The organism is Streptomyces sp. NPDC048331, assembly GCF_043201215.1.
GTDB lineage: Bacteria > Actinomycetota > Actinomycetes > Streptomycetales > Streptomycetaceae > Streptomyces.
On record NZ_JBICYT010000004.1, the window covers coordinates 166860 to 221056 of the forward strand.

Sequence of the window (54197 nt, forward strand, 5' to 3'; positions counted from 1 at the left end):
TAGAAGGTCAGGGTCACCTTGACGTCGATGACGCCGGTGTAGGTGTCGTCGACGACGTTGCCGATGAGCATCTCGACGGGCTGCGGGTGGGCGAGGGTGTCGCGGTAGCGGGTGACGTCCTTCTCGACGGACCAGCTGATGCCGTCGGGCGAGGGCTGCGGGGTGGAGGTGCGCAGGATCTCGACCCCGCCGAGGGAGAGGTGGCCGAGGCGGTCGTACTGGCGGCCCTTGACCTTGCCGTCGAGGCGCAGCACGACTGTGGCCCAGCCCGCGGTGCCGCAGGCCGTGGGCGGGGTGTAGTCGCCCCGGTAGGGCGTGAAGTCGCGGAACCGCGCCTCCGCGAGGGTCACCCGGCACGAGCGGGTGTCGGGCCGGGCGACGGGTGGGGCCGCGGTGAGCGGGTCGTGCCAGTCGGTGCCGAACTCGGCGGGCGGCGGATCCGCGACCGGGGTCCCGGCGGCGTACGCGGGTCCCGCGGCGGCCAGGGTGGCGGCGGTCAGCGCGATCGCGCCGAGCAGGCCGGTGATCCTGCGTCGTCGTCTCATGGACCCGCAGTGAAACCCGGCCCGCCGGGCCGGGGCCAGGGCCGGTGCTCCGGCCCTGGCCGGTTCTGCCCGTCCGGTCCCGCTCGTACGTCAGCGGGGCAGGACGACCACGCCGTCGTCGTCCGCGTGGACGGTGTCCCCGGCGCGGAAGGTGACGTCGCCGATGGTGACGGGCTCGTCTACGGCGCCGTCACCGGTCTTGCCGCTCTTGCGGGGAACCGTGCCGAGCGCCTTGATGCCGAGGTCGAGCCCGCCGAGGGCGACGCTGTCGCGGACCGAACCGTTGATGATCAGGCCGGCCCAGCCGTTGGCCTCGGCGGCGCCCGCGATGAGGTCGCCGACGAGGGCGGTACGCGGCGAGCCGCCGCCGTCCACGACGAGGACCGCGCCCTCGCCCGGCGTGTGGAGGAGGGTGCGCAGCAGTGCGTTGTCCTCGTGGCAGCGCACGGTCCGTACGGGGCCCGCGAAGAGCCGGCGACCGCCGAACTGGCGGAATCCGGTGGCGCAGATGGCCAGGGACTCGCCGTACTCGTCGTACAGGTCGGCTGTGGGGACGGGGGTGACACTCATCTGGCTACCGGTTCCTCGCTGCTCGTGCTCGTACGTGACGTCGGTGCGGCCGGCGTAGGCCGCCGGTCGTGCGGGGCGGCGAGGCGGTCGGCGGCCCGGGTCGGACATCGGCCGGAATCCGACGGGCGTCCGGGGTCGGGGCGTGGGCCGGGGTGTTCGCCGGGGTGTTCGCCGGGCCGGATCGCGTGCGGCCGGGTCAGTCCCGGGAGTTGCCGAAGAGGATGCGGTAGCCGATCAGCAGGACCAGCGAGCCCGCGATGGCGGAGCCCCAGGTGGCGAGGTCGAAGAACTCGGTCTGGATGGGCTTGTCCAGGAACTTCGCCGACAGCCAGCCGCCGATGAAGGCTCCGGCGACGCCGATGAGCGTGGTCCCGATCAGGCCTCCGGGGTCCCGGCCGGGCAGCAGGACCTTGGCGATGCCTCCGGCCAGCAGTCCCAGGATGATCCAGCTGACGATCCCCATGTCCAGTCACTCCGCTTCGGTCGTCCGGTTGTCCGGTCGTTCAGGTGTTCCGCTCTTCTCCCGGGAGGACGCGCCCGGGCGGGGTTCGGTTCTCCGACGCTCAGACCGCCACGCGCCCGACCTGCACGGGGAGCTCCGGACCCGGGACGGGGCCGGCGCCCGGGCCGGTCCCGGCGGAGGGCGTCGTCCGGGTCAGCAGGAGCACTCCGCGCGCCGCCAGGAAGGCCCCGGCCCCGGCCAACAGCAGCCCGGGCACTCCGCCCTGCAGCCGTTCGCCGAGCAGGACCATGCCGATGACGGCCGCGGCCAGCGGATTGGCCAGGTTCACCACGGCCAGCGGGGCGCCGAGTCCACCGCGGTAGGCCCGCTGCGACAGCAGCATCCCGCCGACCGCGAACACCACGACGAGCAGGGCCACCGCGACGACCCGGACGCTGAGCAGGGCTCCACCGCGACCGGCCGCCACGGCCACCGTCTGGGTGAGGGCCGAGGCCGCCGCGGAGGCCAGCCCGGAGGCGGTCGCGTGGCGCAGGCCCGAGCGCGGGTCCTTGTCGGCGGTCAGCATCAGGATCACGGCGATGGTCGCGCCGGAGACGGCCAGCGCCTCGATCAGCGTGAGGGTGTCGTCGGGGGCCGGCCCGGAGGCCGGGAGCAGCAGCAGGCCGAGCCCGGCGACGGTGGCCAGGGTGCCCCGCCATTCGGTGGCCGCCACCCGGCGGCCGGACCTGCGCGCCCCCAGCGGGACGGCGGCCACCAGGGTGAGCGCGCCGAGCGGCTGCACGAGGGTGAGGGGGCCGTAGCGCAGGGCCGCCGCGTGCAGCAGCGCGGCGGCGGCGTTCAGCCCGGCCGACCACCACCAGGCACCGGAGCCCAGCAGGGCCTTGGCGGTGCGTGCGACGGCGGCCCGGGCGAGCCGTTCCTGGGCGACGGCGGCGGCCGCGTAGGCCACGGCCGAGGCCAGGCAGAGCCCTACGGCCAGGGTGGTGTCGTTCATCTTCCGGCTCCTACGGCCGTGTCCGTGCTCCGCGGGCGCGGCAGGTCTCGTACGGGGATGTCCTGGACCGGCTCCGAGGCCGATCCGGGGTCCGGGCCCGCGCCCGGGTCGGGATCCGGGTCGCTCGGGCGCGGCTTCGGGATGAGCAGCAGGGCCGCCCGGAGAAGGACCGCGGCCACGACGGCGTCGAGCCAGTAGTGATTGGCGGTGCCGACGATCACCAACAGGGTCAGCAGCGGGTGCAGCAGCCACAGGAAGCGCCACCGTGAGGAGGTGGCGGCGATCATGCCGAGCGCGAGCATCAGCGCCCAGCCGAAGTGCAGGGAGGGCATGGCGGCGAACTGGTTCGCCAGGGTGTCCTCGGCCGGTGCGGCCTTGTAGACGGTGGGCCCGTAGACCTGGGCGGTGTCGATGAGCTGCGCGGCGTCGAGCAGGCGCGGGGGCGCGAGCGGGAAGGCCAGATGCAGGGCGAGGGCGGCTCCGGTGAGTCCGGCGAGTACGCGGCGCGTCCACAGGTAGTGGGCGGGTCGGCGGATGTAGAGCCAGATCAGGAAGAGCGCGGTGGCGGGGAAGTGGACGCCCGCGTAGTAGGTGTTCGCGGTGGTGACGAGGGCGTCCCCGTGCAGCAGCAGCCGCTGCACGAAGCCTTCGCCGGGCAGGTGCAGGAAGCGCTCCGCGTCCCATATTCGCGCCGCGTTGCGGAAGGCCTCTTCGGTGCGGTCGGTCGAGAGCAGCCGGCCCGCCTTGTAGACGGTGAAGAATCCCGCGACGAGCAGCAGCTCGCGTATGAGGCGGCGGCGCGCGGCTCTCGGTCCGGCTGCCGGCTCGGCAGGTGTGGTGTGGGAGCTCATCCCCCGGTCTCTCTTCCTGTTTACGCGCACAGCGACACGCCAGTGTATCGATACATTGGCGTATCGATACGCTGGTGTACCGATACGGTCGCGTTCCCGTACACTTCCGTAGTGGAACCTGCCGCCGAGGCGCCCCAGAGGAGAGCCGCATCCATGACGACGACGCCGTCCCCCGCGCGCCGCTCCAAGATCACCCCGGAGCGGGAGCAGGAGTTCTACGACGCCGTCCTGGAGCAGCTGCGCGAGCACGGCTACGAGGCCCTGACCATGGAGGGCGTCGCCGCCCGGGCCAGCTGCGGCAAATCGACGCTCTACCGGCAGTGGAAGACCAAGCCCCAGCTCGTCGCCGCCGCCCTGCGTGCGGGCCGCCACGGCACCCTCGTCACCGTGGACACCGGTTCACTGGCGGGCGATCTACGGGAAGCCGCCCGGATCGCGGCCGGCACCTCCGGCCGGGACACCCGGCTGACGCAGGCCCTCGGCCACGCCGTGCTCAGTGACGAGGAACTCCAGGCCGCCCTGCGCGAGGCGCTGGTCGAGCCGGAGCTGGCCGCGTTCGACGAGATGGTCGGACGGGCCGTGGCGCGCGGCGAGATCGAGGCGAACCATCCGGCCGTGGAGTTCCTGCCCGCCCAGTTGATGGGCGTACTCCGCATCCGGCCGGTCCTGGAGGGGCGGTACGCGGACTCCGACTACCTGGTCCGGTTCGTCGACGCCGTGCTGCTCCCGTCCCTGGGCCTCACGCCTCCCCGCCCCACCGGCCCCCCGGCCGACCAGGCCCCCTGAACCGGCGGGCCGCCGTCCTGATGACCTGACGGCGACCTGCCCGCGCTGCCTCGTGGGGACGGCGGCAGCGCGCCACCCGGATCGGGCGGCGACCACTCACCCCAGGAGTGGTCGCCGCCCGATCCGTGCGGCTCCGCACCGGCCCGGACGGCCGGCCTCAGCGGAGCGCGCCCATGGTCCGGGCGAAGGCCTCCGGGTCACCCTCGAAGCCGTGCAGCCGCAGGTCGAAGGACCAGGCGCCCGAGGCGTCGCGGGTGAACTCGGCGACGGTGGCCGCGGTGGCGGAGGACACGGTCGCGAAGTCACCCTGGGCCAGGTCGGTGTGGCCCTCGCGGATCCGGAATCCGGTGCCGCCGATGTCGGCGAAGGTCTTCGTACGGCCCGCGGCGCCCCCTTCGGCGTTCTGGATGACGACGCCGACCACCACCCGCGCCGACTCCGACGCCATCCGGTCCAGCTCGACGGTCATCACCTCGTCGAAGCCGAAGCCCTGGCCGGTATGGCTGTCCCGGTTCAAGGTGATGGTTCCGTCCGGCGAACGACTGCCGAAGTGCACCAGCTGGACCGGAGTCCCCTGGAGGTCCGCGGCGCCGAAGACGGCGGCGACGATGTCGAGGTCGTTCGCCGGCGCGCCGGTCGGGCTGGGGTCCCACCGCAGGGCGAACTCCACCTTGGCCAGTCCTTTGCGTACACCGCTCACCGAACTCCCCCTTCGTTCACAGGCATTGCCCGCCCATGATCCCACGAGCCCCCCGGCCCGGCCCGAACGATCGTACGTTTCCGGCCATTTCGGCCGGTTCGGTCACCTCGACCCCGTCGTCGTGGTCGACCGTGCCGCGCACCGGAATTCCCCGACCCGGAGCAGGTGCGCGCATCGGGTCGAGCAACGCCCACATCCGGATAAGACCGATGGGCGGCCTTTCACCCCATAGCGGCGCATTCCCGACCCGTCGCACCACGGACGTTCCCGGCCCGCCCTTTTCCCCGTTCCGACCCCGGGCAACCGCATGATCTGCGGCTGAACCGGATCGTTATCCTCAAGTTTTCCTCAAATCTAGTGACGGTGAGGCCGTCCGCTTCCTAGCTTCCTCGTACACGCGTCCCCACGTCCCCACATTCGCGCGGTTCCACACGCCCCCGGCGATCCCGGTGACGCGTCCCGCGTACCCCAGGAAAGAGTGCAGCATGAAGGTTCCCCAGGCCGGTGCGGTCGCCGCAGTGATCGCGATCGCCCTGACCGCCTCCGGGTGCGGCGTCTTCGACGATGGGGACCAGGGGGACGGGACCCTCGCCATCGGCATCAAGTTCGACCAGCCCGGCATAGGCATGCGGGAGACCGACGGTACTTTCTCCGGATTCGACGTCGATGTGGCCACCTACGTGGCCAAGGAGCTCGGCTACAAGCCGGACAAGATCGAATTCAAGCAGGTCTACAGCAACGACCGCGAACTGCTGATCCAGTACAACGAGGTCAAGTTCGTCGTCGCGAGCTATTCGATCAACGAGAAGCGCAAGGAGAAGGTCGACTTCGCCGGCCCGTACTTCGTCGCGCACCAGGACCTGATGACCCGCGCCAACGACGCCTCGATCACCAAGGCCGAGGATCTGAATTCGAAGAGCCTGTGCTCGGTCAGCGGCTCCACCTCGGCCGAGAACCTCCGCAAGAACCTCGCCCCCAAGGCGGGCCTGCTGGAGATGAGCGGCTACGCGGACTGTGTCGTCGCGCTCCAGGAGAGCCGGGTCGACGCCATGACCACGGACAACTCCATCCTGGCCGGGTACGCCGCCCGGAAGGGCAACGAGGGCAAGTTCAAGCTGCTCGGCCAGACGCTGAGCAACGAGAACTACGGCATCGGCGTCAAGAAGGGCAACAAGGACCTCCAGCGCAAGATCAACGACGCGCTGAAGAAGATGGTCGCGGACGGCGCCTGGGAGGCGGCCGTGAAGAAGAACTTCGGCGCGAACTACAAGTACGAGCCGGCGCCGGCGATCACCCCCGTGAGCTGACGCCCGTCGGGGCGGTGACCGCACCGGACCCCGGGGCGCGGCGCGCCCCCGTCCGGCCTGACATCGGCCCCGCCGTCACGACCCGCCGGCCGTGAACCCCTGGAGACGGCCCGGGTCGGGGGTCACGGCCGGCGGTGTGTCGCGCGCTCCCGCTCAGCCCACCGGAGCCTTGCCGCGCAGCACGGTCAGGAACTCGCGCATCCAGCGCGAGTGGTCCGGCCAGGCCCGGGCCGAGACCAGGGTGCCGTCGACCACGGTCTCGGAGTCCTCGAACTCGGCCCCGGCCGCCTTCATGTCCAGCTCCAGCGCCGGGTACGCGGTCACCCGCCGGCCGCTCAGCCCACCGGCCGCGGCGGTGATCAACGGGCCGTGGCAGATCTGTGCGATCGGCTTGTCGGCTTCCGCGAAGGCGGCCAGGATCCGGCGCACCTCGGGGTCGTTGCGCAGGTATTCGGGCGCCCGGCCGCCCGGGACGACGAGGGCCGCGTAGTCCTCGGTGACCACGTCCGCGAAGGCCAGGTCGGCGGGCCAGGTGTAGCCGGGCTTCTCGGTGTAGGTGTCGAAGCCCTCCTCGAAGTCGTGGACCACGAACCGCAGTTTCTTCACCTGCGGAGCCGCGATGTGGACCTCGTACCCCTCCTCACGCAGGCGCTGGTACGGATACAGGACCTCCAGCGACTCGGCCGCGTCACCGGTCACGATGAGGATCTTCACTGCCATGGGCTGCTCCTGAGAGGGCTGGTCACGGTCGCTCCGGCCCCACCGGGGCCACGGCTACCCTGCCCGCGCCGCACGACCGGCACACACCAAGATCCCTCACTACCGACACGTGGTTTTCACCTGTTGGGCACATGACAATGTGACTCTCGCACTGCCACTGACACTCCGCCAATTCCCCGGGCGGGGACGGTGCGTATGGAGAGGTACCCCCCACCTGATGAAGATCTCGCGCCTGACCCCCTGGGCGGCCGCCCTCGCCGCCGCCGCCCTGATCGGCATACCGGCCGCGGCTTCCGCCGGCCAGCAGGGCACGACCACCACCGAGAACCCGACGGCCGCCGCGGCGGACCCGTACGCGGACTACTACGCGAACGCCCAGGGCAAGACCGGGGCCGCGCTGAAGACGGCTCTGCACGACATCATCAAGACCCAGTCGAAGGTGTCCTACGACGGCGTGTGGAACGCCTTGAAGGTGACCGACCAGGACCCGGCCAACGCGAACAACGTCATCCTGCTGTACTCCGGCCGCTCCCAGTCCAAGGCGACGAACGGTGGTGGGGTCAACGACTGGAACCGCGAGCACGTCTGGGCCAAGAGCCACGGCGACTTCGGCACCGCCACCGGCCCGGGCACCGACCTGCACCACCTGCGCCCCGAGGACGTCACCGTCAACAGCACCCGGGGCAACAAGGACTTCGACAAGGGCGGCAGCCCCGTCAGCGAGGCACCGGGCAGCCTGACCGACGCCGATTCCTTCGAGCCGCGCGACGCGGTCAAGGGTGACGTGGCGCGGATGCTGCTGTACATGGCCGTCCGCTACGAGGGCGAGGACGGCTTCGCGAACCTGGAGCTGAACGACCAGGTCAACAACGGCTCGGCGCCCGCGATGGGCCGGATCAGCCTGCTGAAGCAGTGGAGCCAGATGGACCCGCCGGACGCCTTCGAGCAGCGCCGGAACCAGGTCATATTCGACCGGTACCAGCACAACCGCAACCCGTTCATCGACCACCCGGAGTGGGTCGCCTCCATCTGGTGACCCGGGACCGCAGTCACGGCGTCCTCCGGGGTTGGGCCGCGTCAGGCAGGGTATTCCCAGGCCAGAGGCTGCGACCCGCGCCCGACGGCAGCAGCCGGCGGAGGTACGTCGTGATGGACGGAGCCGGACTCTCCGATCGCGAGCAGCGCGCCCTCTCCGCGATCGAGGCCGAACTCAAGGGTGATCGTTCCCTCGACCGGATCCTGCGGTCCACGTCGCACCGGCGTCGGCGCACCGTGGCAGCCTGGCTGCTCGGTGCGGTGGCGGCGGTGCTGTTCGTGGCGGCCGCGGTCACCGTCTCCCGGCTCCTGATCTGGGTCTTCGCCGCCGTCTGGACGTCGGCGGTGATCCTGGCGCTGCCGCTGGTCGGCGAGTGGCTCCGGCGCCGCCGGCAGCGCGTCGACCGTTCGGAGGGGATCTAGGGCCGGTCCTCCGGATCAGGCCGGGTCAGAGCCGGTCGGCGAGGGCCTTGAAGTCGACCCAGGGCAGCTGGGGCGTACGCGCGTCCCACACCTTCTGGGAGAGCGCGGCCAGCGGGGCCTGGATGCCCGCGGCCACCTGGGCCTGGGTCTGGGCGCCGGCCAGGTCGCTCCAGACGGCGAGGCGCCCGCCCAGGATCTGCGGCCCGTAGGAGGCCGGGACGGGGGTCGTGCCGCGCAGGACGAGCGGGGTCCACTGTTCGTAGATCCGCTGCCCGGTGGGGTACGTGAACTGGTTGGGCTGCCCCAGCACGTAGTAGAGGTATTCGTCGTTGAGATTGACGAGCTTGCGTCCCTCGCGCAGGTACTCCAGCGGCTGCCGGGCGCCGTTCTCCTTGCCCGTCCAGTACTCGACCTGGATGTCCTTCGCGGCGCTCGTCACCCCGCCCGCGAAGAACCCGTCGTTCCACGCCTTGAGGGCCTTCCCCGAGGGCCGGACCACGGCGGCCCGGTCGTTCAGCCAGCCCGTCGCCAGGTCCTGGACCCGTGCCGAAGGCCCGTACCGCTGCTGGGCCGCGCGCGCGAGCTGCGGGAAGGAGGCCTGCGGGTCCCGGTAGACCAGCGCCTGGTACTCGTCGGCGCCCAGGTGCCAGGCTCCGCCGGGGAAGAGCGGTATGTACTCGCGCAGCAGCTCGTCCACGAGCTTGGCGGACGCCGGCTTCGATATGTCCACGGCGCCCTTGACCGCACGCCCCTGGGTGTCGCGCAGCTGCAGGTCGGGGTGGGCCTTGAGGACCGCGCCGAGGTGGCCGGGCGAGTCGATCTCGGGGACCACGGTGATGTGCAGCCGGGCGGCGAGCGCGTTGATCTCGCGGACCTGGTCCTTGGTGAGGTGCGGGGTGGAGACGATCTCGGGGTGCGTGTCGGACTGGATCCGGAAGGCCTGGTCGTCGGAGAAGTGCAGGCCGAGCTGGTTGAGCTTGAGGTCGGCCATCTCGCGCAGCCGGTCCTCGATCCAGTCCGGGGTGTAGAACTTGCGGGCGATGTCCAGGTTGAGGCCGCGCTGCGGTTTGGCGGGGGCGTCGCGCACGGTGCCCTCGGGGGCCGAACCGGCGCTCTTGACCGCCTGCTTGAGGGTGCGGGTGCCGTAGAAGACCCCGGCCTGGTCGGGTCCGTTGATGCGGACGCGGCCGTCCTTCACGTCGAGGGTGTACGACTCGGGCCCTCCCGCGGCCCCCGCGTCGAGGGAGAGCTCCACGTCCCCGGCGCGCGGCGCGGCCGACTTGCCGTATCCGATGTTCAGTTCACCGGCCAGCAGTTGGGCTTCGTCGGACAGGGCGGCGGTGTCGTCCGGGGCGACGACCACGCGGGCGTCGGGGGTGGGCTTCCAACCGGGGCCGCGGGCGGGTTCGTGCTCCCGCACCGCCGGAATAGTGCGCGGGGCGGTGGACAGCGGGTAGGACGGGGTCGGCGTGGGGGTGGGGGCGGCCTCGGCCGGCCGCGCCGCCGTCGTGGAGGAACCCGGGGCGGTGGGGGCGGGCGCCTCGTCGGAGGCGGCCGAGCAGCCCGGCAGGGCAAGGGTGACCAGCGCGGCGACCGTGGCCGTCGCGATCGTGTGGACCCTCTTGTGTCGCCTCTGTCTGCTCATGATGGATGCGTGTCCCCCGTACCAACGTGGCACGGGGGACAGGAGCGCGCGACCCGGCGGGCTCAGATCAGGGCGTCCCGCGCGGCGACGGCGAAGCCGTGGTCCTGCTCGGGGGCGCCGCCGCCGACGCCGACGGCGCCGATCAGGCGGCCGTCGCGGTGGACGGGCAGCCCGCCCGCGATGAACAGCAGCGGCCGGTCGAGAGCCGTGGGCAGGGTGTGGAAGGGGCCGCCGGGCCGGACGGCTTCGACGAGGTCGGCGGTGGGCGCGTTCAGCTGGAGCGCGGTGTAGGCCTTGCGGGTGCTGGTCTCGCCCGAGATCAGCACGGCGCGGTCGTCGCGGCGGAAGGCGAGCAGGTGCCCGCCGGCGTCGAGGACGGTGACGCTGACCGTGACCCCGGCCGCTTCGGCGGCGGCCGAGGCGGTGGCGACGATCAGCTCGGCGTCCTCGGTGCTCAGGGGGGGGCGACGGCGGTGCGGGTGGGGGTGGACATGCGGGTCTCTCCTTGCGGGCGGGGGTGCGTGGGTACGCGGGGGGGTGGATCAGTGGTGGGCGGGAACGGCCGCGGTCGTTCCGGGTGCGCCGGCCGCCACGACCGCGGCCCGGTCGCCGCGGGCCGAGCGGCGCGTCGTACGGCGCTCGAGCGCGCCGGAGACGAGGGCGAGCACCAGGGCGGACGCGGCGAGGGCGGCGCCGACCCAGTTGGGGGCGGTCCAGCCGAGGCCGGCGGCGATCACCAGTCCGCCGAGCCAGGCGGCCAACGCGTTGCCGAGGTTGAAGGCGCCGATGTTGACGGCCGAGGCCAGGGTGGGCGCCGCGGCGGCCTGGTCCAGGACGCGCTTCTGGAGCGGGGGCACGGTGGCGAAGCCGAGGGCGCCGATCAGTACGAGGGTGACGGCCGCGCCGACCTTGGTGTGGGCGGTCAGGGTGAAGACGGCGAGGGTGACGGCGAGGGCACCCAGGGCCACGTACAGCATCGGCATCAGCGCGCGGTCGGCGTAGCGGCCGCCGATGAGGTTGCCGGCGACCATGCCCAGGCCGAAGAGGACGAGGAGCCAGGTGACGGAGGTGTCGGCGAAGCCCGCGACGTTCGTCATCATCGGGGTGACGTAGGTGATCGCGGCGAAGACGCCGCCGAAGCCGAGGACGGTCATCGCCATCGCCAGCAGCACCTGGACGTTGCGGAAGGCGGCGAGTTCGCGGCGGATCCGTACGCCGCCCTCGGGCCGGGGCAGGTCGGGTACCAGCCGGGCGATGCCGAGCAGACCGGCGACGCCCAGGGCTGCGACGATCAGGAAGGTGACGCGCCAGCCGAGGGTCTGACCGACGAAGGTGCCGAGGGGGACGCCGACGACGTTGGCCACCGTCAGTCCGGTGAACATCATGGCGATGGCGCCGGCCTTCATCTCGGGGGCGACGAGTTCGGCGGCGACGACCGCGCCGATGCCGAAGAAGGCGCCGTGGGCGAGCGAGGCGACGACACGGCCGGCGAGCATGACGCCGAAGGCGGGGGCGAGGGCGGAGAGCACGTTGCCCGCGATGAACAGGCCCATGAGCAGCATCAGCATGCGCTTGCGGGGAACGCGGGTGCCGAGCACGGTCATGAGGGGCGCGCCGAGGACGACGCCGAGGGCGTAGCCGGTGACCAGGAAGCCCGCGGTGGGGATGGAGACGCCGTAGGTGCCGGCGACCTCCGGGAGCAGGCCCATGATCACGAATTCTGTGGTGCCGATCCCGAAGGCCCCGACGGCGAGGGCGAGGAGTGCGAGAGGCATGGGGGAGGTGTCCTTCAGGGGAGGGGGTGGTGCACGGTGCGACGGCGACGACGGCGGTACGGCCGCGACGGCCGCGACGGGGCGCGATGCCGTCGATCACGACCGGGTGCCGCTGATTGCGGTCGCCGATTGCATGCGTCCACATTAATTGCACACGCGGGATATTTGCAAGCGCTGGCTATTGCGCGCGTGGACTATCCTGGTGGACACAGACCCAGCCAGGGACGCTTCGATGGAGGAGCCCATGACGGCCACGGACAGCGCGCTCACCGCCCTCTCCCAGGGCTGGTGCGCCCTCTCCCTCCTGCACGGGCGGATCGAGGCACACATCGAACGGGCCCTCCAGGCGGGCCACGGCCTCAGCGTGCGCGAGTACTCGCTGCTGGACGTGCTCAGCCGCCAGCACGACGGCCCGGGCGGGCACCTGCGCATGCACCAGGTCGCCGACTCCGTGGTGCTCAGCCAGAGCGCGACGACCCGGTTGGTGAGCAGGTTGGAGGACCGCGGCCTGCTGAACCGCTACATCTGCGACACCGACCGGCGGGGCATCTACACCGACGTCAGTGAGGCGGGCCTGGCCCTTCTGGCCGCCGCCCGCCCCACCAACGACACCGCGCTGCGCGAGGCGCTCGACGAGGCCTCGCTCGACCCTGAACTCACCCCGCTGGTCGCGGCGGTGGAGAACCTCCGACGCTGATCCCGGGGCGGATCGCCGTTCAGCGCGGGGCGGAGCTCGGCGGGGGCGAGGACGTCACGATGCCTCCGCGCGCCGCGGACGGGCTCGCCGAGGGCGCCGATGCCGACGGACTGGGCGAGACCGGGACCGACGGGCTCGCCGACCGACCGGGGGGCGAGGAACCGGCCGGGCTCCCCGAGGGGGCCACACCCGGGCTCCGCGCCACCGAACCCGACGGCCGCGGTGCCGGTGACGTCGGCTGCTCCGAGGACGGTCCCGGGGCCGTGATCCTCGGCGGGGTGGCCGGCGGCATCGGGCCGGGCGCCGGATCCGGGGCCGCCATCAGGTAGCCGACCCCGGCGACCGCCGCTGCCGCCGCCAGCCCCGCCAGCGGCAACGCGAACCGCCGCAGCCGGGCCATCGGCAGCCGTCCCAGGTGCGCCCCGGGCGGCTCCGCGGGCCGCAGCCGCCGCACGTCGATGCCGTCCGCGCGCGCTTCGAGGGCCTCCCGCAGCCGGCGCTCGACGGGGCGCTCGGCGAGACGTTCGCCGTCACGCGTCATATCCGTCCCTCCAGAATCCGTTCCAGGGCGTCCAGGCCGCGGCTGGCGTTGGACTTCACCGCTCCCCGGCTGATCCCGAGGGTGGCCGCGATCTCCGCCTCGCTGAGATCGGCCCAGTACCGCAGCACCAGCACCTGGCGGCGGCGCGGGGTGAGCCGGCCGAGCGCGGCGAGCACCTCACGGTGCGCCTCGTCGAGGACGACGTGGTCCTCGGCGGACGGTATGTCGGCCGCCGTCGGCGGGGTCCAGGCCCGGACGGTCCGCCTGCGGCGCAGCACCGAGCGCGAGGTGTTGACCACCGCGGTGCGCAGGTAGCCCAGCGCGTTGTCGACCTCGGTGATCTGCTCGCCGTGCCGCCGGTACAGCGCGGTGAAGGCGTCCTGGACCACGTCCTCGGCGGTGGCCAGGTCGTCGACGAGCAGCACCGCGAGCCGGACCATCCGCAGCCGGTGCGCGTGGTAGAGCTCGGTGACGGTGGGCGGCCGCGACGTGCCGAGGCCGGTGTGGTCGTAGGTGTACGAGGGCCCGTACGCGCTTTCGTACGGGTCCGGGCGCGACCGCGGGGAGGTGGCCGGGGCCGAGCGCTCGCGGCGCAGCAACGACCAAAGGCCCCGCCACGCCCGGCCGAAGCCGGGCGTGAGGGGGCCGACGGGTGGTGCCAGTTGGAGCACGGGGTTCCTCAGCTGTTCGCGCGGCGCCGCACGGCGTACAGGGCTCCCGCGCCGGCCAGGACCAGCACGGTGGCCCCCGCGCCCATGGCGACGGTGCTCGCCGAGGAGCCAGTATGCGCGAGCTCCGGGGTGCCGGGGGCGGCGGCCGGCTCGGAAGGCGACGCGCTGGGCCGCACACCCGTGCCCGGGGCCGACGGAGCGGCACTCGGCGCGGCACTGGGAGCGGCGCTGGGGGTCGCGCTGCGCGTGTCCGATCCCGCGCTCGGCGGGGTGCTCACCGACGGGGAGGGCTTGACCACGCCCGCGCTCGGTGAGGCACTCGCGGGCACGCTGACCGACGGGGAGGGAGCGGCCGAACCGCCGCTCGCGGCGAAGGCCGGACCGGCGAGGGCGACGGCCACCCCGGCGGCGGCAGCGGTGACGGCCGTCCGGCGGAAGGCCGAGGGGACACGCAACAGGTTCTTCACGGTGGTTCTCCACGGTCGGGTCGAGGACGCGGGAGTGCGCCCTTCACCCCCGCACGACGCGCGACCCCCCGGGAGGTTGTCGCCGTTCCGGAAAAACTTTCCGACCGGTTTCCGGCGACCCGACCACCGCGGCCAGCGCCGTGGCCAGCGTGGCGATGCCGTCCTCGATCTCTCCCGTCGAGCCCGCCGCGTAGCCGAGGATCAGTCCCGGCGGGCCGGGCCGGATCCGGTGCCACGACAGCGGATGGGCCTTCACCCCCAGGGCCAGGGCCGCCGCGGCCAGGTCCGTGTCCTCGAAGCCCGCGCCGTCGAAGGTGACCATCAGGTGCAGCCCGGCCGCCGCGCCGTGCACCCGGGCGCCGGGCAGCAGCTCGGCGACGGCCGCGAGCATGGCGTCGCGGCGGCGGCGATGGCGGCGCCGGACGTGGCGCAGGTGCCGTTCCAGCTCGCCGGAGTCCATCAGTCGGGCGAGGACCAGCTGGGCGAGGACCGGATTGCCGAGGTCGGCGTAGCGCTTGGCCGCGGTCACGGCGTCGCGCAGGCGCGGCGGGACCAGCAGCCAGCCCAGGCGCAGGGCGGGGGCGAGGAGCTTGGACACGCTCCCGGCGTAGCAGACCCCCTCGGGCAGCAGGGCGCGCAGGGCGGGGACGGGTGCCCGGTCGTAGCGGTGCTCGGCGTCGTAGTCGTCCTCGATGACCAGTCCCCCGGCGGCCGCCCAGCCGAGCAGGTCCCGACGGCGCTCGCCGTCGAGGACGACCCCGGTCGGGAACTGGTGCGCCGGGGTGAGCAGGACGGCCCCGGCGCCGCTCGCCCGGAGCCCGGCCACGTCGAGTCCGGCCCCGTCCACCGGTACGGGGACCGTCTCCATGTGCCCGTACTCCAGTTGCTGCCGGGCACCCAACGAGCCCGGGTCCTCCACGGCGACCCGGTGCACGCCGTGCTGCCGCAGGACGGGCGCGAGCAGCGCCAGCGCCTGGGCCACTCCCGCGACGACGACCACCTCGTCGGGGTAGGCCCGGATCCCGCGGTTCCGGGCGAGCCAACCCACGACCGCCTCGCGCAGTGCGGGTGCCCCCTGGGGGTTGCCGTAGCCGAAGTCGGCCGGGGTGAGCGAGGCGAGGACCCGGCGTTCGGCCTGGAGCCAGGCGGTACGGGGGAAGGCGGTGAGGTCGGGCACCCCGGGCGAGAGGTCGATCCGGCAGGGCACGGCGCGCAGGGCGTCCACGAGCCCGCCGCGCTCCGGCGCACGGGAGGGGCCGGCCATCGGTGGGGGCGCGGCGACGACCACGGTGCCGCCCCGGCCTCGGCCGCTGACCTGGCCGCTCTCGGCGAGGCGCTGGTAGGCCTCGGTGACGAGCCCCCGGGATACGCGCAGTTCGGCGGCGAGGATCCGGCTGGCCGGAAGCCGGCTGCCGACCGGGAGGGTGCCGTCGGCGATGGCGGCGCGGAGCCGGCCCGCCAGCCAGTCGGTGCGGCCGCCCGGCGGGGCCTGGCCGATGTCGAGCTGGAGGAAGTCCGAGCCGCTGAGGTTTTTGGACCCCTGTGGATCACCCTGTTTGGAGCTGCTCATAGGGCCATTGTGCGGCCACGCTGGAACACATGCAGACACAGCCCGCCTCCCCCTCCGACCCCACCTCAGCACCCGCCCCCGCCTGCGCTGCCCCCGGCTCCCCCACCACCTCCGCTCCCGACTCCCCCGTCGGCTCGACCGCGTTCCGCGACCTGGTTCCGGGGATCGTGGGCATGGCGCTGGTCGGCAGCAGCGTCACGGTCTCGCGGGCCCTCGTCGACGCCCCCCTGTTCGCCACCCAGGCCGTCCGGTACGCCGCCGCCGCGCTGCTGCTGTTCGCCCTGGCCCGGGCGGTCCGGGTCCCGGTGCACAGGCCGCGCGGTCGGGAGTGGCTGTGGCTGGCGGGGATCGCGGCGACCGGGCTGGTGCTGTTCAACGTGGCCGTGGTCCGCGGGGTCGCCCACGCCGAACCGGCCGTCATCGCCGTCGCGGTGGCCTCCGTACCGATCCTGTTGGGTCTGCTCGGCCCCTTCCTGGAAGGGCGGCGGCCCAGCCGGCAGGTGCTGCTCGCGGCTCCGGTGGTGGTGGCGGGGGCCGTGCTGGTGGAGGGGACGGGCCGGACGGACGCCGCCGGGGTGGCCTGGGCGGCGCTCGCACTGGGCTGCGAGGCCGCCTTCACCCTGCTCGCGGTGCCGGTGCTGCGCCGGCACGGGGCGTGGGGGGTGTCCGTGCACGCGGTGTGGTTGGGTGCGCTGATGCTGGCGGGGCTCACGGTCGCCTTCGAGAGCCCGGCCGAGCTGGTGTCGCTGGGCCGGTTCCGGTGGGCGGCCGCCGGCTACCTCGCCGTGATGGTGACGGCGGTGGCCTTCCTCCTCTGGTACCGCACGGTGGCCGCGGTGGGCGCCGGCCGCGCCGGTCTGCTGACCGGGGTCGCGCCCCTGGCCGCGGCGGGCGCGGGGGTCCTCACGGGCAGCGGGGTCCCGGGCCCCGCGGTGTGGCTGGGCCTGCTCGTGGTGATCGCGGGACTGGCCGCCGGTCTGCGGCCGGACCGGGCCCCGCGGTCCACTCCTACGCTGCCGGGGTGACGTCCACGGTCAGCCGCTCCAGCTCGTGTACCGCGGCGTCGACGGCTTAGGTCCGCAGGACGGGCTCGCGTGACGGGTCCTGCGGCCGGACGTCCCGGACCCAGTACTCCGGCCTGCGGTCCGGGGCGTCGAAGTCGTCGTAGCAGTACACGATGCAAGGGTCCAGGTACGCGGCGGTCGCGAAGAAGTCGGAGCTCGTCGCGAGGCGCAAGGAGTTGTGGCTGGAGAAGGGGAAGAACCGCACGAGCGTACTGGCCCGCGCCGTACGCCACAGCAGTTCCTCGACCGGGGGAACCCAGGAGGCGCCGCACCGGGAACGGCTGTCGGACATCGACGTGTGCCGGATCCCCGCGTCCCATTGGAGGTCCGTCTCCGTCATGCGCCCACGCGCCGGCGCGCGTAGCAGAAGAGGTGCTCCTCCGGGGCCGCGCCGTCGGCGGCGGGTCGGAAGTGCGCGGTGTGGTGGTGCAGCACCTCCAGGCCCAGGTCGGCGAGCCGGGCCAGGTGGTCGGCCGTGGAGAGGCTGCTGACGGTGACCTCGTGGCCCATCCACTCGATGTCCAGGCCCCGGATGTCCCCCGGCACCGTGGCCAGCACGAGGTAGCCGCCCGGCGCGACCCAGGACGCCATGCGGTCCAGTGCGGCCGCCACCTCCGGCTGGTCCATCACCAGCAGCGGGAAGAAGGAGCACACCGCGTCGAAGTCGGCCCGCTCGGGCGTGTAGGTCCGTACGTCGGCCCGCTCGAAGCGGGCCCGCGGCACTCTGGCGCGGGCCAGTTCGACCATGGCGGTCGAGACGTCGATGCCGGTGACGGCGCAGCCGGCCCGGACCAGCGCCTCGGCGGTGGGCCGTCCGGTGCCACTGCCCACGTCCAACACCCTTGCTCCGGCGGGGAGTCGATCGGTGAGCCAGTCGAGTGCGGCCAGTTGGCCGGGCACCCGCCCGAACACCTCCTCGTAGCGCTCCCCCAGATCGTCGAACACCTCTGCCGCCGACTTGCGTTGACTCATCGGGCCGCCCCTTCGTCTCCGGAGCACCACCGTACCGGTGCGGTGCGTCGGCGGTCCGCCGCGCCGTTAGGATCTGGTGCCAGTGATCATCAAGGGGGAGCCCATGACCAACACCGACGACGCCGTACTGAGACCGCTCGGTCCGGGGGATCCGCAGGAGATCGCCGGATACCGGCTGCTCGCGAAGATCGGCGAAGGCGGTATGGGTTCCGTCTACCTCTCACGGACCCGTGGCAACCAGCCGGTCGCCCTCAAGGTCATCCGCCGCGAGTTCGCCCAGGAGCAGGACTTCCGGGTCCGCTTCGAACGCGAGGTGCAGGCCGCCCGCCGCGTGCAGGGCTACCACATCGTGCCGGTGCTCGACCATGACACCAGCGGCGAACAGCCGTGGCTGGCCACCGCGTTCGTGCCCGGCCTGGCGCTCGACGACGCCCTCGCCACGCACGGCCCGCTGCCGCTGCCCGCGGCGTTCCAGCTGATCGGGTGCACGGCGCAGGCCCTGCACTCCGTCCACGCCGCCTCGGTGGTGCACCGCGACCTCAAGCCGAGCAACATCCTGCTCGGTTCGAACGGGCCGTGGGTGATCGACTTCGGTATCGCGCGGGCCACCGACACCACCCAGCTGACGCGCAGCGGCGGGTTCATCGGAACGCCGCAGTACATGTCCCCCGAACACGCGCTCGGCCGGACGGTCACCGCGGCGACCGATGTGTTCGCGCTGGGTCTGATCGCCGCGGTCGTGGCCACCGGCCGCCACCCGTACGGCGACGGCGCGGGTCTCTCGATCGCCGCCGCGATAGCCAACACCCCGCAGCGGGCACCGGACCTGAGCGGCTACCCGGAGCAGTTGCGCCGACTGTTGGAGCGCTGCCTGCACGCCGATGCCGAGCAGCGGCCCACCCCGGCGGAACTCGCCGAGTGGTGCGGCCGGGAGGCGGGCCGGGAGCTGCGGAACTTCGACGGCTGGCTGCCCGCGCCGCTGGCCGCGGAGATCGCGCGGCGCGAGCGGTCGGCGCAGGCGCAGGCCCAGGCGCCGGTGCCGGTGCCGGTGCCGGTGCCGTCCCCGACGCAGTTCTCGGCACCGGCGCAGGCCCCGGCTCCGCCCCCGTACGCGCCCACGCAGGCGCCCGCCCAGGCGTCGGGGCCGGTCCCCCCGTCCTACGCGCCCACCCAGGGCCCGGGCCCGGTGGGCGGCCCGCACCCGCCGCTGTACGGCGCGCCGACCGCCGCATCCACCTACGCACCGGCGTACGGCGCGCCGACAGGCCCGACCGGCCCCACCCCCGCCCCCGCACCCGCGGCGCGTCGCAGTCGGGTGCCGCTGGCCGTCGGCGCGGGTGTCGTGGTCCTCGCCCTCGCCGCGGGCGGCACCTGGTACCTCACGAGCGAGGAGGACGGCGGCGCGAAGCAGACCGCGGGCGACAGCAAGCAGAAGCCGGCGGAGTCGCCCAAGGACGCGTCACCGGCGGCGCAGGCCGGCGGCTCGACCCCCTCGACCCCGTCACCCTCGACCTCGGGCTCGTCCTCCGGCGCATCGGGCGCCCGCACCTATACCGCGGTGTTCAAGGACAAGCCCGTGAAGTTCCTGGCGCCCAGGGAGTTCGGCAAGTTCAACGACGTCGACCTCGACTTCCCCAAGGTGGCACCGTTCGGCGACATCAGTTCGTCGGACCAGGAGCTGACGATGGGTTACGACGGGATCCGGACCTCGACCTCGTTCGGCAAGAGCAAGGGAACGACTCCCGAACAGTGCGAGACCGGGGCCGCCACCGATCCCGTCCCGAACAAGCTGCGGGAGTCGGACCTCACGGGCGCCGACAGCACCATCGTCCAGGGCGACCTGCTGTGCACCGTCACGAGCAAGGGCAACCTGGCCATGGTGAAGATCGTCAGCCTCGAGCCCTCGACCGACAAGAGCTACACGACCCCGACGTACATGACCGAAGTGACGCTCTGGAAGCGGTAGTCGTAGCCCACGGGTGATGCCGTGCCCGCGCTGCGTGGGGTCGTCGTGGTCATCGGTGGACGGCCCCGGCGTCCGCTCACGACTCCCGCTCACCGCTCACACGGCTCGTTCCATGCAGACCAGGTGGTCCCGTTCGTCCCATGACGCGGTGACGGCGAATCCGAGGCGTTCGTACAGCGCGATCGCGCCTGTCCGCCAGTCCCACACCGACAGCCGCACCACCTCGGCGCCGCTCTCCTCGGCATGCGTGAGCGCGGCGCCGACCAGTCGGGACGCGATGCCCTGCCCGCGGAACTCCGGTGCCGTCCAGAGCCTCTTCACCTCGTGCCGCCCTCCGACCGGGGTGGTCACCACCAGGCAGCCGACCGCGGTGTCCCCGCTCAGCGCCAGCAGCACGACGTCGTCCGCGAACACGGCACGCGGATCCGCGATCTCCGCCCGGTAGCGGTCCGGCAGATCGTCCACCCCGGCGACGGACGCGCCCTTCTCGGCCTCTGTCCGCAGATGGTAGGCGGCCAGCAGCTCGGCCAGGCCGTCCTGGACGGACAGGGCCCGACCGGGCCGGCGGACAACGACAACCTCGCATCGATCGTTCACCGGGTGAGCATCGCAGCAGGGGCCGGGCGGAGGTCGGGCGGGGCAGGTGGAGGCCGGGCGGATCGGGCGAGAGTCGGTCGGATCAGGTGGAGGCGGGGACGAGGACGACCGCCGTTCCGTACGCGCACACCTCCGTCCCGACGTCCTGCGCGTCGGTGACGTCGAAGCGCATCATCAGCACGGCGTTGCCGCCGCGCGCCTTCGCCTGCTCGATGAGCCGGTCCATGGCCTGGTTCCGGGTCTCCACCAACGTCTTGGTGAGGCCCTTCAACTCGCCGCCGATCATCGACTTCAGTCCCGCGCCGATCTGGCTGCCCAGGTGGCGGGAGCGGACGGTGAGGCCGAAGACCTCGCCGATGACGCGCTCCACCCGGTAGCCGGGAACGTCGTTGGTCGTCACGACGAGGACGCCGGTCTCGTGTGCGCCGGCGCCGCCGCCGTAGTCATCGATTCCCATGGCACCCACTCTCGCGCCGGCCGCCACCGGCCGCACCCCGGGGCACTCGATCAGGGCATGCGGGCCGAAAGCCCGGCGCGGCGCGGGCCCACCGCCGGACGGGTGCGTGGTTACACCTCAACCTCCTTGTGTACCACTCAGGTTGTACGGTGCCGCCTCCCTTGGCGGTAGTCGGGTCTCATCCCCTGGATGGGCGCGGTCCAGGTGGACGGGCCGTAGATTCTTCCTCGCCGGCTCAACGACCGGCACCGGCCCGATCCCCCCGGGGCCCTCTGCGCGGCCGTGCCCGTTCGGGGGCGGGCACGGCCACGCACCCCTAAAGGGCAAATTGGTCATATCGGGTTAAAGGGCGGTGAGCCACCGGGGCTAGACGCCCCGTCCTCGTCATAGTCGTCCCTGGCAACCGACTGGTTGTCGCCCCGAGCCGCGCGTCGCGGCCGGGTGGATGTCTTCGTAGAGGAGCCGGCTCATGCTGAAGCCCACCAGAACCACCCTCGCTCTCGCCACCGGCAGCCTGGTTCTCGGTCTGGTCGGAGCGGGCGCCGCCGTCGCCGACGACGGTCCGGAGAACCAGCCGCCGCGCGAGATCGTCGTCGGCGGAGGCTCGGCGGAGCCCGGCGTCTACCCCGCACGCCACGTCACCGGCAAGGTCGTGTCGAAGGGCCCGCTGACGGTCCGCAGCAAGCCGAGCACCCGCTCGCAGGCTCTCGGGCACGTGTACCCGAACAACAAGGTCGACATCGAGTGCAAGAAGTACGGTGACAACGTCGACGGCAACCGCATCTGGTACCGCCTGGCCGACCGGAACAACAGCTGGGAGCCCAACGCGTCGACGGCCAAGCGCGCGTACGACAAGGAGCGCTGGGTCTCCGCCCGCTACGTCAAGAACCTCTCCGAGGTGAAGTACTGCCGCTGACCCGGTCCCGCCGGTAGGCGGGCACACGGGCGGCCGGACCAGTAGGTCGGCAGTCAGTCCACCGGGCGTACGGCACGCGGCCCCACGCATTCCACGCCGTACGCCCGGACCCGTTCCCGCAGTTCCCGGTCGGCCGTGACCACGACACAGCCACGCTCGGCGTACGCCGCGGCCAGTTCCACGATCCGGTCGTCTCCGCTCCCGGGCTCCGAGTCCACCCGTACGCCGGGAACGGACTCGACGCCCCGGGCGGCGCCTTCGACGACGAGGACGATCTCCTCGTCCCCGCCCCGGCCGGCCGGCAGGTCACGCAGCCGCACGGCCGCGCCCCGCCGGTCCCGCCACCAGCCGTCCGGCACGGAGCCGACGACGTTCGCGCCGTCCACGATCAGCACGTGCCGTTCGACGTCGCCGACGTCCGTCCCGTTCACGGTGGCCCGGTCCTCAGAAGTCGCCGTAGTTGACCTGCCACGTGGGCAGGCCCATCCGGCGCCAGACCGCGACCACCCGGTCCCGGTCGTCGAGCGAGAGCCGGACCGCGTACCGGTGGCGCACATGCGCGTCGAACAGCTCCGCCTTCACCACGTCGTCGCGGCGTGTGTCGCCCGCCGCGCGCATCCACAGCTCGTCGTACGGCACCTCGTGGCGCCGCAGCCAGGACTCCGTCTGCGGACGGTGCTCCTCGCTACGCCCCGACAGCAGCACGATGGCATCGCCGTCGGCGCGCCGGAAGGCGTCGAGGGCGTGCCGCACCGACTCGTTGAGCAGGTCGAGCTCACAGCGTGAGAAGTCGTACGGACCCCGGTCGCCGGTCAGCGCGAGGGTGCCGTCGATGTCGCACATCACCGCCGCCGGCAGGGCCGGGTCGGGGACGTACTCCGTCACGGGCGGCGCGGCCGTCGCGCCCGCCCCGCCGTTCATCCACGCCGACGTCAGCCGCCAGCCTCCGCGCCGCGCCTTCTCGTGCTTCTCGGCCAGGATGCGGATGATCTCCTCGCCGACCTGGCGCTCGCGGGCCGCGTCCCGGCGCAGGCACTCCTCCAGCGGGACGTCGGTGAAGTCGTGCACGACGAAGGTCGCGAGACCGCCGACCGCCGCCTTGAGCCGCTTGGGGATGTTCTTGGTCAGGTGCGTGTTGTCGACGACCACGTCGAACCCGTCGTCGACCGCGGCGCGGACCGCCGCGTCCTGGACGGCCAGTACCGTCTGCTCGTGCCTGAAGCTGCGACCCCGCGCGGGGTCCGGGAGGTCGAGCATGAGGCGCAGGTCGTCGAGGTTGACGCGGCGCATGCGACCACCGGCCTCGGCCTGCAGGGCGCGCGCGGCCGTCGTCTTGCCGGAGGCCGGCAGGCCCGTCATGACGTGCACGACGGGCAGCCGGGGCGGCTCCTCGACGGCGGCCGGGTTCGCGGTCTCGTCCACCGTGGCGACGGCGGTCGGGGTCGGGGTCGCGGTCTGCTTCACGGTCCGGTCCGTGGTGAGGTTCGCGGTCCGGGTCGTGAGGGGGTCGGCACCCGTGTGCGGGGGTGTCTCCTCGGACTCGGACCAGGTCTCCTCGTCGTTCGTGAAGGGGTCGGACGTCTCCGGCCGCACGTTGCGCCAGACGGCCAGTTCCGTGGATCGGCCGTCCAGGCGGAGGAACATCGCGGCCCGGATCTCCCGCACGGGCAGGGCCTTGACCGCACGGGCGAAGGCTCCCCGGTCGGCGGCCAGGTGCGCGAGTGCCGCGTAGGCCTCGTCGATGGCACGCTCGCGCCGCGCCGCCTCCGACTCGAGCCGCTCGATCACCTCGCGCACCCACGCGTCGAACTCGTCGGGCACCTGGTCGAGCAGGGCGTCGAGCGGCTTGCCGCCCGACGCCTCGATCTCGGCGACCGTGGTGCCGAGGTTCTGGGTGAGCTGCTTGACGGGCAGGCCGGCGAACCGCTGGATGCCGTGGGCGCGCCAGATGTCCCGCTCGGTGACCTTGGTGAGCACCCGGTGGAGCCGTACGTACTCGGCCAGCTTGGCCTTCGCGCGCACACCGGAGGCGAAGCGCAGTACGAAGCCCTCCGCCTGGGTGCCGGTCGCCGAGTCGCCGCCCGGCAGGGTGTTGGACTCCGCCAGCGCGATCAGCTCGTCGAGGGGCATGGAAGGCCACACCGTGACGACGGATCCGATCCCCTCCCAGTGCGACGCGGCCTCGGTGAGCGGGACCTCCGTGCCGTCCGGCCCGAAGGCCGCGAGGAGGACGAGGTCCCGGCGGTCGCCGTAGTCCACGACGATGCGGTTCTGCGGGTACAGGATCTCGGCGAGGTAGGTGGTGCCGGGGCGAAGGGCCCCGGTGTCCCGGCCGTCGAGCGTGCGCTGCGCCCAGGTCGCCTGGGCGCTGATGAAGGAGCCCTTGGAGGCGACCCGCCAGCGGCCCGCGTAGTGGAAGACGACGGCGAGGCTGCCGTCGACCTTGTCGTAGACCTCGAACGGCTCGTTCGGGAGGGCGGGGGCGTACGGCTGACCCGACTCGTGCTCGCCGACGTTGAAGAACTTCGGCAGCGGCAACGCGACGACGGCGCCGGTGGTGTCGTCGGCGACGAGTCCGCGACAGCGTGTGGTGACGTCGTTCCAGACGCGTTCGTACTGAGCCGTCCGTGTGTAGGTGTAGATGGACAGCGGCAGCTCGGGGTGCGACTTGCGGGTCACGTACCCGGCTTCGATCGACTCCGCCAGCGCCTGTGCGGGCATCAGGTCATGCAGAGTCAGGGTCTCCTGGCTCATGGGGTCCTCCCGGTTCGAGATGGCTCATTCTCACGTGCGGGAGGGTGTGCCCGGTAGTCAATTATGCCTGGTCGGCGCACCGCCCAGGCGGTTGATGTCGGCGGGGCGCAGGATGTGGCCGGGGACCTCGGTGCCGGGGGTGGCGACCGCGATCATGGCGCGGCCGAAGGTCTCGGAGGTGATGACGAGGTTCGGGGCGACCCGCCGCACGAGGGGGACCAGCGGTCCGAGGACGGCGTAGAACATGCGGGAGATCCGGGCCTTGGAGGGCACACCGCGCACCGGCTGGACGATCCCGGGGCGGAACATGTAGGCCCGGAAAGGGAGTTCCAGCAGGTCGTTCTCGGTCTTGCCCTTGACCCGGGCCCACATGGAACGGCCCCGCTCGGTGCTGTCGGTGCCCTCGCCGGAGACGTAGACGAAGGTCATCCCGGGGTTGGCGGCGGCCAGCGGACGGGCCACGTCGAGCGTCAGGTCATAGGTGACGTGCCGGTACGCCTCCTCCTTCATGCCGACAGAGGAGACCCCGAGGCAGTAGAAGCAGGCGTCGTACGCGGCCGGGTCGATCCCGGCGGCGGCCAGGTCGGACGGATCGCCCTGGACGGACTCGCGCAGCTTGGGGTGGCTGACGCCGAGCGGCGTGCGTCCGACGGCGAGGACGCTCTCGACCGCGTCGTCGCGCAGGCAGGCGCGCAGGACGCCCCGGCCGAGCATGCCGGTCGCGCCGAAGAGGATCACGTTCACGGACACACCCTCGGGTCGTACCTAATGGGAGACGCAGAGCTCGTTGCCCTCGGGGTCGGCGAGGGTCGTCCATACGCTGGGGCCCTGGCTGCCCTCGTGGAGGTGCGTGGCGCCCTTGGCGATGAGGCGTTCGACCACGGCCTTCGGGTCGTCGGAGCCGGTCCGGACGTCGAAGTGGGCCCGGTTCTTGACCGTTTTGGGTTCGGGGACGTACTGGAACAGGACGCGTGGCGCGCGCTCCAGCCCCTCCGGGTGGCGGATCGCGGCGCCCGCCTTCCAGACGAGGGTGCCCCGATGGGTCTTGGTGTCGTCCTCGCTCGCGTGGCCCGCCTCGATCAGGCCTCGGATGAACGGCTCGTCGCTCGGCTCCACTTCCCAGCCGAGGGCCTCGGCCCACCAGTCGGCGAGTGTGTGCGGGTCGGTCGAGTCGATGGTCACCTGGAATGTGTACGCCATGTCCGGACCCTACTGAGGAGCCGGCGCCGTCGCCACACGGCCGGACGGCGGCGTCGGGCGGGGGCGCGGGGCGTAGGGGAACGGCGCGTGGGGGCGCGGCGCGCGGGACGTCGGCCTCATCGGTCCGGGGCCCCGCCGCCGGGGGCGACGTGCGAGGCGACCAGCGCGGCGAAGGTCAGCAGCCAGGCTCCTACGGCGATCCAGAGCAGTACCTCGCCCAGCGGGCGCAGCCAGGCGATGCCGGCCGGGGCCGCCACGGAGAGGCAGGCGGTGGCCGTCATGCCGAGCGGGAAGACGGTGGCCCAGCGGCGGATGTCGTAGCGCGGCCGCGGGTGACGCAGCTCCGCGGCGAGGAGGACGACGTACCAGAGGAGGGAGAGGGTGAGCAGGGCCAGGGTGACGGTACGCAGGGTGGTGTGCGCCGAACCGGTCCAGACGGGTGACGCCGTGAGCTTGGATCCGGCCAGGGCGGAGATGGAGAGCGCGCCGCCCGCCACCCAGTGGTCACCCGCCCCGCCCACCACCTCGCGCGGGTCGAAGCGGAAGAGGGCGGCCAGGTACAGCAGCAGGCCGAGGCAGAAGCCGACCAGCGCCACCCGTGCGAGCGGCGCCCGGTGTTCGGCGTCGGCGAGGGACGCGGTGAGGAGGGAGAGCCCCTGGGTCGCCACACAGCCGAGGAAGGCCGCTCCCGGCATACGCCGCCGCCAGTGCCGTAGGACGTTGAACAGCAGCCCTGGCCAGAGCAGCGCCGCCAGCACGAGCAGCACGGCGGCCGCCGTCTGCCACCCCTGCTGCGAGAACCGGGCCCCGATGACGGTGGTGGCGGCGACGGCCGTCAGCGCGGCCGGTGTGTCGGCCTCGGCGCGGAAGCGCCCGCGGTCGCCCAGCAGGAGGGAGATGAAGTCGGCGGCGAGTACGAGCCACAGCGCCCCGGCGACGACCAGAGCGGCCAGTGACGCCGCCTCGTGCCCGGTCAGACGCAGGCCGACGGAGATGATGCCGGTGGCCATGACGGCGGCGCCCGCCGCGGGCGGGAGCCCGGTCCACCCGTCACGGCCGGGGAGGATGCTCACGCGTCCAGCGGACCCCACGGGTCGGCCGTTCGCCGGCGGACGGGGCCGACCCGCCGAACGAACCACACGGCCGGGCGCCGAACCTCCGCGGTACGCGCGCGCCACCGCCGGCGGCATGCGGGCACGGGGTGGTGTCGAAGCCCCTCGGTGGGTGGCCGGAACTCGCGCTTGCCAGTCTGGTTAGGTCTACCTAACCTATGGCTCGCCCACGCTCGAGAACGCGCCACGACTTCGGGATCCGTCCCCGACCGAAGGAGTCTCCCCCCATGAACGCACGTCTCGACCGAGCCCGGCCCTACGCCGTCGGCCTCTTCCGGATCGTCACCGGACTGCTCTTCGCCTCGCACGGCGCCGCCTCCCTCTTCGGGGTCCTCGGCGGTGCGCACGGTGGCGGGACCGTCGCCGCCGGCACCTGGCCCGGCTGGTACGCCGCCGCCATCCAGCTCGTCGCGGGCGCCCTGATCCTGCTGGGTCTCGGCACCAGAGCGGCCGCCTTCGTCGCCTCCGGCTCGATGGCGTACGCGTACTTCACCGTGCACCAGCCCGGCGCGCTGTGGCCGCTGCAGAACGGCGGGGAGGCCTCGGCGATGTTCTGCTGGGCCTTCCTCCTGCTGGTGTTCACCGGCCCCGGTGCCATGGCGTTGGACGGGCTGTTCTCCTCGCGGTCGGAGGCTTCCGCCGGGCGGCGGGACGAGAACCACCCGGAGGCCGTGATCGCCTGAGGAATCGATTCCGCACGCCCACCGGCGGCCCCACGCCCACCGGCGCCCCAGGCCCATCGGCACCGCTCGCACCCTGACGCCCGGGCACCTCAGCGGGGCGCTGCCACCAGCCCCATCTCGTACGCCGTGATGACGAGTTGGACCCGGTCCCGGGCGCCGAGCTTGGTGAACAGCCGCGAGACGTGCGATGTGGCCGTGGCGGTCGAGATGAACAGCTCCTCGGCCATCTCGCCGTTCGAAAGCCCCCGCCCCACCAGCGTCAGCACCTCCCGTTCGCGCTCGGTGATCCCCGTGGCGGGCCGCGGCGCACGCGCCTCGGGTGCCGCGGACGCCACGGGTCCGGGCACCCGGACGAAGTCCGCGATCAGTCTGCGGGTGACGCCCGGCGCGATCAGGGCGTCCCCCGCGGCGATCAGCCCGGTGGCCTCGATACCGTCCATGCCCGGCATCCGGATGTCCATCACCACCACGTCGGGGCGCGGTTCGGCGGCGAGGCGGACCCCTTCGGTGCCCGTGCCGGCCTCGCCGACGACCTCCAGGTCGGCCGTGTCGGCCATCAGTACCCGTAGGCCGGACCTGACCAACGGCTGGTCGTCCACGAGAAGGACACGGATCGCCCGCACGGGCGCCACGCTCATCGGAGGCCGTCCAGGACCACGGCGGCGCGGGGCCTCCTGCACGATGCGGTACGCCGACAGGTCCATCTCGGGCGGCAGTTGACCGCGCGCCCCCACCCACCGTACGTCGACCCGCACTCCGGCGCGGGCGACCATGTCGTGCACCTCGCGGGCGATGCGCAGCCGTTCCGCGGTCACGGCCTCGGCCACCTGCCGCGTGCGCAGTTCGGCGGTGTGCTCGCGGCGCTCCCGGTACCGCAGGCGGTCGACGTCGCCTGACCACCGTCGTGCTCGTCCGGGGCCGGACGGCGGAACGCGTCGGCGCCCGGCCACCGAGCACGGGATCGCGATCCTCGAACTCGACACCCGCAGGCTCACGTTCCGACCCGGACGGTCGGCGATAGCCTGGGCGGATGGAGGAACTGGGCGGGGTGGAGATCATCGGCTTCGCGGACGCCGAGGCGTTCGAGAGCTGGCTGGCCGAGCACCACACGCGCCACGAGGGCGTGTGGATCAAGCTGGCGAAGAAGAAATCCGGGATCGCGTCGGTCACCGACGACGAGCTGGTCGACATCGGGCTGTGCTACGGCTGGATCTCCGGGCAGCGGCGCGCCCTCGACGAGCGGTACTACCTGCAGAAGTACGTGCCGCGCCGGGCCAAGAGCCTGTGGTCACAGGTGAACGTGGACAAGGTCGCGGAGCTGAGCGCCGCGGGACGGATGCGGGAACCCGGGCTCGCCGAGGTGCGCAGGGCGCAGGCGGACGGCCGGTGGACGCACGCCTACGAGTCGCAGCGGACGGCGGCGGTGCCACCTGATCTCGCGGCAGCCTTCGTGGCGAACCCGGCGGCCGGAGCGGCGTTCGAGGCGCTCGATCGCACCGGGCGCTACCAGGTCGTCCTGCCGTTGCTGCAGGCGCTCACCCCGGAGACCAGGCGGGCTCGGCTGGAGCGGGCGGTGCGGTCGCTGGAGGGGGACGGGGCCGCCGGGTGATGTGGCCTCGGGCTCCGTGGCGGCGTAGCGGCCCAGCGGAAGCACGGAAGCACGGAAGCGCGGAAGCGGCGTGGTGAGCCGGGGGCAAAGGCGTCAGGCCTGACCTCCGCATGGGAGATCAGGCCTGGCGGGACGGCGGAGGCGCAGGTCAGGAGTGCTGCTCGCGGGCCTTCGCGGCCTTCTCCGCCTTCTCGGCCTGCTTCTCCTTGATGCGGACCGTTTCCTTGCGGACCTCGGCCTGGGTGGCGCGCTCACGCTGGAGCCACTCGGGGCCTTCCTGCTTCAGCGCTTCGATCTGCTCCGTGGTCAGGGGCTCGGTGACCCCGCCGCGGGCGAGGCCGGCGATGGACACGCCGAGCTTGGCCGCCACCACCGGGCGGGGGTGCGGACCGTTGGCGCGCAGGTCCAGCAGCCACTGGGGCGGATCGGCCTGGAGCGCACTCAATTCACTGCGCGAGACGACACCCTCCTGGAACTCTGCGGGGGTGGCCTCGAGGTACACGCCCAGCTTCTTCGCCGCGGTCGCGGGCTTCATCGTCTGGGTGTTCTGGTGCGACGTCATGGTGTCAAGAGTATCGAGCGTGTGCGCTACCTCCGACCACGACCGGTAACCTTGCGGGGTGACAGGCTCGGAAGTACCCCATTCGTTCCGGCTCGCTTATGTCCCGGGAGTCACACCCAGCAAGTGGGTGCGTATCTGGAACGAGCGGCTGCCCGACGTCCCGCTGACCCTGGTCGCGGTGTCCCCGATCGAGGCGTTCGGCGTGCTGCGGGCCGGAGACGCCGATGCCGGATTCGTGCGACTGCCGGTCGACCGTGACGATCTCGCCGCGATCCCCCTCTACATCGAGACCACCGTGGTGGTGGTCCCCAAGGACCACCTCGTGGCCGCGGCGGAAGAGGTGTCCACCGAGGATCTCGCCGACGAGATCGTGTTCCACCCGCTCGACGACACCTTGGCCTGGGAGCAGCTGCCGGGCAAGCCGGCGATCGAGCGCCCCGAGACGACGGCCGACGCGATCGAGTTGGTCGCGGCCGGTGTGGGCGTGCTCGTCGTCCCGCAGTCGCTCGCCCGCCTGCACCACCGCAAGGACCTGACCTACCGGCCCGTCTCGGACGCGCCCACCTCGCGGGTCGCGCTGTCGTGGCCGCAGGAGGAGACCACCGATCTGGTGGAGGAGTTCATCGGGATCGTCCGCGGCCGGACCGTGAACAGCACGCGGGGGCGCGCACCGACCCCGCCGCAGCCCAAGGCGAAGCGCAAGCGCCCGGAGACGGGTGCGGGGGGCGGCGCGCAGCGGAAGGCGGGGGGCGCGAAGTCCTCGTCCGGGAAGCCGGCCGGCAAGAACCCCCGCGGTGCCACCGGTGGCGCGAAGGGCGGGAAGGGCGGCAAGCCCCGCCGTCGCCCGTAGGGCCGGAAAGCCCACAGGAGCGGCAGGGGCGGGCAGGGCAACGGACCCGGAGAGCCGGCGGGACCGCCTGCGACGGCCTGGCTTCGGGGATCCGGCTCGCCTCGCGGTGTATGCAGGAGGGATGGATCTCCGGCCACCGTCACACCCACGTCACCACCGGTCCCCTGCTGTCGGCCGTGCGCAGTTGGCGGTCCCGTTCGCGCTGATCGCCCTGGTGACGACGGTCGACGTGCTCGCTCCGCCCGAGGTGCACCTCGGGCCGTTCCTGGCCGCCGCGCCGGCGGTGACCGCGTCGTTCGCGGGGCCCCGGATGACGGGTTTCGTCGGTCTGCTCGCCGTTCTGGCCCAGGTGGTCGTCGCGACGACGCGCACCAGCCTGACCGATCTGAACCACACCTTCCAGATCATCGCGCTCGTGATGATCTCGGTGTTCGCGACCTTCTTCGCCCACCTGCGCGAGGTGCACGAGAAGGAGCTGACCCAGCTGCGCTCGGTGGCCGAGACCGCCCAGGAGGTGGTCCTGCGGCCGCTGCCCGACCGGATCGGCCCGCTGGGCGTCGCCTCCGTGTACCTGGCCGCCGCGGCCGAGGCCCAGATCGGCGGCGATCTGTACGCCGCCGCCCGGACGGCCACCGGCACGCGGCTGATCATCGGCGACGTGCGGGGCAAGGGGCTGGAGGCGGTCGGGGACGCCGCGCTCGTCCTGGGCGCCTTCCGGGCCTCCGCCCACCAGGAGGCCGGGTTGCCGGGCCTGGTGGACTACCTGGAGGCGGCGGTCTCCGCGGACCTGGACGGCGCCGGTGACGAGGGCGAGAGTTTCGTGACCACGGCCGTTCTGGAGATTCCCGATGCCGAGCCGGTGGTGCACCTCGTCAGCTGCGGCCATCCGCCGCCGCTGCTCGTGCTGCGCGCCGGCGGCGCCGAGCAGCTGGAGGTGGAGCGGCCGGCGCCGCCGCTGGGGCTCGCCGGGCTCGTGGCGGCGTCGGTCACCGCGCAGACCTTCGCCTTCGCCGAGGGGGACGTCCTGCTCCTCTACACGGACGGCGTCCTGGAGGCACGCGACCGTGCGGGCACCTTCTACCCGCTGGCCCGGCGCGTGTCCGCATGGCCGGGGCTGGGCCCGCAAGCACTGCTGGACCGTGTGTGCAAGGACCTGCTGACGCACGCGGCCGGCAACACCCTGGACGACGACGCGGCGATGGTCGCCATCGAACGGACCGCGGCACCCTAGGACGGTGTCTCACGTGCCGGACGGATCGTGGACGTGCGCGTCGACGGGCACGAGCTCCGTCGGCAGTGCAGCATGTGCGCAAGGTTCCCGGACCCGCAGGTCGACGCTCACGGAATCGGGCCCCCAGCCGGCGGTCACCTCCGTGCGGTCCAGCTGATTCCGCAGCTGCGAGGCACCGACGAAGTCTGCCGACAAGAGCCATGCGCCCCTTCCGAGGTGGCGGAGTGATCGGGCCGACGCCTCCACCGACCGTCGTGCGGGGCCGACCGGGTTTGCCAGAATCGGATCATGCTGACTCTCGGAACGATTGTGATGGGAGCCGCGGACGTGCGGCGGGCCGCGGATTTCTGGAGCCGGGCGCTGGGGTACGTACCCCGCGACGGCCAGGTGGACGACGGCTGGACCGTCCTGGTCCCGGCCGACGGCGGCGGTCCGGGCCTGGCGCTCGGCCGAAGCGTCACACCCGTGCAGGAGCGGCCGCGCGTCCACCTCGACCTGTACGCGGCGGACGCGGCGGAGCAGTCGGCGGAGGTGGCACGGCTGGTCTCCCTCGGGGCACGGCACGTCGACTGGGACTCCTACCCGGAGGACCCGGACTTCGTGGTGCTCGCCGACCCCGAGGGCAACCGCTTCTGCGTCATCGACGCCACGCACGGCTGACGCGTGCGAACGGTGTGCGCCTCGGCGACATGCCGCTCGCCGGCGAGGTCTGTTTCGCGGGCTCGGCCCACTGCGTCACCTTCGGCACGTTCGCGACTCCCGCCGACGCGGATCTGCCGGCCGCCTACCTCGATCGCTACCTGCCCCGGTGGATCGACGGGCCGCCCCGTAAGGAACACCACGGAATGCCCCACAGCTATCGCGAGGCCGCCGGCCGACGCTGCGCTTTCGCCGACGAGAGCGCCGAGCAGCGCCCGACAAGGAAATTCCGGCGCCGTCCCGGCTTCCATCGAGCGCTGTTCATCGCAGCGATGATGTCCGGGAATTGCGGACGACAGCTGCCCACTACAATCGTCCTCCGGTCATCCAAATGCGGGACATCGCATCGGCCAGGGCGGGATATCGGGCGGCCTCGCAGAGCATTTCCGAGAGCACGAGCAATCCGTGAGCGGTGCTCCGCGGGTCGCGGTTCTGGTGCAGTCGGATGATCGCGTCGCTCAAAGGCCGGCGCCCGAGCAGGATCCCCGAGCGCCGGACGGCCGCGGCCTTCTCCAGGTCGGCCCGGCCGCCGCCGAACGGCAGGGCTTCCGTACGGCGCAGCCCAGGCGGCGCGGCGGAGTCCCGCACGTGACGGACGTACGCTTCCGGCGGGGCCTGCCCATTCTCGAAGATGTTCCGGAAGCCGACGATCCGCAGGCTCGTATTGCGAGGGCGCAGCTCGATGTACAGCTCGACGAACAGACCACGCAGTTGGACGTGGAGGGGGAGGTAGGGCATTTCGCCCTCCTTGCGGCCGGCTCCGCCGAAGAATCCCTGCGCGTCTTCCGCCTTGCCACGGATGGTAGAAGTCAGGGATCGGTACTCGTCGGCCGAGGCGAGCGCCGGGGAGAACAGCATCGGTATCAGCATGACCGGCCCATCAGGAGAGAGGTCCACCACTCGGATTTCTCTTCAGCGATCTGACCGCGATCGCTCGGATCCTGCTGCGCTCACGCATGCACAGCACCACCTTCGCCATATTCCGCCGACGGGTTCATCGCCCCTGCCGGCGCCGGGTTCGGTTTCCGATGCGCCCCTTTCTAGTCGGCCGGGTGGCGGCCGAGACAATTGTTGACCTCTGATGCTAAGAAATCAGCGTGCGATGTCCCGGCGGTTCGGAACGACCGGGCATCGCACCCAACGAGGCCTGCCTGCAGTCGGGTTGACGACGGCAGGACCGTACGGCGCGGGGTCCCACCCCGCGACACCGCCCCCGTGGACGGCTACGCCGCACGGCGTCGCCACGCCGCCCGAGTCCACGCCGGACACCTCGAGCCGACCCGGCCCGTCGCCTCCCGGGCGATCGGGCCGCTACGGGACGGGCGCACGGCCGGCTACAGGTCTCGTGCCCACATGGTCACCACCCCTACGCGTGGCCCTGCGGCGAACGCCTGACCATTTCTCGGCGCCGGAAACACCACCATGACAAACAACGGGCGCCGCGCGACACGAACATTCGGGCCGAGGGCCTTTCGGCGGCGCACAGGACGAGATGAGCGGGGGCCGAACCGGAATGCGCGAACGCCCCACCTGACCGCGCCCGGAATGCACCTGCGCGACGCGTCGGGGAGGCCGCGCATCCGACCCGGCCCGGCACGAACGGCCTCGGCAGCGGCCGCTCGCGAATTTCCGGGAAAGGGGCAAGTGCCTGAAAGCCTAAGCATGTTGCGGCAGGAAGGGAAATGCGACAGGCGCTCGACTTCGATCGTTCGACCGTTCCTTCGACGGAGGAAGCACCCGGAAGGCACACCTCCCCCCATGGTGACGGAGTGTCATGACGGTGGTCCCTTGCCGGCGGTCCTACTCGGGGCGCTCGAAGCGGTGGGCGGCCCAGAGGAGGGCCAGGACGCCGGCCGCCAGGAGGGCGGTGGCTTCGAGGGCGAGCGGCGGCCGGCTGCCGAACCACTCGATGCCCGCCGCCGTCGCCCGATCCGGAAGCCGCAGCGTGATGGAACGGCGGAGCAGGTCCACTCCGTAGGCGATCGGGTTCACGGCGGCCAGGGAGCGGGCCCAGCCCGGCAGGCTTTCGAGCGGGAAGAACCCGCCGGAGAGGAACAGCAGGGGCATCATCACGACGCCGAGCAGCATGTGGAAGACCTCGGCCCGTCGGAGGCTCACCGCCAGAGCCAGGGACAGGGCGGTGATGGTGAAGGAGGCCAGGATCATGCCGCCCATGAGCAGCGCCAGCAGCAGCGGATCGTAGGGCAGGCCCACCGCGCCGGCCAGCGCGAGGAGTACCGCACCCTGGACCGCGGCGACGGTGGTGCCGCCCCCGCAGCTGCCCAGGAGCAGCGTGGTGCGGCTGACCGGGGCCATGAGGAGTTCGCGCAGGTAGCCGCTCTGCCGGTCGGTGATGAGACGGATGCCGACCATGATGGCCGGGGTTTGGACCGTCATCATCAGCATGCCGGGGAAGAGGTACGTCCGGTAGCCGACCCCCAGCGTGGAGGTGGGGATCAGCGCGGCCAGCCCGCCTCCGAGGATGAAGAGGTAGAGCACCGGCTGGAGCAGCATGAGGGCCGTGTGGGTGGGCTGCGAGGACAGCCGCAGCAGGTCGCGGTGGATCAGGCCGTGGATCGCGCGCAGTTCACGCCGTAGACGGGTCGGTTCGCGACTGTCGCCGGTGGCCGCCGCGGGGGTGTCGGAGGCGTGGAGCGCGGGTGCGGCGGTCATGCGTCCCTCCCGGCTTCCGACCGCGTCCGCGCAGGCCGTGCGGTGGTGATGCTGCGGCCGGTGTGGTGGAAGAAGACGTCGTCGAGGGTGGGCGGGGTCGCGGACGCGGCCCGTACGGGGATGCCGTGGGCTGCCAGAGCCGCGCACAGGCGGGGGATCCAGGCGCTGCCGTCGGGTACCCGCAGGCAGAGACCGTCGCCGTCCTGGGTGAGGCCGGCGCCCGGCGGCGCGGTGTCCTGTACGACGGCTCGCGCGCTCACGTCGTCGCCGGTGCGCAGGACCACCCGGTCGTCGCCGATCGCGGCCTTGAGGGCGGCGGGTGCGCCCTGGGCGACCAGGCGGCCCGCGTCGATGATGGCGAGGCGGTCGCAGTTCTCCGCCTCTTCCAGGTAGTGGGTGGTGACGAAGAGCGTGGTGCCGTGCCGCTCGCGCAGGGCGCGCAGATGGTCCCAGACCTGGGCGCGGGCGTGCGGGTCGAGTCCGGTGGTCGGCTCGTCGAGGAAGAGGATGCGGGGCTCGTGCAGCAGGCCCCGGGCCAGCTCCAGGCGTCGCCGCATGCCGCCGGACAGGGTGCGGACCGGCGATCGGCGCCGGTCGGTCAGGGCGACCGCCTCGAGCGTGTCGGTGACGCGGCGGCGGGCGTGGCGGCGGCTCATCCCGTAGAGGCGTGTGTGGATGGAGAGGTTCTGTTCGGCCGTCAGGTCGGGGTCCAGGGCGCTGTGCTGGAAGAGCATTCCCACGTGTCGTCGTACGCGGTCCGGTCGGTCTTCCACGTCCTCTCCCGCGACGACGGCCCGTCCGGCGGTGGGACGGGCCAGGGCGCACAGCATGGCGATGGTGGTCGACTTCCCGGCGCCGTTGGGGCCGAGGAAGGCGAAGGTCTCGCCCTGCCGCACGTCGAGGTCCAGGCCGCGGACGGCGTGGACGGCGGTGCCGTCCGGGCCCGGGTAGCTCTTGACGAGGCCGCGGGTGCTGATGGCGTATGCCGGTTCGGGCGCGGGCCGTGTGGTGTCGGGGTCCGGGGGCGCGGCTGTCAGGAGGAGGGCCCGGGCGGGGGCGTCGTCACCGGCGGGTGGCTGCATGGTCGGTCCTCGTCTGCGGGGCGTCGTCTGCGGACTCGGGCGGTACGGCTGGTCGGTCCAGGGTCGGGGTGGTACTCCGGCCGGTGGCCGCTGCGGGGCGGCCACCGGCCGGAGGTCATCGAGCCCTACTCGGGCCGTCTCCGGCCGGGCGGGCCCGCTGTCGGGGTCAGGCGCAGCTGATGCCCACACAGACGGTGTTGAGGAGCGTCAGCAGGCCGACGCACTCACAGGTCGCGGCGAACGGGGCTCCGTCGACGCCGACCGGGTCGGTCTCCGGAAGGGCGTGCAGGTGAGCCAGCAGTTCGAGGTCGCGGTTCTCCATGACTTTCTCCTTCTCTGTGATGTGGCGGCAGGGTCCCTGCCGCTCTAACCGGCTGCTGGGTCAGATCATCCAGCGCCGGGGTTCTGTGGTGCGGATCCGCAGGAGGAAGGCCAGGATTCCCGCGGATCCGTCGCTCCAGCTCGTCGAGACGTCCCCGTACTCGTTGGGGAAGACGACGTGACCGGCGCGGTGGGCCCGTTCGGCGACGACGAGACGGGCCAGGTGTTCGGCCATGGCGTGGTACGACGGATCCCCGGTGGCTTCGGCCATGTCGAGGAGGAAGTCGCCGTTGCCGGCCAGGCCGTGGCATTGGGTGAGGGCGGCGCGGGAGGCGCGTTCGACGACGGCGTGCGTCGCGCGGCGGGCGAGGTCACCGAACCGGTCGTCGCCGGTGGCCTGCCAGAGCCGCACCAGGAAGGTGCCGATGCCGGCCGAGCCGTGGCACCAGTACGGGGCTGTGGGCGGGTCCGTGGCCTGGGCCGGCCACTGGGCGGCCTCACCGACGAGCACGGCGTGGGCGACCAGGTGCTCGCCCGCCTCCACCGCCAGCTCGGTGTAGTCCCGGCGGTCCGTGACGGTCGCGGCGGCGAGGAGGAAGCAACCGATGCCCGCGGTGCCGTGGGCGAAGCCCAGGTACCGTTTACCGGCCTCCTCGGAGACGGCCTCGGCGGGTACCGGCCAGCTCACTCCGGGCGGCTCGCGCCGGGCCGCCGCGGCCAGTCGGTCGGCGGCGTCGACGACCAGGTCCGCCAGGCGGGGGTCCCCGGTGCGGTGCCACAGGTGGGCCGCGGCGAGTCCGCCGCCCGCGGCGCCGTGGGTGATGTCGTGACTGGGGGTCGGTACCTGGGGTGCGAGGGCGAGGGCCAGCGCGTGGTCCGTGAGGGCGCGGTCGCCGACGGCGTTGCCCGCGTCGTACAGGGCCCAGGCGGTGCCGCGGCCGCCGAAGTGCAGGCCGGGTCGTACGGAGTCCGGGTCGGTACGGGCCGCGATCCAGTGCCCCGCGGTGGATATCAGCTCCGGCAGGCGCGGGTCACCGGTGAGTTCGAAGTACTGGGTCAGGACGGCCAGCACGCCGGCCGCGCCCTGCTGCACGGTGCACGGGTCGGTCTCCCCCGCCATGGTGGAGACGGGCCACAGCCGTTTGTCGTCGTCCGGGGTCATCGCATCGACGAGGTGCTCCACGATGCCCACCATGGCGGTCCGCGTCAGGTCGTGGCCGCCTTCGGTGGGCTCGGTGGCGCGTGTGTGGTGGTGCGGGAGCGCGCCTTCGGTCCTGCGGAGTGCCGCGGCCGCCCTGGCGGGGTCCCAACGCTCGGTGGGCTCGTCCCTCATCAGTCCGACGATCGTTTCGTACAGTCCGTCGGGCAGGCCGAGCGTGGCGTCGCAGGCGGCAAGCCATACCGCGAGGCGCTGCTCCGTGGGCCTGGTGTCGGGGTCCTCGGGCAGCAGGTTGGGGACCTTACCGGCGAGGACGAAGCACAGGGTGGCGCCGAGGCTGTAGTAGTCGGCCGTCGGTGCGACGGGGGCGTCGTGCAGGCGCTCGGGTGCGCTGAATCCGGGGGTTCCGACGGTCGTCGGGAGGGCGATGTCGCCTGTCAGGACGGCGAGTTCGAGGTCGATGAGGCGCAGTTCGCCGTCCGGCCGGACCATGATGTTGCCAGGTGTGAAGTCGCGTAGGACGCAGCCTTGGGCGTGGGCGGCGGCGACGAGGGCGACGAGGCGGGCGGCCTGGGCCAGGGCGTCGGTACGGTAGCGCCGGCTCCCGGCGTCGCGGAAGTGCTCGGCGACCCAGTTGCGCAAGGGTATGCCGGGTATTTCCTCCTGGGCCAGGAACAGGTGTCCCGCGTGCTCGAACATGGCGAGGGGGCACGGTGCGAGGCCGGTGCCGTCGAGGCGCTCCAGGGTGCGGGCCTCGGCGCGCAGCCAGTCGCGTACGTCGTGGCCGAACGCGTCGGCCTCCACGTGCGGCCGGGCCTCCTTGATGACGACGGGTGCGCCGGTGGTGACGTCCGTACCCCGGTAGACACCGCCCTTGTTGGTGTGGCGGATCGCCTCGCGGACCGAGAAGCGACCGCCGAGCAGCACCGGAGCGCCTGTCGCCCGCTGGTCGTGCGAGGGCACGGGGACGGAGGCGGGGAAGGGGCTGATCGCCCAGGAGGGCGGGGAGTACCGGCCGGTGCGCTTGTCCTCGACGGGGTTGCCGTCGGGGTCTTCGATGAACCACACCAGCAGGCCGTCGTCAGAGAGTCGCCGGCGGCCGACGAAGGCGCCGTAGCGGTAGTGCACCAGGCTGTTCACGGCGTACGGCTGGTCCGACAGGATGCGGGGGCCGGTTAGCCCGGTCGTGGCCTGGTGCAGGGCGAGCGCGATGCGGGCCGCGTCGGTGTCGGAGCGCGGGTAGACGGTGATGAACTTGCCGGAGCTGCCCCGGGGCGTGGCGCGGGAGTTGAGCGCGCCGACCTTCTCCAGGGACCGGGCGAACTTGAACGCCGACTCCTCCCCCAGCAGCACGTCCAAGGCCTTGGCGAGGACGGCGGGTGCGGAGGCGGCCGTCGCCGACACGTGCAGCTTCCATCCCTGGTCGCGTCGTGCTGCGGTCAGGGGGGTGAGGCGGCACCACATCTCGTCCGCGTCGGTGGTCCAACGCGGGCCCGTGCCGGTGGAGTCCAGCGCCCGGCGGAGCAGCTCTTCGAGGTCGACTTCGGTTGCGTGGCTCGTCATACCCGTCCCTCTCGACGGCGAGGACCGCTGGGTTGGAATATGCCTTCGGTAATGAAGAACGTATCGGTCGTGCAGGGCGCACGTCACTGGCTGCGACGAGCGCACGGTGTCGTTGCGCCGCCGGATGGTGTCAACCGGCGCAGAAGGGAGGCACACAGGAGTGCGCGGGGTGTAAATGGCTTTGGCCGGCTGCTCGGTGTGCGTACGTGAAGGGATCGGGGCGTACGAGCGACCCGGGACGGTCCGTTTCGACTATCACGAATCCAGCGGTCGGCGAATCCGAATGGAAAGCGGAAACGTCATCGGATCGCCATCGAAACAGCGCTCGGAATTCATGTCGAGTTCTGCCTGGGGCATGAGCTGCGGTCACGACGAACGTTATCGGTGCGCCGCTTCCGCCCAACAGCTTTCCCCTTGTTCGGCCCGCCGTAAAGAGCCGTATTACGCCGCGGCGGCGACCAGCGCGGAAATATGATCCAGAGGCCGGGGGCTGCCGCGGCCCTCCGTGCGAGCTGCGACCCTCCAGAAGCTTGAACGCTCAACGAGAGCCGGCCGGCCGCTCGCCGTTGACCGAAAACGACGACCGGACCCGCCCCGGACCATACGGGCGCCGATGAATCGGCGAAGGCGGCCTTCGGTCCGACCCTGAAGACAGGCCCTGGACGACCTAGATCCGTCCGCGGACGAACCGCGTCCGGTGCCCGAGCACGCGACCCAGCTCCGTGACGAACTCCGGCAGCAGCGCGGGACCGTTCCGGAACTCGAACCCCAGGTACGCGAAGGCGAGCCCGTCTCCGACCCACTCCCACGCGGCCAACGGCACCGACCGTCCGCACGCCGGACACGGCACTTCGGCCCGGCCGGTCATCCACCTGCGTCCATGGCCGGGGAGAACACCTCACGGTGCCCGTCCCCGAAGGCCACCGCGCAGTACGGGCAGGCCGGTGGGCCGCCGTGCTGCGGCGAGAAGAACACCGTCCGCCCGGTGACTACGGTCAGCCCCTCGCTCCCGCCCGCTTCCCGGAACCCGGTCGCCCGCTCCCACCGCGGCCCAGGACCGTGATCCGGCAGCCTCACGATCCCCTCACCCACCAGCCACGCGGCCACCCGCTCCCCATGCGCCACGGCGTCCTCGGCGGTCGCGTCCACGTCGACGATCGTCTGGAATGAGCTGCTCACAGCCGAACGGTAGGCGGCCCGCTCGATGACGCAAAGCCCGGACGGGACGGGACAGCCCTTGGACGGGCACCGCTTCCTGATCCCCCGCTTTCCCCTGCCTTAAGTGGAACCTAAGACTCACCACGGCCGCACCGAAACGAACGAATGTCCGTTTCGGTGCGGCTAGCGTGCTGCCGAATCCCCAACTCCCCAGTAACACAGAGGCAGGCACGCGATGGGCAGCACAGTCGGGCACCGGCGCAGGACGAGTCGTACGACCAAGGTCACGGGCGCGCTCGTGACGGCGGCGGTGATCGGTGGGGTGGCCTTCGCCTTCACCGGGACCGCGCAGGCGAGCGCGGTCGGAGCCGTGTACACGAAGTCCAGCTCCTGGAGCGGCGGTTACACCGGCCAGTACGTCATCACGAACAGCACCGGCACGGCGCAGTCGGACTGGACCCTCCAGTTCGACCTGCCGGCGGGTACGAAGATCGACTCGCTCTGGAACGGCACCCACACCGTCTCCGGCCGCCGCGTGACCGTGAAGCCCGCGAGCTGGAACGGACACCTGGCGGCGGGGGCCTCCGTCACCGTCGGCTTCGTCGCGAGCGGAACCGGCACCCTCGGCGACCCCACCGGATGTCTGATCAACGGGGTGAAGTGCTCCGTGGACCAGGGCGCCACGGCCCAGCCCAGCGGGCGTCCCACCACCCGGCCCACGGTGACGGCGAGCCCGGCCCCGACCGCTCCCGCCACTTCCGCCGCGCCCACCGGGACCACGTCGCCCTCCCCCACGGCCACCGCCCCGACCTCCAGCCCGTCCCCCGCCCCCGGGGGCGGCGGCGCGCGCTTCGCCCCGTACGTGGACACCTCCCTGTACCCGGCGTACGACCTGCTCGACACGGCGACGAAGACCGGCGTGAAGGAGTTCCACCTCGCCTTCATCACCTCCGGCGGCGGCTGCGCTCCGCTGTGGGGCGGCGTCACGGATCTCGCGAACGACAAGGTCGCCGCCCAGATCGGTGCGCTGCGCGCCAAGGGAGGTGACGTCCGGGTGTCGTTCGGCGGGGCCGCCGGTCACGAACTGGCCCTGAACTGCGCCACCGTGGACGAGCTGGCCGCCGCGTACGGCAAGGTCGTCGACCAGTACCGGCTCACCAAGGTCGACTTCGACATCGAGGGCGCCGCCCTGCCGGACACCGCCGCGAACGCGCGCCGCGCGCAGGCCATCGCCCGGTTGCAGAAGTCCCACCCGGGCCTGGACGTCGCCTTCACCCTGCCCGTGATGCCCGAGGGCCTGACCCAGCCGGGTGTGGCACTACTGGCCGACGCCAAGAAGAACGGTGTGCGGGTCGACGCCGTCAACATCATGGCGATGGACTACGGTCCGGCGTACAGCGGGGACATGGGGCAGTACGCGATCCAGGCCGCGACGGCCACGCAGGCACAGATCAAGGGCGTCCTCGGGCTCTCCGACACGGCGGCGTGGAAGGCCGTGGCCGTCACGCCGATGATCGGCGTGAACGATGTCGCGAGCGAGGTCTTCACGGTGGAGGACGCGACGCAGCTCGTGCAGTTCGCCGCCTCCAAGGGCATCGGCCGGCTGGCCATGTGGTCCTCCACGCGTGACAAGCAGTGCGCGGGCGGAGCCGTCAACCACGCGGACGCGACATGCAGTTCGATCCTCCAGCAGCCGCTGGCCTTCACCAAGGCGTTCTCCGGGCTCAAGTAGCGGAGCGAGGCCCGAACGGGCAACGGTCGACGGGCTCGTCGCACATGATGTGCGGCGGGCCCGTCGGTCGTGTCCGCGGACGGCTCAGGAGAGGATGCCCCCGCGAGTGGCGAGGTCCAGCGCGGCATCGAGGCGCGGAGCCGGCCGGCCCTCTGCGTGGGCTGTCGCCAACAGCGCCGCCACGGCGCCCGCGTCGGCCTTGCGTTCGCGAGCCAGGGCCGCGAACCGGGCGACGGCATCGGTCAGGCTCCGCCGGCTCGCCCACGGGACGTCGAACGAGGACAAGGTGAGTTCGAGGAACTCCTCCTCGTCCGCGCCCACCCAGGCAGCGGCCCCGTCCAGGCCGTCCTCCGACACCTCGTCCGGGTAGGGGATACGGTGCCACGCGCCGTTCTCCCACCAGTAGACGAAGCCGAAGAGGTTCCCGGCGGCGTCGTCGCGCAGGAGGTCCCAGGGCAACCAGTCGGGGCCGCCCGCCAGGAAGTCGATCTGCTCTCCCCCGACATGGGTGTGGCTGCCGTCAGGGTCCTGGCCGCAGAACACCGCGCGCTCCTCGTCCACCACGGTCAGGCGCCACCAGCCGCCCGCGCCGGTGGAGTGGCACCACAGGCCGTCGTCGTCGAGGGCGAACTCGGTGCTGGTGGAGCACGCGGTGTCGACCATGGCCATGGTCACCGCCCTCGCCCACAGCAGTTCGGGGTGTTCGAGGTCTTCGGGCCGGCTCGGCGTGTGCATCGTCTGTTCTCCTCCCGGGTGCGGGGCAAGCCTCGCACGCGGGGCCGGGTCGGCCGAAATGCCGATGGCCGCAGCGGGCCGGCGGCCGGAACCGCGTGGCGGGCCCGGCACCAGGAGCACCCGCACGAGTCCGCGCATCGGCGGGGTCCCGCCGCGTGCGGACCCGCCCCGGTCGAGTCTCCGACCGGGACGGGCCGTGGTTCACGAGCCTCAGGCGTTGACGCAGACGTTGCCGGCGGCCGGGTTGAGCGCGCCGATCACGTTGATGCTGTTGCCGCACAGGTTGATCGGAATGTGGATCGGGATCTGGACCACGTTGCCCGAAAGCACACCGGGCGAACCGACCGCGAAGCCGTTCGCGGTGGAGTCCGCCGACGCCGACGAGGCACCGCCGATGACCGCCAGGCCCAGCACCAGGGCCAGACCCGCACTCTTCAGAACACGCGACACGTGAATCTCCTTGTAACCGCACAGCGGTGCCGGAGCACCGCACGGCCCCGAGTGGGGTCGTCGCCCTTTCTTTCGGCAGCTGACGGCCTCCCGCCCCGGGTCCGGGGGCCCGGTTCCCTCGAATAGGTGCACCCGGGCCTCCGTTCGGGGGTACGGGAGCCCCGTCGAGCCCTCGGCCCGGCCCGCTTGTCGGACCGCTTCCCCCGCCCGCGTCGGATCTCCGCGTTCGGGGGATGGAGGGATCGGGGGATCGCGGGGAAGCGTGACGGTCACGTCCCGTCGGCGTTCCTCCGACGTCCGAGCAGTCGCCCCTGCTCGTGCTTCAGACCGGCGAACCCGTGCCGCGCGTAGGCGGCTATCTCCTCGCTGGGGAAGGGCACCACGGACTGGTGTTCGCCGTAACTCCCCCGCTCCCACCGGGCGACCGTGATCTCGTATCCGGAGACGTGGGCGCAGAGCTGAAGCAGGATCGGCGGCATCTGCGATTCGCTCAGGAGGTCGGCGTGCTCGATGACGAGGTCGCGCATCCGTTGGATGTTGGGAAGGAACACGGTCCTGACCCACAACCGCCACTCGGCGAGTTCCTCCTCGGTGGGCGGCAGCTCGTGCGCGAAGGGCGACCGGCCGTCGGACCGTGCGTTGCGTTCCAGGAACGCGGCGAAGGTGCGGCCGTTGGCCTCGGTGAGGGCGAACAGTGGCCCGTAGAGCTCGCCGAGCTGCCGATTGACCCGCGCGAGCCGCTCCTGCCGCTGCGCCAGCCGTAGTCCGTTGAGGTAGGTGACCGTGTAGCCGACGAACGCCAGGACGATGGTGACGACCCATGTGATCATGAAGGTTGATGCTAAGGGCTGCCCCTTCAGCCTGAACCGGTGACCTTTCCTGACCTCTTGTCCCAGGCTCTGTCCGCTCCTTCCGATCCCCCTCTCCGGCCCCTTGCACCGACGAGCTGTCCGGGCCCGGCTCCCTGCACGAAGAGGCAGGCCGGGAGCCGCTGTCGGCCCGCGGGTTCGGCCCGGGCCCGGCCCGCTTCGCCGGAACCCACACCTCGTGGACCGCTCCCGGTACGACGCTCGAAGACCTCCTGATCGCACGCCTCGTGCACACGACGGGCGGGCAGCACTGGGAGGAGTACCTCGCCCTCGACGATCTGCTCACGGGCATCGGCGACGCGGCCGACGGCCGGCTCGCCTTCCAGTCGTCGTACCCGGTGTGGGGCTGACGGCATTTCTTAGCATCAGAGGTCAACTATTCGTCCGCTCACCACCCGGACGACTAGAAAGGTCGAGACCGAGCCGGACCGGCCGACGGGGATGATGCCACCCGTCGGCGACCGGAATGATGTCTAAGGCGGTGGATGCGCGTGCGTAGATGCGGCAGACTCGAATTGATAGCGGTCAGATTACTTCCGGAGAGACCGAGTTCAGACTTCTTCACCTGACCTGGTCGGCCCCGACGCAGCCTGTGTCCATGGGCGGTGCAGGGCTGACTCGGACGCAGGGAGGAGGCATTCCCCGACCTCCTCCCTGCGTATGCGGCCGCACCTTTGTGCACAGAATTTCCAGCCGCTCGGCACAGGCCCCACTGCGGCCTGCTGCAAGCCGCCCACGTGCGGCTTTCGGGGATCCCGCCTCAGGCCGTATGCCGGCCGACGCGATGATCCGGCTGCCGCCCGAGCACGTTCCGACGTGCACCGCACGCGGAATTACGCCGGCTTCGGCACGACTCGGCCGAACACAGCCGGAACCAGCCATCTGAGATTTTCCAAATGGGCACCCATCCGCAGGCGTTGGGGCAACGAAGGATGAGCGAGAGCCTCTCCAGGGCCTCGCCTCAATCCCGCACGATCTGCGATTCCCGTCCTGGGGATCCACGGAACAGGAGCGAATGTGATAGTCAAGCGCGCCGGTCGCCACGTGGTTCTCGCCGCCATACCCGCCGCCGTGGTCCTGACCCTCGGCGTTTCCGGACCAGCTCTCGCCGAGGGCGGAAAGACGTACCAGATCGACCTTGCGCAGCTGAACGCATCAGGCTCCAGCGGTACCGTCATGCTCACCCTCAAGGGCAAGGAGCTGACCGTTCAGATCGAGTCCAAGGGCATGGTGCCGGGACAACCGTCGGCCCAGCATCTGCACGGTTCGACCAAGGGCCACGACTTCCACTGCCCGGACGCGACCGACGACACCGACGGCGACGGGGTCCTCAGCAACACCGAGGCCACCCATGACTACGGTGACATCAACATCTCGCTCACGACGGGTGGGGACACCAAGCCCACCAGCGGCCTCGACGTGTTGCGCATGCCCGTCGCCGACGCGAAGGGCACGATCCGCTACAAGCGGACGATCACCGTGGGCCAGGACGTGGTCGACCACATCAAGGACCTGCACGTCGTCCAGCACGGCATCGACCGCAACAAGAACAAGAAGTACGACTTCGAGGGTGCGGGCAAGAGCGAGCTCGACCCGAAGCTGCCGCAGGAGGCGACGGCTCCGACGAACTGCGGCGAGGTCAAGGGCGCCGCCGTGGGATCGGTTCCCGTAGGTGGCATCGAGACCGGCGGCGGTACGACGGAACACGCTGCGGCGCCGGTGACGGTGCGCGACGGTGTGGCGATGACCGTACTCGCGGTGGTGGCGGGTGCGGTGATCCTCGGGCGGAGGCGGGCCGGCGTCGGGTCCGTCCGCCGGGAGACCACCGGGGGCGGCGCGTGAAGCCGACCCTCGCGCGGTCCCGCCGCCGGACCCTGGGCCCGCTGGCGGCCGTAGCCCTCGCGGGGCTGCTCCTCACCGGATGCGGTGGCGAGAACGCGGCGCAGCCCCCCGCCCCGGCGGGGCAGAACCTCCAGGGCGGAGCGCCGGCCGCAGCCGGCACCGCTCCCACCGGGAAGGCGCCCGCGGCCGGAGGACAGAGCGGTGGGAGCGCGGGTACGGACACGGGCGCGGGTGCCGGCTCGGGCCAGGCTGCGCAGGCCCTGGCCCGGTCCGCGCCGCAGAAGATCTCGATCCCCTCCCTCAACCTGTCCAGTTCCCTGGAGACCTTGCGGCAGAACCCCGACGGCACCATGCAGACCCCGAAGGACCCCGGGCTCGCGGGCTGGTACGAGCCGGGGCCCACCCCCGGCTCCCAGGGACCGGCCGTGATCGCCGGGCACGTCACGTGGAACGGAGCATCCGCGGTGTTCGAGAAGCTGAAGACGATGAAGGGCGGTGACACCATCAAGGTCACCCGGCAGGACGGCAAGACGGTCACGTTCACGGTGGACCGGGTCGCCGAGTACCCGAAGGCCGAGTTCCCGACGCTGGAGGTCTACAAGAACATCGACCACGCGGGCCTGCGGCTGGTCACCTGCGGCGGCAACTTCGACCCCAAGAAGCATTACTACGACAGCAACGTGGTGGTCTTCGCCCGCATGACGGGCGCCGCGTAGTCCGGACCACGGGGCCGGGAACCTGCCCGCCGGCCGCAGAGCCCCACTGCGGCCGGCGGGCCCGACCCACGCCCTCGTTCAGCGGAGGCGTCGGCGTTCTCCGCGAACCACCGCGCAGCCTCAGCGGTGCCGGCGGGCATGCGGCGGCGCCCGACCCGGCTTCGGATCGGGCGCCGCACAGGCGTCGGGTCACTCGGTGGCGTGCGTCCAACTCGTGCACAGGGCCCAGATGATGAACACGTCGATCGCGATGATGATGATCGACCACCACGGCTGGTACGGCAGCCACATGAAGTTGAGGATCACGCTGATACCGGCGAGTGCGATACCGGCGCCCCGCGCCAGGTTCGAGCCGGCGAACAGGCCCACCCCGGTGAGGATGACGATGATTCCGACGATCAGGTGGATCCAACCCCACGCCGTGAGGTCGAATTCGAAGACGTAGCTGCCGATGCGCGCGTAGACGTCGTCGTTGGCGATGGCCGCGATGCCCTGGAACACCGCGAGGCAGCCGGTCACCAGAAGGAGGACGGCGGCGAACAGCGTGCCCACGTTCCCCGCGCCCTGGCTGTCGCCGCTTGGGTACAGCGGTGTCGTGCCCGGCGCAGGGCCGGTGTTCCAGTTTCCCCCGGTCGGTGTCGGCTGGCCCATGGAATTCACCTCACAGTTGGCGGTGCAGCGCAGGACCGTCCTGCTCCGGCTCGTCGGTCACAGGCTTCGGTGCCCACATCGCAGTGTCGTCCGGTGGTCCGGTTGCTGTGATCACCCGAAGCGGGTGGTCTTCCGCCGTACGGCGGCTCCCGCTCAGGCGGGCAGCCGACGCATTTCGAGCACCCGCAGGCCCAGGGACTGGAAGCGGGTGAGGAGCCCGTACAGGTGGGCCTCGTCCGCCACGCTGCCGAACAGGAGCGTGTGCTCCGGTACGGGCATCCGGGCGAGCTCGGGAAAGCTCGCGGCGAGCGTGTCCGGTACGACCCCCGAGATACGGAATTCGTAGCGCATGAGAGCACCTCTCGCTCTTCTCCGAACGAAGGCTTCGGTGCCCGGGCCGGTGCGAGGGCCCGGACCGCTTCCGGCCTTCACCGCCATCGTGGGCTCCCGGCCCGGGGCTCGGCATCGCCCGGGGCGGGCGAGAAACGCCCCTGCGGCGTCCCGCGGCGTCCCGTGGCGTCCCCCCGCGGCTCAGAGCATCCCGAGGTCCTGTGCCCGGTGGACCGCCTCGCTGCGCCGGGTGACGCCGAGCTTGCGGTAGATGCTCTTCAGGTGGGTCTTGACCGTGTTGGCCGACACGTACAGCTCGGCGGCGATCTCCTCGGTGGACAGCAGCTCCGCGGCCTTGCGCAGCACCTCGGTCTCCCGTGCGCTCAGCGCTTCCACGACTGTCGGCCGGCCGTCGGCCCGCGGTGCGCGCGCCGTACGGGCCGGGGCCCGGGCGGTCGACCGGCCGGGCGAGCCGGCCCGTGGCGGGTCCTGGCGCAGCGCCCGGCGCACCCGGGGACCGCTCTCGACGAACATCCGGCGCAGTTCCTCGGGGCGGGCGAGGTCCAGAGCCTGGCCGAGGCGTCGATGTGCCTCCTGGGAGTCGCCGTCCGCCTCGGCGATCCGCGCGTGGAGCAGGCACGCGTGGGCCCGTACGGGTGTCGGGACCGCGTCGTCCGCCGGTATGCCCGCCAGCGCCCGCGCCGCCTCCGCGCCCCGGCCGGCGGCCAGCAGGGCCCGGGCACGGACCAGCGCGCGCTCCGGCCGGTCGCCGTCCGGGGCCTCCACCGCGTCCAGCACCCGCAGGGCCGCGGCCGCGTCGCCGCCCGCCAGGTGCACGGCCGATTCGGCCACGGCCAGCTCGTCCGCCGCCCAGGCGGGCAGTTCCGCCGGGTCCACCGCGCGCAGGGCGGCAAGCGCGGCGTCCCCGTCGCCCTCGGCCGACGCGATCCGGGCGGCGATGACGGCGGCCCTGGCGGCGGTCGGGGGATCCGGGCGCGGCCCGGTCGCGGCGGTGGCCAGGTCGAGGTGGTGGCGGGCGGCCGGCAGGTCGTCCTGCTCGACGGCCACGGCGGCCAGGACGAGGTGGTCGGTCCCCGCCCGGTGTTCGGCCGGCAGGGCGGACCGCTCGACGGCCACGGCGGCCAGGACGAGGTGGTCGGTCCCCGCCCGGTGTTCGGCCGGCAGGGCGGACCGCTCGGCGACGGCGAGGGAGGCGTGGGCGTGCTCGGCCGCCCGCGACAACCGGCCGCGCGCCAGCTCGGTCAGGGCCAGTGAGCCGAGTGCGTCGCTGAGCGGGGATTCCGTGCCCGGTGCGCCGCACGCGGCGACGGCGGCCGCGAGGGTGGATGCGGCCCGGTCCAGGTGGCCGGCACCCAGCTCGACGGCGCCGAGATGTGCCAGCAGCAGGGCGCGGAGTTCGGGACGCTCGGCGAGCAGGTGCGGCGGCAGCTCCCGCAGCAGCCGATCGGCGTCGGCGGCGGCCCGTTCGGTGGCCGTCATGTCATCGGCCGGCCGGCCGGCGAGTACGCCGAGGAAGGCGCGGCCGAAGCGTGCCGCCGGCCCGCGGGGGTCCGCGAGCGGGTCGTCCGTATCCGTAGGGGACGCGTCCGCGAGAGCGGCGTCCGCCCGTCGCAGTGCGGCCTCGCATCCGGGCAGGTCCTGTTCGGCCAGCCGGCAGGCCGCGCCGACCAGTGCGGGCGCGGGCCCGGGCGTCACCGTCGGCATCCCGGCGAAGGCCCGCACCAGCTGGTCCGCCTCCAGGCCCGTCAGGAGGCGGCCGAGGGCGAGGTTGTCGACCAGTTGCGCCGCGGCGAACCCCCAGTCCTCGGCGGCGGCGCCCTGGAGCACCGCCTCCGTGAGCCGGCCGGTCCGGGCGAGCCAGCGCGCCGCACGGCCGTGGAGGTGTGGTTCCAGCCCGGGGCGGCGTTGCCGTAGGTGTGCGCGCAGCACCTCGGCGAACAGCGGGTGCAGCCGGTACCAGGCCGAGGCGTCGATCTGTTCCAGGAACGCGTTGTCGCGGGCCAGCCCGGCCAGGGTCCGTGCGCCGTCGTCGCGGCCGGTCAGGGCGTCCGCGAGATCCGGGTGGACGCGGTCGGTGACGCAGACGCGCAGCAGCAGGTCCTGGGTGGGGGGTGGCTGTGCGTCGAGGACCTCGGTGAGGAGGTAGTCGGCGATCGTGGTGCGGTCGGCCGCGAACTGGCGCAGGAACGCCTCCGGATCCGCGCTGCGTTGCATCGCCAGGGCGCACAGACGTACACCGGCCGCCCATCCCTCGGTCCGCTCCATGAGCAGGCGGATTCCGGCGGGTGAGACGGTCAGGTGGTGCTCGCTCAGCAGCGCCTCGGCGTCCGCGTCGGTGAATCTGAGGTCGGCGTGCCGGATCTCCGTGATCTCGCCGGCCGCCCGGTAGCGGTGCAGGGGCAGCAGGGAGTCCGAGCGGCTGGTGAGCACGATGCGCAGTCCGCCGGCCGCGTGCCGGAGTACGAAGTCCAGCCCCTCGCTCGTCGCGGGCGGCTGGGTGGTGTCGAACTGGTCGAGGACGAGGACCGCGGGCTGCGCGGCAGCGGCCAGCCCGTCCGCCAGCCGCACCAGGAACGACCGGGTGACGCCTTCGGCCCGGGTCGGCCTGCCCACCTCTGCGGGGAGTGCCACCCCGCCCCGGTGGAGGGCCTCCAGGACGTACGCCCAGAAGGCGCCGGGGGCGTCGTCGGGCTCGACGGTGAGCCACATGGGGGGACGTGTCGCGCCTCCGTCGGCCGCCCAGTGGGCGGTGAGCACCGTCTTGCCCGAGCCGGCCGGACCGTTGATGAGGGTGAGCGGCCCCTGTGTCCCGGCCGTCAGTCGCTCCAGCAGCTCGGGCCGGTGGACCAGCAGTTTCGGCACGGCCGGGGGCGCGAACCTGGCCGTGAGCATGGGGTCGCCGGTCGGCGCGCGGTGGCCCGTGGAGGTCACCGGGGTTCCCGCCGGGGTACGGACTGTGATCGGCCCACGTTCCCACTGAACCGGTGATCGGTCGTGATCACCACTTGTGTCACCCGCTCCGGGTGATGTCCGGGGCGCGGCGGCCCGGGGCTTCGCGAGCGCGTGGGCGTTCCTGGCCCGCCGGTGGCCGCTCGCGCGCGGGCCGCTGGGGAAGGGCTGATGCGGCGCCGCTCCAGGGGTGCGGTGCTTCGACGGGTAGGCTCACCCGCTCGTGTTCCGGCTCCAGGTGCACGTGCACACCGACGTCGTCCGGGCCACTGGCGACGGTGCCGGTCCCCGCGTCCCGCGGCGACGAAGGCTTCGGCCCGTGGACGGGCGGAGGAATCGATCATGAGGCCCGGCGTAGGGTACCGGGATGATCCGGACACCCGAGGTGTTCACGCGGAGCACCGTCGAGCGCGAGGGCGCGGCCGGAACGGCGTGGCTCGCCGAACTGCCGCGGATCGTGGACGAGTTACTGGAGCGCTGGGAGTGCGTACCGGACGGCGCGGTCATGCACGGCGGTGTCGGGATCATCGTTCCGGTGCTGCGGTGGTCCGCGGGATCAGCCGTGTTGAAGGTGTCCTTCCCGCATCCCGGCAACGTCCATGAGCCGGACGCGTTCGAAGCCTGGGGCGGGAACGGTGCCGTCCTCCTGCACGAGCGCGACGACGAGCGTTTCGCGATATTGCTGGAGCGGGTCCGGACATCGACGCTGGAAGAGGTCCAGGACGGTGACGAGGTGGTGACGGTGGCGGGGCGGCTGAGTCGCCGACTGGCCGTCCCCGCACCGGCCGATCTGCCCCGGCTACGGGAGCGGAGCGATTCCTGGGAGGAGCAACTCCGCCGCGATCGGGCGGAATTGGCACACACCATGCCGCCGTACGTGGTGGACGCGGCGGTGGCGACCGTCCACGAGCTGGGGCGCACCCAGCCCGACATCCTGATCCATGGCGACCTCCACGCAAGGAACATCCTGCGCGCGGACCGTGAGCCGTGGCTCGCCGTCGACCCCAAGGGCTACGTGGGAGACCCCGCCTACGACGGCGGCACCCTGCTCAAGACGCGTGCGCTGTCCCTCGTCGGAGCCGATGACCTCGGCAGGGCGGTCCACCGCACCCTGGAACTCTTCGCCGAGGCCGCGGAGCTCGACCGCGAGCGCGTGCGGCGCTGGGCGCAACTCCATGCCGTCCAGGCGACGTTCTGAGGCCGTCGGCACGGCTTCCGGGTCGCCCGCAGTGGCCCGGTGCTCGACTGGATCACGGAATTCGTCGATCACCTGGCGCAGTCTCTGGCGCGGCCCGCCTGATCCCGCCCACGGGGTTCGTGGTCCCGTACGCGGCGCGGCGCGGGTGCGGCGACACCACTCAGGACGGCGTCCAGGCCGATCAGGTCGGCGCGTGCGAGCGGGCCCATCGGGCGGGCACAGCCCCGTTCCGTCCCGGCTCGACAACCCGGGCCGCGCGACGCGGTCATGAGGCCGGCGCCGAGCTGGGCCGGGGCGATCACGGTGCGGCCCACCAGGTCCGCCGTGCAGACGAGGACGGCGCCGAGGAGCACCGTGACCGGACGACCCGGTGGTGTTGCCGGCCCACGAGCGCGCGGGCGGCGTGCGGTGCGACGAGTCCCACGAAGCCGATCGTGCCGGCGGCGGCCACGGCGGTGGCGCTGAGCAGGACACCGAGCAGGAGGAAGCCGAAGCGGCTGCCCCCCAGGCTCGGTCCGAGCAGCCTCGGGGTGTCCTCGTCGAGCGACACGAGGTCGAGTTCGGTGCGCCGGGCGACCGCGACGACCAGGCCCACGACGAGGACGATCGCGAGCGGCACCACGTCGGGCAGGGTCCGTCCGTAGGTGGAGCCGGACAGCCAGGTGAGCGCCTTCGTGGCGTTGAACGGGTCGGTGAGGATGATGAGGAGGCTGACGAGGGCGGCCGCCGCGGTGGCGACGCCGAACCCGACGAGGACCAGCCGGTTCTGCTGGAACCCGCCGTGCGCGGCCGGCCCGAAGACGATGACCGAGCTGAGGGCGGCGCCCGCGAAGGCGGCGCCGGCCACACTCCAGGATCCGGCCACGGGCACGGTCGTGACGAGGAGCACGGCGCCCAGCGCGGCGCCGGCGAGGAGGGCGGCCACGACGCGGGGCACCCGGGTGTCGAGGACGAAGGTGGTCGTCCGGCCGGCCCGGCCCTGGGCCCAGTTCAGTACGTCACGAGCAGCAGTTCGCTGTCTCCCACCAGCACGGCGGCAACGATCACGCCGGCCAGGACCGCCTGGCAAGCACTCCTCACCAGGCGACCGCAAGAGCGAGAATCGGCCACATCCGTACGTCGGACATATGCCTGGGTCGAGGAGCACGCCCCGCGCATTGTTCGGGGAATGTACGGATGACGGCGCGCCCACCGGAAGGGCTGGTCGGCGCGGTTAGCATCGGTGCTGCCAACCGCGGCTGAAAGGCAGTGATGACGGAGTCCAGGGGCCTCGTGCTGATCGTCGAGGACGAGCGCCACATCTCCGACGTGCAACGCCTCTACCTGACCCGCGAGGGCTTCGGCGTCCACGTCGAGGCCGACGGGGTCGCCGGTCTCGCGGCCGCGAGGCGCCTGCACCCGGTGGCGATCGTCCTGGACATCGGCCTGCCCGGCATGGACGGCATCGCCTTCTGCCGCGCCCTGCGGGACGCCGGCGACTGGACACCGATCCTGCTGGTCACCGCACGCGGTGAGGAGGCGGACCGGATCCTCGGCCTCGAGCTCGGCGCGGACGACTATCTGACCAAACCGTTCTCCCCGCGCGAACTGGTCGCCCGGGTCAAGACCGTACTGCGCCGCGCGGCCGGCCCGCCCGGACCACCGCCCGGGATCACCGGTGGCCGGATCAGCGTGGACCCGGTCAGCCGCACCGTGCGCCGCGACGGAGAGCCGGTCGAGCTCACCGCCACCGAGTTCAACCTGCTCTGCCACCTCCTCCGGCACGCGGGCCAGGTCTTCACCCGCGAGCAACTCCTCGCCCAGGTGTGGGGGTACGCCGGCTACCGCGACACCCGCATGGTCGACGTCTTCGTCTCGCAGGTCCGCGCCAAGCTCGGCGACGCGAGCCCGATCCGTACGGTCCGCGGCGTCGGCTACAGTGCGACGGCTCCCGGCCCGTGAACCGCCCCCGCCCGAGCTCCCTCGCCCGCAAGATCGTGGTGCTGACCACCGTCGTGGCGGCGCTCGCGGTGGTGCTCACCGGACTGATCGCCTGGCAGACCGCCGCGCACGGCGCCGAACAGCGCGAACGCGATCAGCTCGCGCGCCAGGCGACGGTCCTCAGCCGGTTGCCGGCCGTCTCCGAGGCGCTCTTCACCGGTGCCCAGGTGCTGGCCGGACCGAACGAGGTCCAGCTCGCGGTCATCGCCCAGGACGGCACCGTGAGCGGAACCGCCGGCCCGGCCGTCGACAGGACGTCCACATCGGCCCTGCTGGCGGGCAGGCCCGTCTCCACCACCGGCATCCTCGGCGGCCAGGAGGTGCTGCTGGTGGGGC

General features: G+C 72.4%; 57 protein-coding genes and 3 pseudogenes (2 of these 60 cut by a window edge). 22 read left to right on the forward strand and 38 right to left on the reverse strand.

The window, feature by feature from the left end:
* The 5 genes from ACGFYY_RS08795 to ACGFYY_RS08815 form a co-directional block, all read right to left on the reverse strand.
* On the reverse strand, positions 1 to 545 hold the start of the coding sequence (locus ACGFYY_RS08795; protein WP_393707768.1) for a peptide-N4-asparagine amidase. It extends 1087 nt beyond the left edge of the window; the window shows 545 of its 1632 coding nt (coding positions 1–545); its start codon is at positions 543 to 545; the stop codon falls past the left edge of the window.
* Positions 546 to 635: 90 nt separating this feature from the next.
* Positions 636 to 1115, reverse strand: a complete 480-nt coding sequence (gene rraA, locus ACGFYY_RS08800) for a ribonuclease E activity regulator RraA (protein WP_301364029.1) — start codon at positions 1113 to 1115, stop codon at positions 636 to 638.
* A 196-nt stretch (positions 1116 to 1311) separates the two neighbouring features.
* Positions 1312 to 1578: a GlsB/YeaQ/YmgE family stress response membrane protein gene (locus ACGFYY_RS08805; RefSeq protein WP_365267034.1), complete on the reverse strand. Its 267-nt coding sequence runs from the start codon at positions 1576 to 1578 to the stop codon at positions 1312 to 1314.
* 100 nt (positions 1579 to 1678) lie between these two features.
* Positions 1679 to 2572: a hypothetical protein gene (locus ACGFYY_RS08810; protein WP_393707769.1), complete on the reverse strand. Its 894-nt coding sequence runs from the start codon at positions 2570 to 2572 to the stop codon at positions 1679 to 1681.
* Positions 2569 to 3423 carry a phosphatase PAP2 family protein gene (locus ACGFYY_RS08815; RefSeq protein WP_393707770.1) on the reverse strand — a complete coding sequence of 285 codons (855 nt, stop codon included), beginning with the start codon at positions 3421 to 3423 and terminating at the stop codon, positions 2569 to 2571. The genes ACGFYY_RS08810 and ACGFYY_RS08815 overlap by 4 nt, the downstream gene beginning before the upstream one ends.
* 153 nt (positions 3424 to 3576) lie before the next feature.
* Between ACGFYY_RS08815 and ACGFYY_RS08820 the strand changes: the two genes are divergently transcribed.
* Positions 3577 to 4209: a TetR/AcrR family transcriptional regulator gene (locus tag ACGFYY_RS08820; protein ID WP_365267029.1), complete on the forward strand. Its 633-nt coding sequence runs from the start codon at positions 3577 to 3579 to the stop codon at positions 4207 to 4209.
* A gap of 157 nt (positions 4210 to 4366) precedes the next feature.
* Here ACGFYY_RS08820 and ACGFYY_RS08825 read toward each other — a convergent pair whose 3' ends face one another.
* Positions 4367 to 4909, reverse strand: coding sequence for a TerD family protein (locus tag ACGFYY_RS08825; protein WP_393707771.1), 543 nt, complete (start codon positions 4907 to 4909; stop codon positions 4367 to 4369).
* 485 nt (positions 4910 to 5394) lie between these two features.
* On the opposite strand from ACGFYY_RS08825, the gene ACGFYY_RS08830 reads away from it, so the two are divergent.
* The gene (locus ACGFYY_RS08830; protein ID WP_393707772.1) at positions 5395 to 6216 is read left to right on the forward strand and encodes a glutamate ABC transporter substrate-binding protein; all 822 of its coding nucleotides are present in this window, start codon (positions 5395 to 5397) and stop codon (positions 6214 to 6216) included.
* 153 nt (positions 6217 to 6369) lie between these two features.
* Here ACGFYY_RS08830 and ACGFYY_RS08835 read toward each other — a convergent pair whose 3' ends face one another.
* Complete coding sequence (locus tag ACGFYY_RS08835; protein WP_393707773.1) at positions 6370 to 6936, reverse strand: DJ-1/PfpI family protein; 567 nt, start codon at positions 6934 to 6936, stop codon at positions 6370 to 6372.
* Between the two features lie 217 nt (positions 6937 to 7153).
* On the opposite strand from ACGFYY_RS08835, the gene ACGFYY_RS08840 reads away from it, so the two are divergent.
* Positions 7154 to 7972: an endonuclease I family protein gene (locus ACGFYY_RS08840; RefSeq protein WP_393707774.1), complete on the forward strand. Its 819-nt coding sequence runs from the start codon at positions 7154 to 7156 to the stop codon at positions 7970 to 7972.
* Between the two features lie 113 nt (positions 7973 to 8085).
* Positions 8086 to 8394 carry a DUF3040 domain-containing protein gene (locus ACGFYY_RS08845; protein ID WP_365267020.1) on the forward strand — a complete coding sequence of 103 codons (309 nt, stop codon included), beginning with the start codon at positions 8086 to 8088 and terminating at the stop codon, positions 8392 to 8394.
* A gap of 25 nt (positions 8395 to 8419) precedes the next feature.
* Here ACGFYY_RS08845 and ACGFYY_RS08850 read toward each other — a convergent pair whose 3' ends face one another.
* The 3 genes from ACGFYY_RS08850 to ACGFYY_RS08860 form a co-directional block, all read right to left on the reverse strand.
* Entirely contained in the window at positions 8420 to 10039 is a 1620-nt protein-coding gene (locus tag ACGFYY_RS08850) for a glycoside hydrolase family 20 protein (protein ID WP_393707775.1), read from the reverse strand.
* 62 nt (positions 10040 to 10101) lie between these two features.
* A complete protein-coding gene (locus ACGFYY_RS08855) occupies positions 10102 to 10497 on the reverse strand; it encodes a heme-binding protein (protein WP_393708006.1) in 396 nt (131 codons plus the stop codon).
* Positions 10498 to 10581: 84 nt separating this feature from the next.
* Positions 10582 to 11814 carry an MFS transporter gene (locus tag ACGFYY_RS08860; RefSeq protein ID WP_393707776.1) on the reverse strand — a complete coding sequence of 411 codons (1233 nt, stop codon included), beginning with the start codon at positions 11812 to 11814 and terminating at the stop codon, positions 10582 to 10584.
* Between the two features lie 244 nt (positions 11815 to 12058).
* Between ACGFYY_RS08860 and ACGFYY_RS08865 the strand changes: the two genes are divergently transcribed.
* Together ACGFYY_RS08865 and ACGFYY_RS08870 are read left to right on the forward strand one after the other, a co-directional pair.
* On the forward strand, positions 12059 to 12511 hold the full coding sequence (locus ACGFYY_RS08865) for a MarR family transcriptional regulator (RefSeq protein ID WP_365267013.1): 453 nt from the start codon (positions 12059 to 12061) through the stop codon (positions 12509 to 12511).
* Between the two features lie 59 nt (positions 12512 to 12570).
* A complete protein-coding gene (locus tag ACGFYY_RS08870; protein ID WP_365267011.1) occupies positions 12571 to 12840 on the forward strand; it encodes a hypothetical protein in 270 nt (89 codons plus the stop codon).
* Positions 12841 to 13048: 208 nt separating this feature from the next.
* Here ACGFYY_RS08870 and ACGFYY_RS08875 read toward each other — a convergent pair whose 3' ends face one another.
* From ACGFYY_RS08875 to ACGFYY_RS08885, 3 genes are read right to left on the reverse strand one after another with little or no spacing between them, the layout of a single operon-like run.
* On the reverse strand, positions 13049 to 13723 hold the full coding sequence (locus tag ACGFYY_RS08875; RefSeq protein ID WP_393707777.1) for an RNA polymerase sigma factor: 675 nt from the start codon (positions 13721 to 13723) through the stop codon (positions 13049 to 13051).
* Between the two features lie 8 nt (positions 13724 to 13731).
* On the reverse strand, positions 13732 to 14190 hold the full coding sequence (locus ACGFYY_RS08880; RefSeq protein WP_365267008.1) for an LAETG motif-containing sortase-dependent surface protein: 459 nt from the start codon (positions 14188 to 14190) through the stop codon (positions 13732 to 13734).
* A 43-nt stretch (positions 14191 to 14233) separates the two neighbouring features.
* The gene (locus tag ACGFYY_RS08885) at positions 14234 to 15760 is read right to left on the reverse strand and encodes a PLP-dependent aminotransferase family protein (RefSeq protein ID WP_393707778.1); all 1527 of its coding nucleotides are present in this window, start codon (positions 15758 to 15760) and stop codon (positions 14234 to 14236) included.
* Between the two features lie 29 nt (positions 15761 to 15789).
* Between ACGFYY_RS08885 and ACGFYY_RS08890 the strand changes: the two genes are divergently transcribed.
* Positions 15790 to 16785 (forward strand): DMT family transporter, encoded by a 996-nt coding sequence (locus ACGFYY_RS08890; RefSeq protein ID WP_393707779.1) that lies wholly within the window; start codon positions 15790 to 15792, stop codon positions 16783 to 16785.
* Between the two features lie 46 nt (positions 16786 to 16831).
* Here the strand turns inward: ACGFYY_RS08890 and ACGFYY_RS08895 are convergent, their stop codons facing one another.
* Positions 16832 to 17164: a hypothetical protein gene (locus ACGFYY_RS08895; RefSeq protein WP_393707780.1), complete on the reverse strand. Its 333-nt coding sequence runs from the start codon at positions 17162 to 17164 to the stop codon at positions 16832 to 16834.
* Complete coding sequence (locus ACGFYY_RS08900) at positions 17161 to 17796, reverse strand: class I SAM-dependent methyltransferase (RefSeq protein ID WP_365278573.1); 636 nt, start codon at positions 17794 to 17796, stop codon at positions 17161 to 17163. Before ACGFYY_RS08900 ends, ACGFYY_RS08895 begins: the two co-directional genes overlap by 4 nt.
* 103 nt (positions 17797 to 17899) lie before the next feature.
* Between ACGFYY_RS08900 and ACGFYY_RS08905 the strand changes: the two genes are divergently transcribed.
* Positions 17900 to 19762, forward strand: a complete 1863-nt coding sequence (locus tag ACGFYY_RS08905; protein WP_393707781.1) for a serine/threonine-protein kinase — start codon at positions 17900 to 17902, stop codon at positions 19760 to 19762.
* 96 nt (positions 19763 to 19858) lie between these two features.
* On the opposite strand, the gene ACGFYY_RS08910 is transcribed toward ACGFYY_RS08905, so the two are convergent.
* Together ACGFYY_RS08910 and ACGFYY_RS08915 are read right to left on the reverse strand one after the other, a co-directional pair.
* Positions 19859 to 20359 (reverse strand): GNAT family N-acetyltransferase, encoded by a 501-nt coding sequence (locus ACGFYY_RS08910; RefSeq protein WP_393707782.1) that lies wholly within the window; start codon positions 20357 to 20359, stop codon positions 19859 to 19861.
* Between the two features lie 82 nt (positions 20360 to 20441).
* Complete coding sequence (locus ACGFYY_RS08915) at positions 20442 to 20816, reverse strand: YbjQ family protein (protein WP_266607592.1); 375 nt, start codon at positions 20814 to 20816, stop codon at positions 20442 to 20444.
* Between the two features lie 469 nt (positions 20817 to 21285).
* Here ACGFYY_RS08915 and ACGFYY_RS08920 point away from each other — a divergent pair, with 469 nt between their 5' ends.
* Positions 21286 to 21732, forward strand: a complete 447-nt coding sequence (locus ACGFYY_RS08920) for an SH3 domain-containing protein (RefSeq protein WP_365278563.1) — start codon at positions 21286 to 21288, stop codon at positions 21730 to 21732.
* Between the two features lie 53 nt (positions 21733 to 21785).
* Here ACGFYY_RS08920 and ACGFYY_RS08925 read toward each other — a convergent pair whose 3' ends face one another.
* The 5 genes from ACGFYY_RS08925 to ACGFYY_RS08945 all read right to left on the reverse strand — a co-directional run bounded on the left by ACGFYY_RS08925 (position 21786) and on the right by ACGFYY_RS08945 (position 26759).
* Positions 21786 to 22163, reverse strand: coding sequence for an NTP pyrophosphohydrolase (locus tag ACGFYY_RS08925; protein ID WP_393707783.1), 378 nt, complete (start codon positions 22161 to 22163; stop codon positions 21786 to 21788).
* A gap of 13 nt (positions 22164 to 22176) precedes the next feature.
* On the reverse strand, positions 22177 to 24486 hold the full coding sequence (locus tag ACGFYY_RS08930; RefSeq protein WP_393707784.1) for an AAA family ATPase: 2310 nt from the start codon (positions 24484 to 24486) through the stop codon (positions 22177 to 22179).
* A 57-nt stretch (positions 24487 to 24543) separates the two neighbouring features.
* On the reverse strand, positions 24544 to 25230 hold the full coding sequence (locus ACGFYY_RS08935) for an epimerase (protein ID WP_393707785.1): 687 nt from the start codon (positions 25228 to 25230) through the stop codon (positions 24544 to 24546).
* 21 nt (positions 25231 to 25251) lie between these two features.
* Complete coding sequence (locus ACGFYY_RS08940) at positions 25252 to 25686, reverse strand: VOC family protein (RefSeq protein ID WP_365278551.1); 435 nt, start codon at positions 25684 to 25686, stop codon at positions 25252 to 25254.
* Positions 25687 to 25802: 116 nt separating this feature from the next.
* On the reverse strand, positions 25803 to 26759 hold the full coding sequence (locus ACGFYY_RS08945; RefSeq protein ID WP_393707786.1) for a tellurite resistance/C4-dicarboxylate transporter family protein: 957 nt from the start codon (positions 26757 to 26759) through the stop codon (positions 25803 to 25805).
* A gap of 266 nt (positions 26760 to 27025) precedes the next feature.
* Between ACGFYY_RS08945 and ACGFYY_RS08950 the strand changes: the two genes are divergently transcribed.
* On the forward strand, positions 27026 to 27481 hold the full coding sequence (locus ACGFYY_RS08950) for a DoxX family protein (RefSeq protein WP_393707787.1): 456 nt from the start codon (positions 27026 to 27028) through the stop codon (positions 27479 to 27481).
* A gap of 89 nt (positions 27482 to 27570) precedes the next feature.
* On the opposite strand, the gene ACGFYY_RS08955 is transcribed toward ACGFYY_RS08950, so the two are convergent.
* Positions 27571 to 28119, reverse strand: a complete 549-nt coding sequence (locus tag ACGFYY_RS08955; RefSeq protein ID WP_393708008.1) for a response regulator transcription factor — start codon at positions 28117 to 28119, stop codon at positions 27571 to 27573.
* Positions 28120 to 28511: 392 nt separating this feature from the next.
* Here ACGFYY_RS08955 and ACGFYY_RS08960 point away from each other — a divergent pair, with 392 nt between their 5' ends.
* The gene (locus ACGFYY_RS08960; RefSeq protein WP_393707788.1) at positions 28512 to 29090 is read left to right on the forward strand and encodes a YdeI family protein; all 579 of its coding nucleotides are present in this window, start codon (positions 28512 to 28514) and stop codon (positions 29088 to 29090) included.
* A gap of 148 nt (positions 29091 to 29238) precedes the next feature.
* Here the strand turns inward: ACGFYY_RS08960 and ACGFYY_RS08965 are convergent, their stop codons facing one another.
* Positions 29239 to 29652 (reverse strand): DUF5997 family protein, encoded by a 414-nt coding sequence (locus ACGFYY_RS08965; RefSeq protein ID WP_393707789.1) that lies wholly within the window; start codon positions 29650 to 29652, stop codon positions 29239 to 29241.
* 58 nt (positions 29653 to 29710) lie between these two features.
* Here ACGFYY_RS08965 and ACGFYY_RS08970 point away from each other — a divergent pair, with 58 nt between their 5' ends.
* The 4 genes and pseudogenes from ACGFYY_RS08970 to ACGFYY_RS08985 all read left to right on the forward strand — a co-directional run.
* A complete protein-coding gene (locus tag ACGFYY_RS08970; RefSeq protein ID WP_393707790.1) occupies positions 29711 to 30502 on the forward strand; it encodes a LysR substrate-binding domain-containing protein in 792 nt (263 codons plus the stop codon).
* Between the two features lie 121 nt (positions 30503 to 30623).
* Positions 30624 to 31733 carry a PP2C family protein-serine/threonine phosphatase gene (locus ACGFYY_RS08975; RefSeq protein ID WP_393707791.1) on the forward strand — a complete coding sequence of 370 codons (1110 nt, stop codon included), beginning with the start codon at positions 30624 to 30626 and terminating at the stop codon, positions 31731 to 31733.
* 288 nt (positions 31734 to 32021) lie between these two features.
* On the forward strand, positions 32022 to 32393 hold the full coding sequence (locus tag ACGFYY_RS08980) for a VOC family protein (RefSeq protein ID WP_365279235.1): 372 nt from the start codon (positions 32022 to 32024) through the stop codon (positions 32391 to 32393).
* 29 nt (positions 32394 to 32422) lie between these two features.
* A pseudogene (locus ACGFYY_RS08985) lies at positions 32423 to 32530 on the forward strand (DUF6000 family protein); the annotation flags it as partial.
* 208 nt (positions 32531 to 32738) lie between these two features.
* Here ACGFYY_RS08985 and ACGFYY_RS08990 read toward each other — a convergent pair.
* From ACGFYY_RS08990 to ACGFYY_RS09020, 7 genes are all read right to left on the reverse strand, one after another.
* Positions 32739 to 33290, reverse strand: a complete 552-nt coding sequence (locus ACGFYY_RS08990) for a ribosome-inactivating family protein (protein WP_393707792.1) — start codon at positions 33288 to 33290, stop codon at positions 32739 to 32741.
* Between the two features lie 942 nt (positions 33291 to 34232).
* Positions 34233 to 35105: an ABC transporter permease gene (locus ACGFYY_RS08995; RefSeq protein WP_393707793.1), complete on the reverse strand. Its 873-nt coding sequence runs from the start codon at positions 35103 to 35105 to the stop codon at positions 34233 to 34235.
* On the reverse strand, positions 35102 to 36187 hold the full coding sequence (locus ACGFYY_RS09000; protein WP_393707794.1) for an ATP-binding cassette domain-containing protein: 1086 nt from the start codon (positions 36185 to 36187) through the stop codon (positions 35102 to 35104). Before ACGFYY_RS09000 ends, ACGFYY_RS08995 begins: the two co-directional genes overlap by 4 nt.
* Before the next feature lie 166 nt (positions 36188 to 36353).
* The gene (locus ACGFYY_RS09005) at positions 36354 to 36509 is read right to left on the reverse strand and encodes a VenA family class IV lanthipeptide (protein WP_167350579.1); all 156 of its coding nucleotides are present in this window, start codon (positions 36507 to 36509) and stop codon (positions 36354 to 36356) included.
* A gap of 60 nt (positions 36510 to 36569) precedes the next feature.
* Positions 36570 to 39230 carry a class IV lanthionine synthetase LanL gene (gene lanL / locus ACGFYY_RS09010; protein WP_393707795.1) on the reverse strand — a complete coding sequence of 887 codons (2661 nt, stop codon included), beginning with the start codon at positions 39228 to 39230 and terminating at the stop codon, positions 36570 to 36572.
* A 667-nt stretch (positions 39231 to 39897) separates the two neighbouring features.
* The gene (locus tag ACGFYY_RS09015) at positions 39898 to 40053 is read right to left on the reverse strand and encodes a hypothetical protein (protein WP_393707796.1); all 156 of its coding nucleotides are present in this window, start codon (positions 40051 to 40053) and stop codon (positions 39898 to 39900) included.
* 41 nt (positions 40054 to 40094) lie between these two features.
* Positions 40095 to 40409 carry a hypothetical protein gene (locus ACGFYY_RS09020; protein WP_393707797.1) on the reverse strand — a complete coding sequence of 105 codons (315 nt, stop codon included), beginning with the start codon at positions 40407 to 40409 and terminating at the stop codon, positions 40095 to 40097.
* Positions 40410 to 40623: 214 nt separating this feature from the next.
* Here ACGFYY_RS09020 and ACGFYY_RS09025 point away from each other — a divergent pair, with 214 nt between their 5' ends.
* On the forward strand, positions 40624 to 42120 hold the full coding sequence (locus tag ACGFYY_RS09025) for a cellulose binding domain-containing protein (protein WP_393707798.1): 1497 nt from the start codon (positions 40624 to 40626) through the stop codon (positions 42118 to 42120).
* Between the two features lie 84 nt (positions 42121 to 42204).
* Here the strand turns inward: ACGFYY_RS09025 and ACGFYY_RS09030 are convergent, their stop codons facing one another.
* The 3 genes from ACGFYY_RS09030 to ACGFYY_RS09040 all read right to left on the reverse strand — a co-directional run bounded on the left by ACGFYY_RS09030 (position 42205) and on the right by ACGFYY_RS09040 (position 44135).
* Positions 42205 to 42855 carry a hypothetical protein gene (locus ACGFYY_RS09030; protein WP_393707799.1) on the reverse strand — a complete coding sequence of 217 codons (651 nt, stop codon included), beginning with the start codon at positions 42853 to 42855 and terminating at the stop codon, positions 42205 to 42207.
* Positions 42856 to 43065: 210 nt separating this feature from the next.
* Positions 43066 to 43305, reverse strand: a complete 240-nt coding sequence (locus ACGFYY_RS09035) for a chaplin (protein ID WP_393707800.1) — start codon at positions 43303 to 43305, stop codon at positions 43066 to 43068.
* Positions 43306 to 43574: 269 nt separating this feature from the next.
* The gene (locus ACGFYY_RS09040) at positions 43575 to 44135 is read right to left on the reverse strand and encodes a hypothetical protein (RefSeq protein WP_393707801.1); all 561 of its coding nucleotides are present in this window, start codon (positions 44133 to 44135) and stop codon (positions 43575 to 43577) included.
* A gap of 266 nt (positions 44136 to 44401) precedes the next feature.
* Here ACGFYY_RS09040 and ACGFYY_RS09045 point away from each other — a divergent pair, with 266 nt between their 5' ends.
* The 3 genes from ACGFYY_RS09045 (at position 44402) to ACGFYY_RS09055 (ending at position 46732) form a co-directional block, all read left to right on the forward strand.
* Positions 44402 to 44524, forward strand: a complete 123-nt coding sequence (locus ACGFYY_RS09045) for a hypothetical protein (protein ID WP_393707802.1) — start codon at positions 44402 to 44404, stop codon at positions 44522 to 44524.
* A 667-nt stretch (positions 44525 to 45191) separates the two neighbouring features.
* The gene (locus tag ACGFYY_RS09050) at positions 45192 to 46016 is read left to right on the forward strand and encodes a hypothetical protein (RefSeq protein WP_393707803.1); all 825 of its coding nucleotides are present in this window, start codon (positions 45192 to 45194) and stop codon (positions 46014 to 46016) included.
* Entirely contained in the window at positions 46013 to 46732 is a 720-nt protein-coding gene (locus ACGFYY_RS09055) for a class F sortase (RefSeq protein ID WP_365279275.1), read from the forward strand. The genes ACGFYY_RS09050 and ACGFYY_RS09055 overlap by 4 nt, the downstream gene beginning before the upstream one ends.
* Positions 46733 to 46921: 189 nt before the next feature.
* Here the strand turns inward: ACGFYY_RS09055 and ACGFYY_RS09060 are convergent, their stop codons facing one another.
* From ACGFYY_RS09060 to ACGFYY_RS09070, 3 genes are all read right to left on the reverse strand, one after another.
* Complete coding sequence (locus ACGFYY_RS09060; protein ID WP_393707804.1) at positions 46922 to 47383, reverse strand: hypothetical protein; 462 nt, start codon at positions 47381 to 47383, stop codon at positions 46922 to 46924.
* Positions 47384 to 47536: 153 nt separating this feature from the next.
* Positions 47537 to 47734: a hypothetical protein gene (locus ACGFYY_RS09065; RefSeq protein ID WP_393707805.1), complete on the reverse strand. Its 198-nt coding sequence runs from the start codon at positions 47732 to 47734 to the stop codon at positions 47537 to 47539.
* Positions 47735 to 47914: 180 nt separating this feature from the next.
* The gene (locus ACGFYY_RS09070; protein ID WP_393707806.1) at positions 47915 to 50665 is read right to left on the reverse strand and encodes a LuxR C-terminal-related transcriptional regulator; all 2751 of its coding nucleotides are present in this window, start codon (positions 50663 to 50665) and stop codon (positions 47915 to 47917) included.
* Between the two features lie 385 nt (positions 50666 to 51050).
* On the opposite strand from ACGFYY_RS09070, the pseudogene ACGFYY_RS09075 reads away from it, so the two are divergent.
* A pseudogene (locus tag ACGFYY_RS09075) lies at positions 51051 to 51983 on the forward strand (aminoglycoside phosphotransferase family protein).
* Positions 51984 to 52132: 149 nt separating this feature from the next.
* Here ACGFYY_RS09075 and ACGFYY_RS09080 read toward each other — a convergent pair.
* A pseudogene (locus ACGFYY_RS09080) lies at positions 52133 to 52940 on the reverse strand (iron chelate uptake ABC transporter family permease subunit); the annotation flags it as partial.
* A gap of 192 nt (positions 52941 to 53132) precedes the next feature.
* Between ACGFYY_RS09080 and ACGFYY_RS09085 the strand changes: the two are divergent.
* Together ACGFYY_RS09085 and ACGFYY_RS09090 are read left to right on the forward strand one after the other, a co-directional pair.
* Positions 53133 to 53822, forward strand: coding sequence for a response regulator transcription factor (locus ACGFYY_RS09085; protein ID WP_393707807.1), 690 nt, complete (start codon positions 53133 to 53135; stop codon positions 53820 to 53822).
* Positions 53819 to 54197: the beginning of a histidine kinase dimerization/phospho-acceptor domain-containing protein gene (locus ACGFYY_RS09090; RefSeq protein WP_393707808.1), read on the forward strand. The gene runs 995 nt beyond the window's last position; the window shows 379 of its 1374 coding nt (coding positions 1–379); its start codon is at positions 53819 to 53821; its stop codon lies off the right edge, out of view. Before ACGFYY_RS09085 ends, ACGFYY_RS09090 begins: the two co-directional genes overlap by 4 nt.

Excerpts from the sequence above, each read along its gene's own strand:
- rraA (WP_301364029.1), bottom strand. The coding sequence starts at position 1,115 with ATGAGTGTCACCCCCGTCCCCACAGCCGACCTGTACGACGAGTACGGC.
- ACGFYY_RS08805 (WP_365267034.1), bottom strand. The coding sequence starts at position 1,578 with ATGGGGATCGTCAGCTGGATCATCCTGGGACTGCTGGCCGGAGGCATC.
- ACGFYY_RS08810 (WP_393707769.1), bottom strand. The coding sequence starts at position 2,572 with ATGAACGACACCACCCTGGCCGTAGGGCTCTGCCTGGCCTCGGCCGTG.
- ACGFYY_RS08815 (WP_393707770.1), bottom strand. The coding sequence starts at position 3,423 with ATGAGCTCCCACACCACACCTGCCGAGCCGGCAGCCGGACCGAGAGCC.
- ACGFYY_RS08820 (WP_365267029.1), top strand. The coding sequence starts at position 3,577 with ATGACGACGACGCCGTCCCCCGCGCGCCGCTCCAAGATCACCCCGGAG.
- ACGFYY_RS08830 (WP_393707772.1), top strand. The coding sequence starts at position 5,395 with ATGAAGGTTCCCCAGGCCGGTGCGGTCGCCGCAGTGATCGCGATCGCC.
- ACGFYY_RS08835 (WP_393707773.1), bottom strand. The coding sequence starts at position 6,936 with ATGGCAGTGAAGATCCTCATCGTGACCGGTGACGCGGCCGAGTCGCTG.
- ACGFYY_RS08840 (WP_393707774.1), top strand. The coding sequence starts at position 7,154 with ATGAAGATCTCGCGCCTGACCCCCTGGGCGGCCGCCCTCGCCGCCGCC.
- ACGFYY_RS08845 (WP_365267020.1), top strand. The coding sequence starts at position 8,086 with ATGGACGGAGCCGGACTCTCCGATCGCGAGCAGCGCGCCCTCTCCGCG.
- ACGFYY_RS08850 (WP_393707775.1), bottom strand. The coding sequence starts at position 10,039 with ATGAGCAGACAGAGGCGACACAAGAGGGTCCACACGATCGCGACGGCC.
- ACGFYY_RS08860 (WP_393707776.1), bottom strand. The coding sequence starts at position 11,814 with ATGCCTCTCGCACTCCTCGCCCTCGCCGTCGGGGCCTTCGGGATCGGC.
- ACGFYY_RS08865 (WP_365267013.1), top strand. The coding sequence starts at position 12,059 with ATGACGGCCACGGACAGCGCGCTCACCGCCCTCTCCCAGGGCTGGTGC.
- ACGFYY_RS08870 (WP_365267011.1), top strand. The coding sequence starts at position 12,571 with ATGCCTCCGCGCGCCGCGGACGGGCTCGCCGAGGGCGCCGATGCCGAC.
- ACGFYY_RS08885 (WP_393707778.1), bottom strand. The coding sequence starts at position 15,760 with ATGAGCAGCTCCAAACAGGGTGATCCACAGGGGTCCAAAAACCTCAGC.
- ACGFYY_RS08890 (WP_393707779.1), top strand. The coding sequence starts at position 15,790 with ATGCAGACACAGCCCGCCTCCCCCTCCGACCCCACCTCAGCACCCGCC.
- ACGFYY_RS08895 (WP_393707780.1), bottom strand. The coding sequence starts at position 17,164 with ATGACGGAGACGGACCTCCAATGGGACGCGGGGATCCGGCACACGTCG.
- ACGFYY_RS08900 (WP_365278573.1), bottom strand. The coding sequence starts at position 17,796 with ATGAGTCAACGCAAGTCGGCGGCAGAGGTGTTCGACGATCTGGGGGAG.
- ACGFYY_RS08905 (WP_393707781.1), top strand. The coding sequence starts at position 17,900 with ATGACCAACACCGACGACGCCGTACTGAGACCGCTCGGTCCGGGGGAT.
- ACGFYY_RS08915 (WP_266607592.1), bottom strand. The coding sequence starts at position 20,816 with ATGGGAATCGATGACTACGGCGGCGGCGCCGGCGCACACGAGACCGGC.
- ACGFYY_RS08920 (WP_365278563.1), top strand. The coding sequence starts at position 21,286 with ATGCTGAAGCCCACCAGAACCACCCTCGCTCTCGCCACCGGCAGCCTG.
- ACGFYY_RS08930 (WP_393707784.1), bottom strand. The coding sequence starts at position 24,486 with ATGAGCCAGGAGACCCTGACTCTGCATGACCTGATGCCCGCACAGGCG.
- ACGFYY_RS08940 (WP_365278551.1), bottom strand. The coding sequence starts at position 25,686 with ATGGCGTACACATTCCAGGTGACCATCGACTCGACCGACCCGCACACA.
- ACGFYY_RS08950 (WP_393707787.1), top strand. The coding sequence starts at position 27,026 with ATGAACGCACGTCTCGACCGAGCCCGGCCCTACGCCGTCGGCCTCTTC.
- ACGFYY_RS08955 (WP_393708008.1), bottom strand. The coding sequence starts at position 28,119 with ATGAGCGTGGCGCCCGTGCGGGCGATCCGTGTCCTTCTCGTGGACGAC.
- ACGFYY_RS08960 (WP_393707788.1), top strand. The coding sequence starts at position 28,512 with ATGGAGGAACTGGGCGGGGTGGAGATCATCGGCTTCGCGGACGCCGAG.
- ACGFYY_RS08965 (WP_393707789.1), bottom strand. The coding sequence starts at position 29,652 with ATGACGTCGCACCAGAACACCCAGACGATGAAGCCCGCGACCGCGGCG.
- ACGFYY_RS08975 (WP_393707791.1), top strand. The coding sequence starts at position 30,624 with ATGGATCTCCGGCCACCGTCACACCCACGTCACCACCGGTCCCCTGCT.
- ACGFYY_RS08980 (WP_365279235.1), top strand. The coding sequence starts at position 32,022 with ATGCTGACTCTCGGAACGATTGTGATGGGAGCCGCGGACGTGCGGCGG.
- ACGFYY_RS08990 (WP_393707792.1), bottom strand. The coding sequence starts at position 33,290 with ATGCTGTTCTCCCCGGCGCTCGCCTCGGCCGACGAGTACCGATCCCTG.
- ACGFYY_RS08995 (WP_393707793.1), bottom strand. The coding sequence starts at position 35,105 with ATGACCGCCGCACCCGCGCTCCACGCCTCCGACACCCCCGCGGCGGCC.
- ACGFYY_RS09000 (WP_393707794.1), bottom strand. The coding sequence starts at position 36,187 with ATGCAGCCACCCGCCGGTGACGACGCCCCCGCCCGGGCCCTCCTCCTG.
- ACGFYY_RS09005 (WP_167350579.1), bottom strand. The coding sequence starts at position 36,509 with ATGGAGAACCGCGACCTCGAACTGCTGGCTCACCTGCACGCCCTTCCG.
- lanL (WP_393707795.1), bottom strand. The coding sequence starts at position 39,230 with ATGACGAGCCACGCAACCGAAGTCGACCTCGAAGAGCTGCTCCGCCGG.
- ACGFYY_RS09025 (WP_393707798.1), top strand. The coding sequence starts at position 40,624 with ATGGGCAGCACAGTCGGGCACCGGCGCAGGACGAGTCGTACGACCAAG.
- ACGFYY_RS09030 (WP_393707799.1), bottom strand. The coding sequence starts at position 42,855 with ATGCACACGCCGAGCCGGCCCGAAGACCTCGAACACCCCGAACTGCTG.
- ACGFYY_RS09040 (WP_393707801.1), bottom strand. The coding sequence starts at position 44,135 with ATGATCACATGGGTCGTCACCATCGTCCTGGCGTTCGTCGGCTACACG.
- ACGFYY_RS09060 (WP_393707804.1), bottom strand. The coding sequence starts at position 47,383 with ATGGGCCAGCCGACACCGACCGGGGGAAACTGGAACACCGGCCCTGCG.
- ACGFYY_RS09065 (WP_393707805.1), bottom strand. The coding sequence starts at position 47,734 with ATGCGCTACGAATTCCGTATCTCGGGGGTCGTACCGGACACGCTCGCC.
- ACGFYY_RS09085 (WP_393707807.1), top strand. The coding sequence starts at position 53,133 with ATGACGGAGTCCAGGGGCCTCGTGCTGATCGTCGAGGACGAGCGCCAC.